Origin of the sequence: Empedobacter sp. 225-1 (assembly GCF_030328185.1) — a bacterium.
Classification (GTDB): domain Bacteria; phylum Bacteroidota; class Bacteroidia; order Flavobacteriales; family Weeksellaceae; genus Empedobacter; species Empedobacter stercoris.
Genome location: NZ_JACALO010000020.1, coordinates 1 through 56,333, shown reverse-complemented (window position 1 = coordinate 56,333; position 56,333 = coordinate 1). Strand labels below are relative to the sequence as shown.

Annotated in this window: 53 protein-coding genes; 27 read left to right on the top strand and 26 right to left on the bottom strand. The window is 32.0% G+C overall.

From position 1 onward, the window contains the following. Positions 1-140, bottom strand: a 140-nt coding sequence (locus tag HX088_RS13930; protein ID WP_353619296.1) for a helix-turn-helix domain-containing protein, incomplete at its 3' end; no start/stop codon positions are given. An 85-nt stretch (positions 141-225) separates the two neighbouring features. On the opposite strand from HX088_RS13930, the gene HX088_RS07680 reads away from it, so the two are divergent. Both HX088_RS07680 and HX088_RS07675 read left to right on the top strand, forming a co-directional pair. After that, the gene (locus tag HX088_RS07680) at positions 226-411 is read left to right on the top strand and encodes a transposase (RefSeq protein ID WP_171621579.1); all 186 of its coding nucleotides are present in this window, start codon (positions 226-228) and stop codon (positions 409-411) included. 275 nt (positions 412-686) lie between these two features. Continuing rightward, a complete protein-coding gene (locus tag HX088_RS07675; RefSeq protein WP_286483834.1) occupies positions 687-1,376 on the top strand; it encodes an IS3 family transposase in 690 nt (229 codons plus the stop codon). A 378-nt stretch (positions 1,377-1,754) separates the two neighbouring features. Here HX088_RS07675 and HX088_RS07670 read toward each other — a convergent pair whose 3' ends face one another. Genes HX088_RS07670 through dnaA form a run of 3 tightly spaced genes read right to left on the bottom strand, consistent with a single transcriptional unit; the run spans position 1,755 to position 4,361 of the window. Beyond that, positions 1,755-2,462, bottom strand: a complete 708-nt coding sequence (locus tag HX088_RS07670) for an SAM-dependent methyltransferase (RefSeq protein WP_171621575.1) — start codon at positions 2,460-2,462, stop codon at positions 1,755-1,757. A gap of 9 nt (positions 2,463-2,471) precedes the next feature. After that, positions 2,472-2,918, bottom strand: coding sequence for a low molecular weight protein-tyrosine-phosphatase (locus tag HX088_RS07665; protein ID WP_286483833.1), 447 nt, complete (start codon positions 2,916-2,918; stop codon positions 2,472-2,474). An 18-nt stretch (positions 2,919-2,936) separates the two neighbouring features. Further along, the gene (gene dnaA / locus HX088_RS07660) at positions 2,937-4,361 is read right to left on the bottom strand and encodes a chromosomal replication initiator protein DnaA (protein WP_171621777.1); all 1,425 of its coding nucleotides are present in this window, start codon (positions 4,359-4,361) and stop codon (positions 2,937-2,939) included. A 258-nt stretch (positions 4,362-4,619) separates the two neighbouring features. Here dnaA and HX088_RS07655 point away from each other — a divergent pair, with 258 nt between their 5' ends. From HX088_RS07655 to HX088_RS07645, 3 genes are all read left to right on the top strand, one after another. Beyond that, positions 4,620-4,880 carry a hypothetical protein gene (locus HX088_RS07655; RefSeq protein ID WP_171621573.1) on the top strand — a complete coding sequence of 87 codons (261 nt, stop codon included), beginning with the start codon at positions 4,620-4,622 and terminating at the stop codon, positions 4,878-4,880. An 86-nt stretch (positions 4,881-4,966) separates the two neighbouring features. Continuing rightward, complete coding sequence (locus HX088_RS07650) at positions 4,967-5,386, top strand: acyl-CoA thioesterase (protein WP_171621572.1); 420 nt, start codon at positions 4,967-4,969, stop codon at positions 5,384-5,386. Positions 5,387-5,479: 93 nt separating this feature from the next. Next, positions 5,480-6,010 (top strand): adenine phosphoribosyltransferase, encoded by a 531-nt coding sequence (locus HX088_RS07645; protein WP_171621571.1) that lies wholly within the window; start codon positions 5,480-5,482, stop codon positions 6,008-6,010. A gap of 34 nt (positions 6,011-6,044) precedes the next feature. Here HX088_RS07645 and HX088_RS07640 read toward each other — a convergent pair whose 3' ends face one another. Further along, complete coding sequence (locus HX088_RS07640) at positions 6,045-6,695, bottom strand: SanA/YdcF family protein (RefSeq protein WP_225541814.1); 651 nt, start codon at positions 6,693-6,695, stop codon at positions 6,045-6,047. A 107-nt stretch (positions 6,696-6,802) separates the two neighbouring features. On the opposite strand from HX088_RS07640, the gene HX088_RS07635 reads away from it, so the two are divergent. The 3 genes from HX088_RS07635 (at position 6,803) to HX088_RS07625 (ending at position 8,359) form a co-directional block, all read left to right on the top strand. Beyond that, positions 6,803-7,594, top strand: coding sequence for a HipA family kinase (locus tag HX088_RS07635; protein ID WP_286483832.1), 792 nt, complete (start codon positions 6,803-6,805; stop codon positions 7,592-7,594). Beyond that, positions 7,572-7,955 (top strand): DUF3037 domain-containing protein, encoded by a 384-nt coding sequence (locus HX088_RS07630; protein ID WP_171623338.1) that lies wholly within the window; start codon positions 7,572-7,574, stop codon positions 7,953-7,955. Before HX088_RS07635 ends, HX088_RS07630 begins: the two co-directional genes overlap by 23 nt. Positions 7,956-8,032: 77 nt before the next feature. After that, positions 8,033-8,359, top strand: a complete 327-nt coding sequence (locus HX088_RS07625; protein WP_171623337.1) for a single-stranded DNA-binding protein — start codon at positions 8,033-8,035, stop codon at positions 8,357-8,359. 78 nt (positions 8,360-8,437) lie between these two features. Here the strand turns inward: HX088_RS07625 and HX088_RS07620 are convergent, their stop codons facing one another. The 9 genes from HX088_RS07620 to HX088_RS07580 all read right to left on the bottom strand — a co-directional run bounded on the left by HX088_RS07620 (position 8,438) and on the right by HX088_RS07580 (position 16,843). Further along, the gene (locus tag HX088_RS07620) at positions 8,438-9,661 is read right to left on the bottom strand and encodes an aminotransferase class V-fold PLP-dependent enzyme (protein ID WP_286483831.1); all 1,224 of its coding nucleotides are present in this window, start codon (positions 9,659-9,661) and stop codon (positions 8,438-8,440) included. A gap of 102 nt (positions 9,662-9,763) precedes the next feature. Continuing rightward, positions 9,764-11,083, bottom strand: coding sequence for a Fe-S cluster assembly protein SufD (gene sufD / locus HX088_RS07615; RefSeq protein ID WP_225541815.1), 1,320 nt, complete (start codon positions 11,081-11,083; stop codon positions 9,764-9,766). Positions 11,084-11,161: 78 nt separating this feature from the next. Next, the gene (gene sufC / locus HX088_RS07610) at positions 11,162-11,917 is read right to left on the bottom strand and encodes a Fe-S cluster assembly ATPase SufC (RefSeq protein WP_171623335.1); all 756 of its coding nucleotides are present in this window, start codon (positions 11,915-11,917) and stop codon (positions 11,162-11,164) included. A gap of 39 nt (positions 11,918-11,956) precedes the next feature. Further along, positions 11,957-12,301 carry a four helix bundle protein gene (locus HX088_RS07605; protein ID WP_171623334.1) on the bottom strand — a complete coding sequence of 115 codons (345 nt, stop codon included), beginning with the start codon at positions 12,299-12,301 and terminating at the stop codon, positions 11,957-11,959. A 44-nt stretch (positions 12,302-12,345) separates the two neighbouring features. After that, on the bottom strand, positions 12,346-13,803 hold the full coding sequence (gene sufB, locus HX088_RS07600; protein WP_286483829.1) for a Fe-S cluster assembly protein SufB: 1,458 nt from the start codon (positions 13,801-13,803) through the stop codon (positions 12,346-12,348). Between the two features lie 4 nt (positions 13,804-13,807). Then, the gene (locus tag HX088_RS07595) at positions 13,808-14,662 is read right to left on the bottom strand and encodes a hypothetical protein (protein WP_284583429.1); all 855 of its coding nucleotides are present in this window, start codon (positions 14,660-14,662) and stop codon (positions 13,808-13,810) included. Between the two features lies 1 nt (position 14,663). Further along, entirely contained in the window at positions 14,664-14,993 is a 330-nt protein-coding gene (locus HX088_RS07590; RefSeq protein WP_171623331.1) for a HesB/IscA family protein, read from the bottom strand. Between the two features lie 118 nt (positions 14,994-15,111). Then, positions 15,112-16,083, bottom strand: coding sequence for a tryptophan--tRNA ligase (trpS, locus tag HX088_RS07585; RefSeq protein WP_171623330.1), 972 nt, complete (start codon positions 16,081-16,083; stop codon positions 15,112-15,114). A 112-nt stretch (positions 16,084-16,195) separates the two neighbouring features. Continuing rightward, positions 16,196-16,843, bottom strand: a complete 648-nt coding sequence (locus HX088_RS07580; protein ID WP_171623329.1) for a hypothetical protein — start codon at positions 16,841-16,843, stop codon at positions 16,196-16,198. Positions 16,844-16,964: 121 nt separating this feature from the next. On the opposite strand from HX088_RS07580, the gene HX088_RS07575 reads away from it, so the two are divergent. From HX088_RS07575 to HX088_RS07565, 3 genes are all read left to right on the top strand, one after another. Further along, entirely contained in the window at positions 16,965-17,915 is a 951-nt protein-coding gene (locus HX088_RS07575) for an energy transducer TonB (protein WP_286483827.1), read from the top strand. Positions 17,916-18,088: 173 nt separating this feature from the next. Then, positions 18,089-18,283, top strand: coding sequence for a C4-dicarboxylate ABC transporter (locus HX088_RS07570; RefSeq protein ID WP_171623327.1), 195 nt, complete (start codon positions 18,089-18,091; stop codon positions 18,281-18,283). Next, a complete protein-coding gene (locus HX088_RS07565) occupies positions 18,267-19,208 on the top strand; it encodes a PstS family phosphate ABC transporter substrate-binding protein (RefSeq protein WP_260542555.1) in 942 nt (313 codons plus the stop codon). Before HX088_RS07570 ends, HX088_RS07565 begins: the two co-directional genes overlap by 17 nt. Positions 19,209-19,239: 31 nt before the next feature. On the opposite strand, the gene HX088_RS07560 is transcribed toward HX088_RS07565, so the two are convergent. Genes HX088_RS07560 through HX088_RS07550 form a run of 3 tightly spaced genes read right to left on the bottom strand, consistent with a single transcriptional unit; the run spans position 19,240 to position 24,161 of the window. After that, positions 19,240-19,995, bottom strand: a complete 756-nt coding sequence (locus HX088_RS07560; RefSeq protein WP_125349063.1) for a GLPGLI family protein — start codon at positions 19,993-19,995, stop codon at positions 19,240-19,242. Positions 19,996-20,028: 33 nt separating this feature from the next. Next, positions 20,029-20,988, bottom strand: a complete 960-nt coding sequence (locus HX088_RS07555) for a PorP/SprF family type IX secretion system membrane protein (RefSeq protein ID WP_286483826.1) — start codon at positions 20,986-20,988, stop codon at positions 20,029-20,031. Between the two features lie 11 nt (positions 20,989-20,999). Then, entirely contained in the window at positions 21,000-24,161 is a 3,162-nt protein-coding gene (locus HX088_RS07550) for a T9SS type B sorting domain-containing protein (protein WP_286483825.1), read from the bottom strand. Between the two features lie 117 nt (positions 24,162-24,278). On the opposite strand from HX088_RS07550, the gene HX088_RS07545 reads away from it, so the two are divergent. After that, positions 24,279-25,865: a peptide chain release factor 3 gene (locus HX088_RS07545; protein WP_171623322.1), complete on the top strand. Its 1,587-nt coding sequence runs from the start codon at positions 24,279-24,281 to the stop codon at positions 25,863-25,865. 50 nt (positions 25,866-25,915) lie between these two features. Beyond that, positions 25,916-26,743 carry a DUF4197 domain-containing protein gene (locus HX088_RS07540; RefSeq protein ID WP_286483824.1) on the top strand — a complete coding sequence of 276 codons (828 nt, stop codon included), beginning with the start codon at positions 25,916-25,918 and terminating at the stop codon, positions 26,741-26,743. Positions 26,744-26,923: 180 nt separating this feature from the next. On the opposite strand, the gene HX088_RS07535 is transcribed toward HX088_RS07540, so the two are convergent. The 5 genes from HX088_RS07535 to HX088_RS07515 form a co-directional block, all read right to left on the bottom strand. Continuing rightward, on the bottom strand, positions 26,924-32,956 hold the full coding sequence (locus tag HX088_RS07535) for an alpha-2-macroglobulin family protein (RefSeq protein WP_286483823.1): 6,033 nt from the start codon (positions 32,954-32,956) through the stop codon (positions 26,924-26,926). A gap of 197 nt (positions 32,957-33,153) precedes the next feature. Beyond that, the gene (locus HX088_RS07530; protein WP_171623319.1) at positions 33,154-33,666 is read right to left on the bottom strand and encodes an IS1096 element passenger TnpR family protein; all 513 of its coding nucleotides are present in this window, start codon (positions 33,664-33,666) and stop codon (positions 33,154-33,156) included. 3 nt (positions 33,667-33,669) lie between these two features. Continuing rightward, positions 33,670-35,091: a CCA tRNA nucleotidyltransferase gene (locus HX088_RS07525; protein WP_260542540.1), complete on the bottom strand. Its 1,422-nt coding sequence runs from the start codon at positions 35,089-35,091 to the stop codon at positions 33,670-33,672. Between the two features lie 31 nt (positions 35,092-35,122). Then, positions 35,123-35,671, bottom strand: a complete 549-nt coding sequence (locus tag HX088_RS07520) for an L-threonylcarbamoyladenylate synthase (RefSeq protein ID WP_260544602.1) — start codon at positions 35,669-35,671, stop codon at positions 35,123-35,125. 65 nt (positions 35,672-35,736) lie between these two features. Then, the gene (locus tag HX088_RS07515) at positions 35,737-36,531 is read right to left on the bottom strand and encodes a DUF5672 family protein (RefSeq protein ID WP_286483821.1); all 795 of its coding nucleotides are present in this window, start codon (positions 36,529-36,531) and stop codon (positions 35,737-35,739) included. 95 nt (positions 36,532-36,626) lie between these two features. Here HX088_RS07515 and HX088_RS07510 point away from each other — a divergent pair, with 95 nt between their 5' ends. Further along, positions 36,627-37,403, top strand: a complete 777-nt coding sequence (locus HX088_RS07510) for a lipopolysaccharide kinase InaA family protein (RefSeq protein ID WP_188319010.1) — start codon at positions 36,627-36,629, stop codon at positions 37,401-37,403. Positions 37,404-37,802: 399 nt separating this feature from the next. Beyond that, positions 37,803-38,549 (top strand): SDR family NAD(P)-dependent oxidoreductase, encoded by a 747-nt coding sequence (locus HX088_RS07505; protein ID WP_286483820.1) that lies wholly within the window; start codon positions 37,803-37,805, stop codon positions 38,547-38,549. A gap of 92 nt (positions 38,550-38,641) precedes the next feature. Here HX088_RS07505 and HX088_RS07500 read toward each other — a convergent pair whose 3' ends face one another. From HX088_RS07500 to HX088_RS07485, 4 genes are all read right to left on the bottom strand, one after another. After that, the gene (locus HX088_RS07500; protein WP_286483819.1) at positions 38,642-39,556 is read right to left on the bottom strand and encodes a GYDIA family GHMP kinase; all 915 of its coding nucleotides are present in this window, start codon (positions 39,554-39,556) and stop codon (positions 38,642-38,644) included. Between the two features lie 5 nt (positions 39,557-39,561). Further along, positions 39,562-40,440, bottom strand: a complete 879-nt coding sequence (fabD, locus tag HX088_RS07495; RefSeq protein ID WP_286483818.1) for an ACP S-malonyltransferase — start codon at positions 40,438-40,440, stop codon at positions 39,562-39,564. A 65-nt stretch (positions 40,441-40,505) separates the two neighbouring features. Continuing rightward, on the bottom strand, positions 40,506-42,401 hold the full coding sequence (locus HX088_RS07490; protein WP_286483817.1) for a glycosyltransferase: 1,896 nt from the start codon (positions 42,399-42,401) through the stop codon (positions 40,506-40,508). Positions 42,402-42,507: 106 nt separating this feature from the next. Next, positions 42,508-43,323: a 2,3,4,5-tetrahydropyridine-2,6-dicarboxylate N-succinyltransferase gene (locus HX088_RS07485; protein ID WP_171623311.1), complete on the bottom strand. Its 816-nt coding sequence runs from the start codon at positions 43,321-43,323 to the stop codon at positions 42,508-42,510. Positions 43,324-43,414: 91 nt separating this feature from the next. Between HX088_RS07485 and ruvX the strand changes: the two genes are divergently transcribed. The 12 genes from ruvX (at position 43,415) to lysS (ending at position 56,153) form a co-directional block, all read left to right on the top strand. After that, the gene (gene ruvX, locus HX088_RS07480) at positions 43,415-43,828 is read left to right on the top strand and encodes a Holliday junction resolvase RuvX (RefSeq protein ID WP_171623310.1); all 414 of its coding nucleotides are present in this window, start codon (positions 43,415-43,417) and stop codon (positions 43,826-43,828) included. A gap of 44 nt (positions 43,829-43,872) precedes the next feature. Further along, positions 43,873-44,448 (top strand): peptide deformylase, encoded by a 576-nt coding sequence (def, locus tag HX088_RS07475; RefSeq protein WP_171623309.1) that lies wholly within the window; start codon positions 43,873-43,875, stop codon positions 44,446-44,448. 20 nt (positions 44,449-44,468) lie between these two features. Beyond that, complete coding sequence (locus HX088_RS07470) at positions 44,469-45,062, top strand: DUF5606 family protein (protein ID WP_171623308.1); 594 nt, start codon at positions 44,469-44,471, stop codon at positions 45,060-45,062. Positions 45,063-45,068: 6 nt separating this feature from the next. Beyond that, positions 45,069-45,833, top strand: coding sequence for a nucleoside triphosphate pyrophosphohydrolase (mazG, locus tag HX088_RS07465; RefSeq protein WP_284583416.1), 765 nt, complete (start codon positions 45,069-45,071; stop codon positions 45,831-45,833). A 340-nt stretch (positions 45,834-46,173) separates the two neighbouring features. Further along, positions 46,174-48,165 carry an excinuclease ABC subunit UvrB gene (gene uvrB, locus HX088_RS07460; RefSeq protein ID WP_286483816.1) on the top strand — a complete coding sequence of 664 codons (1,992 nt, stop codon included), beginning with the start codon at positions 46,174-46,176 and terminating at the stop codon, positions 48,163-48,165. Between the two features lie 20 nt (positions 48,166-48,185). Beyond that, complete coding sequence (locus tag HX088_RS07455) at positions 48,186-48,989, top strand: DUF4846 domain-containing protein (protein ID WP_286483815.1); 804 nt, start codon at positions 48,186-48,188, stop codon at positions 48,987-48,989. Between the two features lie 84 nt (positions 48,990-49,073). Next, entirely contained in the window at positions 49,074-50,234 is a 1,161-nt protein-coding gene (locus tag HX088_RS07450; RefSeq protein WP_286483814.1) for a cysteine desulfurase family protein, read from the top strand. Next, positions 50,234-50,755, top strand: a complete 522-nt coding sequence (locus tag HX088_RS07445; RefSeq protein WP_260542517.1) for a CvpA family protein — start codon at positions 50,234-50,236, stop codon at positions 50,753-50,755. Before HX088_RS07450 ends, HX088_RS07445 begins: the two co-directional genes overlap by 1 nt. 185 nt (positions 50,756-50,940) lie before the next feature. Further along, entirely contained in the window at positions 50,941-52,317 is a 1,377-nt protein-coding gene (locus HX088_RS07440; RefSeq protein ID WP_284583411.1) for a DNA recombination protein RmuC, read from the top strand. 31 nt (positions 52,318-52,348) lie between these two features. Beyond that, positions 52,349-53,287 (top strand): hypothetical protein, encoded by a 939-nt coding sequence (locus HX088_RS07435; protein WP_171623301.1) that lies wholly within the window; start codon positions 52,349-52,351, stop codon positions 53,285-53,287. A 76-nt stretch (positions 53,288-53,363) separates the two neighbouring features. Further along, positions 53,364-54,341, top strand: a complete 978-nt coding sequence (locus HX088_RS07430; protein ID WP_286483813.1) for a hypothetical protein — start codon at positions 53,364-53,366, stop codon at positions 54,339-54,341. A 108-nt stretch (positions 54,342-54,449) separates the two neighbouring features. Beyond that, the gene (lysS, locus tag HX088_RS07425; RefSeq protein ID WP_286483812.1) at positions 54,450-56,153 is read left to right on the top strand and encodes a lysine--tRNA ligase; all 1,704 of its coding nucleotides are present in this window, start codon (positions 54,450-54,452) and stop codon (positions 56,151-56,153) included. The last annotated feature ends 180 nt before the right edge of the window (positions 56,154-56,333 follow it).

Below are 56,333 nucleotides of genomic sequence, written 5' to 3'. Positions count from 1 at the left end.
TTTCTTTGTAATTCACGCGTGATGGTAGATTTATGTACGCCTATTAAATCAGCAATATCTTTTTTGCTTTTTCCTGCTGTCAAAAGTATTCCAATTTGGTATCTTTGTTCCTGGTCGAGTTGTTTATATATTTTTTTCACAAATCAAATTTAGCACTTGGCTAATCATTGGGGGCTAGCCCCCAATGATTTAATTTGAGTTGCACTTATTTGTTGAACTTAGAGTATGAAAAAAAGCAAATTTTCAGAAGTACAAATCATCAAGATTATCTCTGAACAGGACAAAGGCAAAACCGTTTTGGAAATTTGTCGTGAATACGGAATCAGTCAACCGACTTTTTACCAATGGAAGAGTAAATATTCGGGAATGGATGCTAATCAACTCAAACAGTTAAAAGAAATGGAGAAATAATTAGTCCAATATAAAAAGATTGTTGCAGAATCAACCCTTCAAAATACGGTTTTAAAAACTGTTATCGAAAAAAAGCTCTAACGCCTGACGAAAAACGCGAACTGGTTGATTTTTCTCGCGAGGAATTTAAACTCAGTCTTCGTCAGGCTTGTATATTGTTTTGTATCAGCACATCGGTGTTTTATTATCGTCCCAAACGTAACAATCAGGACGATTTAATCATTCAATAACTCTCTTCATTAGCGGATTTAAACAAAACATGGGGTTTTTGGTAGATGTTTCATCGGCTTAGAAAGTTGAACTATTCATGGAACCATAAACGAGTTTATCGAATTTACACTTCGATGAAACTTAACCTACGTAAAAAAAGACTTCCTGCAAGGATTAAAGAGCCACTTTTACGTCCGATTTATCCAAATGTAACGTGGAGTATGGATTTCATGCGTGATAGTTTAGAAAACGGAAAAAGCGTGAGAAGTTTGAATATTATAGACGATTTTAATCGAGAAATTTTGAGTATTTGTATCGATACAAGTTTACCTTCAGGACGAGTAGTAAGAGAACTTGAGAATTTAATTCAATGGAGAGGAAAACCAGAGCGAATAAGAGTCGATAATGGACCAGAATTTATTGCAAACGAACTAAAAGATTGGTATCATAATCAGTCTATTGAATTGATTTATATTCAGCCTGGTCAACCGACGCAAAATAGTTTGATCGAAAGTTTTAATCGTACATTTAGACAAGAAGTTTTGGATTGTTTTATGTTTTCAACAATCAAGCAATTCAACATATTCTCTCAAGCTTGGATGTGGATGTATAACAATAAGAGACCGCACGCAAGCCTCGGATACCTTACTCCGCACAAGTTTTTGTTGAAATATGGAAAAATAAATAAACCGAATACAAGTGAATTTCCAACATTTCAGCAAGATAATTGTAGTAATAATCAGTGGAATCATTAGTTTTGAATGTAGCTAGTTAAGGGAAGATTACACTCGAATATCAGCTTCAGAAAGTGCAGAGAACTTTTCTATTTATGCTGTTAATTCGTCGATGCTAACTTCGCCATCTGTTTTTGCGCTTGCATACCATTTTTTACACCTCCTCTAGCTACTCCTAGTTGCGGTTTTTCTACTAAGTTAAATTTTATTGCCATAGCATATTGTTTTGGTTAATTAATTCGTATTAAGATAGTTATTTTTTTTATTAATACTCAACAAGACACAAAAAATGATTAAATAAAATAGCCAACTTATGGAAGTTGGCTATTTTATTTACTTTGAAACAACGACTCGTGAAAAGCGACACGAAGTGTTGATCTATTAGTTTAAAAAATTAGTTTAAGCTTGCATCACAAAAATTGCGGGACGTTTGTGGTAATCGTATTGTTCATTTTTCCACTCTTTGATTGATAAGGTACGAATATCTTCGTCGTCTAAAGTAATATGACACGCCACACAAATCTTGGTTTCGGCACGAAGAATTTTCGTTAAATCGTCTACCATTTGATTATTACGATAAGGCGTTTCCATAAAAATTTGAGCAATTCCAGTCTTTGCACTTTCGTTTTCTAAATGTGCTAATTTCTTTTTACGTTCGGTTTTATCGATAGGTAAATAGCCATGAAACGCAAAGTTTTGACCATTCATTCCAGAGGCCATCAAAGCCAAAAGAATCGACGATGGACCTACTAAAGGTACAACCTGAATTCGTTTTTGTTGCGCCACCTTTACCAACTGTGCACCCGGATCGGCAACAGCAGGTAAACCAGCTTCGGAGATAATACCCAAGGAGATTCCTTTGTCCAATAATTTAATCAAATCGAACAGCTCTTCTGGTTCTGTATCTTTGTTAAGAATGTAAATATCTAAATCGGCTTGTACTTTTTCGGGACAAACTTGCTTGATAAACTTACGTGCAGATTTCTCGTTTTCCACGACAAAAGTAGTTAACGAACGAATAATATCAAGATTGTATAAAGGCAATACTCTACTGTGTTCGCTTTCGCCTAATAGCGAAGGAATCAAATAAACTTTAGCCGTATTCATAATTATTTTTTAAAGATTGTATTTTTTGATGATACCGTCAGTGGCTTCATCTAATAATTGGTAAACATGCTCGAAAGCATCTTCGCCATCGTAATAAGGATCAGGTACATTGTGCGCAAGACCTGTCCCTTCTTTCAGGATTAATTTTACTTTTTCTTTTTCTTCTTCGTTACGAGCTAATTGCTGCAAATCGATCGAGTTTTGTTTATCCATTGCAAAAATCAAATCAAATTCTTCGAAAAAGATTAGATTGAAATGCATCGCACGTTGATCGGAAATATCAACGCCATATTTCTTTGCCACTGCAACGGAGCGTCTGTCTGGTTGTTCGCCAACGTGCCAATTTCCTGTACCAGCAGAATCTACCAAATGATTGTCGCCAACCTTTGCTTGTAAAATACCTTCTGCCAAGGGAGAACGACAAATATTCCCCAAACAAACCATTAAAATTTTCATAGAAAAAGTATTAACTATTTAATCAGCAATTTTACGCGAAATATCTTCGATATAACCACGGAATTGCTTGTCTGTTTCTTGTAAGTTTTTAACTGTTTTACAAGCATGCAAAACAGTTGCGTGATCACGTTTACCAATTTGAGAACCGATACTCGCCAACGAGGCTTTTGTGTATTGTTTTGCAAAATACATCGCCAATTGACGCGCTTGTACCACATCGCGTTTACGTGTTTTAGATTGAATATCTTCCATCTTCACTTTAAAATATTCGCAAACCGTTTTTTGAATATAATCAATTGAAATTTCTTTACGAGCCGTTTGCACCAATTTAGAGAGTGTACGTGCTGTAAGATCTAACGTAATCTCGCGTTTATTTAATGTTGCTTGTGCAATGATAGAATTCAAAGAACCTTCTAATTCGCGCACATTTGTATCAATATTTTGAGCGATATAATCCATTACTTCGTCAGGGAATTCGATTCCGTCATTTTCTAATTTTTGTTTCAAAATAGATAGACGTGTATTGTAGTCTGGATTTTGCAAATCTGCTGATAATCCCCATTTAAAACGAGAAATCAAACGATCTTCCATGTCTTGGATATCTGCAGGAGATTTATCCGAAGTCAAAATAATTTGATTTCCTCTTTGATGTAAGTGGTTAAATATATGGAAGAAAACTTCTTGCGTTTTTGTTTTTCCTGATAAAAACTGAATATCATCCATAATCAAAACATCAATCATTTGATAAAAGTGAATGAAATCATTTTGATTATTATTTTTTACAGCTTCGATAAATTGTTGTGTAAATTTCTCTGTCGAAACATACAAAACCGTTTTCTCTGGATGTAAATCTTTTACTTCTAAACCTATCGCATGCACCAAATGAGTTTTTCCTAATCCTACTCCACCATAAATAAAAAGTGGATTGAACGAAGTCCCTCCTGGACGTTTGGCAATCGCACGACCAGCAGCACGAGCTAATCGGTTTGATTCTCCTTCGATAAAATTACTGAAGGTATAATTGTGATTTAACTGTGAATCAATTTTAAGTTTTTGTAATCCTGGGATAATAAAAGGATTCATCATTTTACCCGCCTGTAAATTCATTGGCGCTTCAACCTCTTGTGGGCGAGGTTTTTCTTTGTTCGAGCTTGGAATACGAACGGTAAATGGTTCACGTCCTTGTGACTTTTGATCCATCAAAATACTATAAACTAATTTCGCATCAGAACCAAGTTCTTTTTGTAAGGCACTTTTTAAAATTTTGATATAATGTTCCTCTAACCATTCGTAAAAAAATTTACTTGGTACTTGTATTGTTAAAACATTATTATTTAGTTTGCCCGGACGAATCGGAACAAACCATGTATTGAATGCATCTTCCGCAATGTTGTCTTTGATAAAAGACAAGCATTTTTCCCACACAGAATTTGCAGTTATCATCGTAATATTGTCCAAAAGTGCTTAAGTTTTAATGTAAATTATTGATAATCAGCTTATGTGAAAAACATAAGCTTACCTACAAAATTGTGAACAAATTTTGAATAAAAAAAATAATTTGGGTATTGATATATTAAAAAATACTTTGTATAATAATAAAAATCAACAAACAGTTTTAGACAAAGCAAAAGTACTGCTAAGATAATCTTTTCATACATATTTTGTCTTATCAAAATTAATATTTATTATTTTTGTATTACTATGGAAATTACACAAGAAAAAATTGACTTTGCAATTATCAAAGTAGAAAATCATTTAAATGATTTAGGGATTAAAAATAATTTTTCGCTTTTACGAATTGAACAAGTTGAAGAAGAAAATGTAAGGATTTTTTATTATGAAATTGCGAATCCTACATTCAAAACAATTATTCAAATTCAATATGATTTCTTAAAGGAAGAGCAAAAAGATTCTTCTCAAACATCTTTTAGTTGGATGGATTACAAAAAAATTACTGAATAGACTTTTTCATTTTTTAGCTAATTAATGACCAAGTCTTTTTTTTGTTCTCTACTTTTGAAGTTTTAAAATGATGTATTAGAAAAATTATGGAGAAGATAGAACAATTGAATGTTTTTCGTACTAAAACGCGTATTTTATATAAACATACCGATCAAATGAAGGTAGTGTATTATGGTAACTATCCCGAATTTTATGAAATTGGACGTGTTGAATTGATGCGTGAGAGAGGTTTTCCTTATGCGGAGTTGGAAGCAATGGGAATTCAGATGCCAATTATCGAAATGCATTCAAAATATGTTGGAAGTGCTTTGTATGATGAATTAATCGAAATTGAAACAACCGTTCCAGAGCGTGATAAAGGTGTTCGTATTCGTTTTAATTATACGATTTATAATGAGGCAGGAAAAATAATTAATCAAGGTTATACAATTTTGTGTTGTATTGATGCTGAAACACGTCGACCAGTTCGAATTCCGGAACGTATTTGGACAAGTTTAGGATTATAAAATTATTTAGACTCATTAATAATTCGTAAAAAGAAATTCTTGCAAATGAATTCTCATTAAATTTGTCTCTTAACAAAACATGATTAAAAACGAATGTCAACACTTCAAGAAAAAATCAATCAAACGATTGTAGACGTTATCGATTTTCCAAAAGAAGGAATTGTCTATAAAGATATTACACCATTGTTCTTAAACGCAGAACTTTCGGATGAAATTGTAGATGCGTTTGTAGATAAAGCCAAAGGAAAAGTAGATGTAGTTTGTGGAATCGAAAGCCGTGGTTTTTTGTACGGGATTCAAATTGCTCAAAAACTAAAAGTTCCTTTTGTGCTTATTCGCAAAGCAGGTAAATTACCGCCTCCTACAATTAATCAATCTTATGATTTGGAATATGGACAAGCAACAATTGAAGTTAATTCAAATTACATCAAAGATGGTGCGCGTGTTTTAATTCATGATGATGTTTTGGCAACTGGCGGTACAGCTGAAGCTTGTGCTAAATTGGTAGAAAAATGTGGAGGTAAAACAACACAATTTTCTTTTATCGTTGATTTAACTTTCTTAAATGGAAAAGATAAGTTAACAACTTTTGCAACCGATATCGTTACATTGATAGAATATTAAGTAAAAACCGTTCAAAAAAGTTGAACGGTTTTTTTTATTCTTTTTTGGGTGCTATAATCACTTCGGGTGTTCTATCTTTCCCTATATCTAACAACGCTTTAATATTCGCTAAAACCTCTCTAAAACTCTGTTTACCTTCTGTTTTATAAGGTCCATTATCTGCATTATATCCAATACAATCCAAACCAAAAACTTTCCCTAAAAACAATGCTCTTTTGAGATGATAGGATTGAGAAATTAGAATCACTTTATTAAATCGAAAGATATTTTTAGTTCTATAAATTGTACTATACGTATCTAATCCTGCTCCATCAAGGTAAGTATCTTCAATCTTAACCCCTCTATCCAATAAATATTTTTCCATTACATCAATTTCATTGAAGTTTTCATAGATTTTTTCTCCAGAAAGTAAAATCACATCCACTTGATCTTCTTCATAAAGTCGAATTGCAGCATCCAAACGATCTTTCAAAAAACGAGTTGGTTGTCCATTTGCTTGTATTTTTGCCCCAAACACAACTGCTATTCGATAATCCTGTGGAATATTCCCTTGATAGTTGTAAATATAGTAAGAAGTAAGAATCTGAATAATTAATGCGATAACTAAAGTGAAAGCCGCTATTATACCAATGGTTAGCATACTTTTACGCATTACAAATCTTCCTATTTTTACAAGTTTACTCAATATCTTTTTCTTTAAAACCTTTAACTTTCAAAAATCCATAACATTAGTCACATATAAAAATTATTAATGTGAAAATTACTTTAAATTTTTCATCGTATTTTTAGGCAATGAATGAGATTGAATTAAGAACAGTTACTGTAGAACGCTATTTGCAACCTTTGCGCGAAGGAGGTTCTTTGCCTGCATTGGCTGATGCGGATGACGGTTTTAAATATGTTATAAAATTTAAAGGCGCAGGGCATGGACCTCGAATGTTAATTTCTGAATTGTTAGGAGGTGAAATTGCTCGTATTTTAGGTTTTAAAGTTCCTGAATTAGTTTTTGCTTTATTGGACGAATATTTTGGACAATCGGAGGCAGGCGAGGAAATTCAAGATTTATTAAAATTTAGCGAAGGAACAAATTTAGCTTTACATTATTTGTCTGGAGCAATCAATTATGACCCTGCGGTAATGAAAATTGATGATAAATTATCTTCTCAAATTGTTTGGTTAGATGCTTTTTTAACAAATGTCGACCGTACATTTCGCAATACAAATATGTTGATGTGGCACAAAGAGTTGTGGTTAATCGACCATGGAGCTTCTTATTATTTCCATCATTCGTGGGACAATTGGGAAAAAGCAGCAATTGCTCCATTTGCACCAATTAAAGATCATGTTTTATTGAAAAATGCAACAAAACTTGAAGAAGTTGACACCGAATTTAAAGCATTACTAAATGATGAAATTATTGATAAAATTGTAGACTTAATTCCCGATGAATGGTTAGAAACAGAGGTAACACATGCGTCGTTTGAAGAAATGAGAACGGTTTACAAAACATTTATCAAAACACGATTACAACATTCAGCACTATTTATAAACGAAGCGAACAATGCCAGAAAAAATCTTATATGAGTATGCCATTCTTCGATTAGTTCCAAAAGTAGAGCGCGAAGAATTTATTAACGTTGGAGTGATATTATTTTCGAAAAAGCAAAATTATTTGAAAGTCAAATATTTCATCAATGATCAACGAATCAATGCTTTTTGCCATGAATTAGACCTTGATTTTATTGACAGCAATTTGAATGCTTTATCCAAAATAGCAGAAGGAATTCATCCCGAATCAGCTATTTCTAATTTTGAAACTCCCGAACGTTTTAGATGGTTAACTGCTGTGCGTAGCTCATCAATTCAATCATCACGACCACATCCTGGAAAGACTTATAATTTAGATAAAACATTAGATAGATTGTACAAAGAACATGTTTTATAAAAGTTAAATACTTAAAAACGAATGTTTTAATTTTATTTCTTAATTTTGGTTTACATTAATTTAAATTATTTATCGCCATGAGTACATTAAGAAACAAAGTTCAATTAATTGGGAATGTAGGAAACAATCCTGAAATTAAAACATTTGAAAACGACAAGAAGTTCGCAAAATTTAGTTTAGCTACAAACGAGAGTTACACAAACAACAAAAATGAAAAAGTACAAAATACAATTTGGCACAATATCGTAGCATATGGACCAATTGTAAGTATTATTGAAAAGCATGTTGAAAAAGGAAAACAGCTCGCAGTTGCTGGTAAATTAACTTATCGAGAATACCAAGATAAGGAAGGTACTACAAAAAATATGACCGAAATTGTAGTTGATGAAATTGTGCTTCTTTAGCGTTTAAAATAAAAGGGAAACAGTGATGTTTCCCTTTTATTGTTTTATATGATAATCTAAATAAGTTTAGAAATATATTTATCCCAACATTCTAATCGCGGTTTTTAAACCATCAATAAAAATATCAATTTCTTCTTTTGTATTGTAAACAGCGAACGAAGCACGCACTGTGCCTGGAATATTAAAGTGATGCATAATTGGTTGTGCACAATGATGTCCAGTACGCACTGCAATTCCTTTTTTATCCAAGATCATACCGACATCTGACGAATGTACGCCATCAAATTTTAAGTTGAACGAAACCGCTCCAGAATGCTCTGCATCTTTAGCGTAGATCACAACTTCATCAAATTCTGATAAACGTTGAATGGTATAATCTACCAATTCTTTTTCATAATCATGAATCGTTTGCATACCGATCGAATTGATAAAATCTACCGCAGCTCCAAGTCCGATAATTCCAGCAATATCTGGTGTACCAGCTTCAAACTTGAATGGTAAACAAGCGTAGGTAGAAACTTCCATTGTTACATCTTTTATCATCTCTCCTCCTCCATGAAAAGGTGGTAATTCATTCAAGACATCTTCTTTTCCGTACAATATTCCAATTCCAGTTGGTCCATACATTTTATGCCCAGAAAAAACCAAGAAATCACAATCCAATGTTTGTACATCAATCACTGTATGTGGTGCAGATTGCGCAGCATCAATTAAAACCCAAGCGCCTTTTGCATGCGCTTTTTCGATAATCGTTTCGATAGGATTTACAACACCCAACGCATTAGAAACCTGATTAACACAAACTAATTTTGTTTTATCTGTCAATAAATCATCTAATTTATCAATATCCAAAATACCTTCTGCAGTTAACGGAATATATTTCAGTTTCGCACCTGTTCTTTGACACAACAATTGCCAAGGAACGATATTAGAATGATGTTCGATTTCGGTAATAATAATTTCGTCATCAGCCGTCAAAACATTACGCAATGAATTTGAAACTAAATTAATTCCTTCCGTTGTTCCACGCGTAAAAATAATTTCATGATCATATTTTGCATGTATAAATTTCTGAATTTTACGACGAGACTCTTCCATCAAATCAGTTGCTTCCTGACTTAAGGTATGGATTCCACGGTGTACATTTGCATTGTATTTTTCGTAATATTCATCTAAAACATCTAAAACAACTTTTGGTTTTTGAGAAGTTGCCCCATTATCTAAATAAACCAATGGTTTTCCATTGACTTCTCTAGTTAAAATTGGAAATTGACTTCTTATTTGTTGGATATCTATTGACATTTTTTATTGTATTATGTAGTTTGTAAAATGTATTAGGTTTAAAAAAAGTTGTAAGTAAACTTACAACTTTATACTTATGACTTAATACTTTCGTACATTCAATTATAATTCGAAATCTAAACTAACGCCTAATTTTTCAGCAATTACGGCATTTACACGATTAGATATTTGTGGAATTTGTACATGTCGTAAAGCATCAGCTGCAAATGCATATAACAACATTGCTTTTGCTTCTTTCTTTGGAATACCACGTTGCTGCATATAGAACAATGACTCTTCTTCTAATTGCCCAACAGTACATCCGTGCGAACATTTTACATCATCTGCAAAAATCTCTAACTGAGGTTTTGTATTGATTGAAGCTCCATCTGATAATAATACATTATTATTTTGTTGGAAAGCATTCAATTTTTGAGCTTCTTTGTGTACAAATATTTTACCATTGAAAACACCTTGAGCTTTGTCATCGTAAATACCTTTGTATAACTCATGTGATTCACAATTTGGGAAATTATGTTCTACAAAAGTATGATGATCGACGTGTTGTTTTCCTCCGATAACAGTAATTCCATCCATTACAGAGTTACAGTTTTCCCCATTTTGGAAGAAGTTTAAGTTATTTCTAACAATTTTACCTCCAAAAGAAAACGTAAATACATTGGCACGAGAATCTCTTTCTTGGTTAATGTAGGTATTATCTACCAACGAAACATCATGAGAATCATTTTGGAATTTGTACCAATGAATCTCTGCATTACGACCAACGTTAACTTCCGAAACAACGTTTGTTAAATTAGCTTTACCGTCTAACGTTTGGTGTCTTTCTATGATTTGAACATGTGCATTATCACCTACTACTACCAAATTACGAGGTTGATACATGGCTTCCTGAGATGCACCTGTAGAGAAATATACGATTTGAATTGGCTTAGATAAAATAACATTATTTGGAACATAAATATAAGCTCCATCTTTTGCAAAAGCAGTGTTCAACGCAACCATGCTTTCATCTTTATGCGCAATTTTTCCGTAATAATTCTCGATTACTGCTTGATGAGTTGTTTTATGCATTGCACTTGACAATACACAGATATCTGCTTCATCATGCGTTGTATTTGACAAAAACGAAGAATATTTTCCATTAATGAATACGATAGTATAAGTATCAATATCATTAATCAAATATTTCTTGATGTCTTTGTACTCAATTGCCACTTCGTCTTCTGGGAACAATTTATAGTCCACCTTCAACAAAGGAGCAAGATTTGTATATTTCCATTCTTCGTCTTTACGTGTTGGAAAACCTTTTTGGTTAAAGATTTCGATTGCTTCTTGGCGAAGCCCTTCGATTCCTTTATTAACCTTATTTTTTTCGTTGAACACTAAATGACGAGAAACTAAATTTTCTTTTAAATCAATCATTTTAGATATTGTATTAATGTATTATGTAAGAAGTAAAAAGTACTTTGTACTTAATACATTTTACATTTTACAAAATGTTTAGATTCCTGCTTCTTCTTTAACCCAGTCGTAACCTTTTTCTTCTAACGCTAAAGCTAATTCTTTACCACCAGATTTGATGATTTTTCCGTCAGCTAAAACGTGTACAAAGTCAGGAACAATATAGTCTAATAAACGTTGGTAGTGTGTAATTACTAACACTCCATTGTTTTCATTTTTAAATTCATTTACACCATCCGCAACAATACGTAAAGCGTCAATATCTAAACCTGAATCTGTTTCGTCTAAGATTGCTAATGTTGGGTTTAACATTAACATTTGGAAAATTTCGTTACGCTTTTTCTCTCCTCCAGAGAAGCCTTCGTTAAGAGAACGAGATAAGAAATCTTTTTTGATTCCTAATAAATCTGCTTTCTCACGAATTAATTTCAACATTTCTGAAGCTCCCATTTCTTCTAATCCTTGCGCTTTACGCGTTTCGTTGATCGAAGTTTTGATGAAGTTTGTTACAGAAACACCTGGAATTTCAATAGGATATTGAAAAGACATGAAAATACCTTTTTGTGCTCTTTCTTCTGGAGCCAACTCTAAGATAGATTCATCTTTAAATTCAATCTCACCATCAGTCACTTCGTATTCCTCTTTACCTGTAATTACATTTGATAAAGTTGATTTTCCAGCTCCGTTAGGTCCCATAATTGCGTGAACTTCTCCTGGATTAATTTGAAGGTTTAAACCTTTTAAAATTTCGCGCTCTTCAATACGAGCGTGTAAGTTTTTTATATTTAATAACATAATCTAATTTGTAAATTAGTTAATGTGATAATTTTCTAATTATCTTGATTTTGATATACTTATTATTTTATTCACAATTTTAGAAATGTTTACCAATTTTTCGGTTAAACTTTCTGTATTTGGATAATTTTTAGATAATTGACATAATTCTAACCAATACTTGGTTTCATCAATTTCTTTTGCTGCAATCTTAAATTTGTGAATAAAATCATTCAAGCTTTCAGCGTTTTGAGCTTCTCTAATATTTGCTCCAATTGAAGTTCCTGATTTTAACAATTGATTTGAAATAACAAATCTTTTATTCATTTCAAGTTCTTCACAATATTCTATAATTAATAGTGAAAATTCTAAAGTTAATTTTAAAATAATATTATCTTTTTCCATCATTAACTCATTGACAAATTTTCACATTAACCCATTAGTCAAAACTATCCTACAGAACCTTCTAATGAGATTTCTAATAATTTTTTTGCTTCTACAGCAAACTCCATTGGTAATTTATCTAATACTTCGCGGCTAAATCCGTTTACGATTAATGCAATCGCTTTTTCTGTATCAATACCTCGTTGGTTACAATAGAACAATTGATCTTCACCAATTTTAGAAGTTGTTGCTTCGTGTTCTAATTGAGCCGATTTATTTTCGATCTCAATATAAGGGAACGTGTGTGCTCCACATTCGTTACCCATCAATAATGAATCACACTGAGAGAAGTTACGTGCTCCTTCTGCATTTTTCATTACTTTCACTAATCCACGGTAAGAGTTTTGAGATTTACCAGCAGAAATACCTTTCGAAATAATAGTCGATTTAGAATTTTTACCGATGTGAATCATTTTTGTACCTGTATCTGCTTGTTGGTAATTATTTGTTACAGCAATTGAGTAAAACTCACCTACCGAATTATCTCCTTTCAAGATACAAGATGGATATTTCCACGTTACAGCAGAACCAGTTTCTACTTGTGTCCACGATACTTTTGCGTTTTTCTCACAAACTGCACGTTTTGTTACAAAGTTGAAAACACCTCCTTTTCCTTTATTATCTCCTGGGTACCAGTTCTGAACAGTTGAATATTTAATTTCAGCATCATCCATCACAAGTAACTCAACCACCGCAGCGTGTAATTGGTTTTCGTCACGCATAGGCGCTGTACAACCTTCTAAATATGATACATAAGACCCTTCGTCCGCAATTAATAAAGTACGTTCAAATTGTCCTGTTCCTGCAGAGTTGATACGGAAATATGTTGACAATTCCATTGGACAACGAACACCTTTTGGAATATAACAGAATGATCCGTCCGAGAAAACTGCAGAGTTTAAAGCTGCATAAAAGTTATCTGTTGGTGGCACTACTTTACCAATATATTTTCTCACCAATTCTGGATGTTCTTTAATTGCTTCCGAAATTGACATAAAAATAATTCCTTTTTCTGCTAATGTTTCGCGGAAAGTTGTTTTTACTGAAACTGAATCAAAAACAACATCGATAGCAACTCCAGACAAACGTTTTTGTTCGTCTAAAGAAATTCCTAATTTCTCGAATGTTTTTAATAATTCAGGATCAACCTCATCTAAGCTTGCTAATTCTTTCTTAGGCTTTGGAGCTGCATAATACTGAATAACCTGAAAATCTGGCTTTTCATAAGTTACGTTTGCCCACTCTGGTTCTTCCATCTTTTGCCAAGCACGGAAAGCTTCCAAACGCCATTCAGTCATCCATTCAGGCTCCTCTTTTTTGGCTGAAATAGCACGCACGATATCTTCATTCAATCCGACTGGAAAATCTTCATATTCCATCTCAGTCGTCCAACCAAACTCATATTGTTTTTGACTGGCAAGATCTTCACGTAGATCGTCTTCTGTATATTTTGTGTTACTCATCTTATTATTTATAAAATGTATAGGTAAAATTAAACTGTAAAGGTTGCTGTTTATCAGCTTTATTTCCTAAAAATTTAAATTCTTTTAATCGTTGATTTTGATCCAAAATAATTTCAAATAATGATTGATTATTTTTCAAAATCTGATAGTTGTTTGATGAAATTAATTTAATTTCTGACCATACGCCTTCTTTCAAATTAATTCGCTCTGATTTTGGTGCAACATCAGGCGTATATTCATTTATTTTGAATGGCACTTTGAATGTTGAACTGCTGTAACAAATCTTGTTCATGTCCTGACCTAATGATTTAGTAATTCTACAATTGTGCATCAATCGGTCTTCAAAACCTATTTTTTGTTCTAAATATGTTTTTTTTAACATCACATCTTCTTCTAACCAAACGATATCAAAAAGCTTGTTTGCATTTTTAACATACATTTTATCTTGGTCGTAAAAAAATTGATTTGTTCTTGTTTCACTTCCTTTTCTCTCGATTGTTTCCGAAGAAATCACACCATCTTTATAAGTATAATTTACTTTCATAGGCTTTGCAACCTCTTCTGTCAATTCGAAATCAAGAAGGTTTTCGTTTGCATCATAAGTTGCTTTATAAGCTACTTTTTTATTTGATGCATTGGTAATGGTAATCGTTTTTATTTTAGATTCGTTCAAATCCAACGCTTTTATAAAAGGTTTTATTCCGAACAATCCAAAAAACAAATGTTCTGAATAAGCTTTATTTAACTTTTTAGATGTTTCTGTTGGTTGAAAAACCATCAAATCTTTTTCTACAATTGTATTTTGTGCCGAAGCAACAAAACCAATCATACACGAAATAAATAAAGCTAAATTTCTCATCTTAAACAGCAAAACTTTCACCACAACCACACGTACGAGACGCGTTTGGATTGTTGAATACAAATCCTTTTCCATTCAATCCACCAGAATATTCTAATGTCATTCCAACAAGGTATAAAAATGATTTTTTGTCAACCAAAATTTTAACACCGTTGTCGTCAAACAATTTGTCATCTGCACCTTGTTCTTTTGTAAACTCTAAATTATAGTTTAATCCAGAACATCCGCCACTTGTAACTCCTACACGAACAAAAGACTCCTCGATAGAAGTTCCTTCTTCTTGTAAAAGTGCAATTATTTTATTTTTTGCTGATTCTGAAACCTTAATCATTTGATTCTATTTTTATATTGCAAAGATACTTATTTAAAATGAATTCAAATAATGAACGATATAAATATTAACAATCGCTTAAGTTATATTATTTATCGCCAACTAAAATTGGATCAAATTACTTCAATCCTAATTTTACTCGTGTACGTTTCAGCACCTTTTGAGCAACATCTCTTGCTTTTAAAGCACCATTTTCTAAAAACGCATCTAATGTATCTTTATCATTCATCAATTCATCAAAACGAACTCTTGCATCGGCATACTTTTCTAAAATCAATTCGTACAACGCTTGTTTCGCATGTCCGTAACCATAGCCACCTTTCAAATAATTTTGACGCATTTCCTCTATTTGCGCAGGAGAAGCCAATAATTTGTATAAAGCAAAAACATTATCTGTGTCAGGATTTTTAGGATCTTCCAACGGAGTAGAGTCTGTCTCAATTGACATTACTTGCTTGCGCAATTGTTTTTCTGGTAAGAAAATATTGATAAAGTTATTTCTTGATTTAGACATTTTATTCCCATCTGTTCCAGGAATCAACATTATATTTTCGTCGATTGCTGCTTGTGGTAATACAAATGTTTCGCCCATTTGATGATTAAATTTCTCTGCAACACTGCGTGTAATTTCTAAATGTTGCAATTGATCTTTCCCTACAGGCACAACTTCCGCATCATACAATAAAATATCAGCTGCCATTAAAATTGGATACGTAAACAAACCAGCATTCACGTCAGCTAAGTAATCAGCTTTGTCTTTAAAAGAATGCGCTAATGTAAGACGTTGAAAAGGGAAAAAGTTTAATAAGTACCACGTCAATTCTGTTGTTTCTGCAACGTCAGATTGACGGTAGAAAACCACTTTCGATGGATCCAAACCTAATGCAAGCCATGTTGCAGCCACTTCGTACGTATTTTGTTTTAACACTTCTGCATCTTTAATCTGCGTCAAAGCGTGTAAATCTGCAATAAAAATGAATGAATCATTTCCCTCCTTCTCTGTCAATTCGATAGCAGGTGAAATTGCTCCTAAAATATTTCCTAAGTGCGGAGTTCCAGTAGCTTGAACTCCTGTAAGTATTCTTGGCATTTGTTTAAAAAATTTAAGGAACAAAGATAGACTTAATCAACGAAATGCACTAATTGTAAGATCAAGTTTATTTGAATTAATTGACTAGAATGACGAAAAACATATTGATGAACTAAAAAAGCTTCCCAATTTGCCGAAATGGCCAAGAAATTGTGCGACCTATTTTTCGGAAAAATGATTTTTTAAGATAAACAACTTCTCCTAAAAGTACATCTCCTATTTCTGTTTTTATATTCTGACATACAGAAGGATTTATAAAAGTAAATTCTTTAATTCCAAAGCTATCATATTCTAAAGTATAAGAATCTTGATTAATCGGAACCTTTATTTTAAACTCTCCATTTTCATTTGTATATACAATATTTTTAGAATTTTTAAGATTTACTGGAATATCATATTCTGGAAAACCATTACCATCATTAATAATTCCTTGCACTACAATCGAATCATTTTCTGTTTGCGCTTTTGCTAAAGTCGAAAAACTTAAAAATCCCACTAAAGATGAAAATTGCAACCACTTTTTAGATTGATTTGCAATTGAATGAGAAGCTTCATAAGAATTAAACTGTTCTAAATTCCTTGTTTTTATTTTTACACAAGCAGTAGGATTTTCATTCAGAAAAGTTTTTAATTCTTTGAATGAATAATGATCCAAATCGTGCACACGTTTAGAGCAAACCTCACAAAACTTTTGTTGATCAGAAACCGAATTCATTTCCATCCAATTCTGTTTACATTTCTTCTCTATTTGTAGTTCCATAAAATTGACTTTTCAATAAAATTAAACTTTTTTTAAAAATTTTTCAAACCTCAACCAACCTTTTTGTTAAAAGATGAATCTATAAAGAAAAAACAAGTATTAACCTTAAAATTATATTGATATGAGTAACAAAGCTTTTTTAGACATTCTTTTCGAAAACCGAAACAAAGAATATGGCGCGTACCAATTGAGACAAGTGGCCAACCACGATTTGATGAAATCTCTTTTTGTAGGGATTGGTCTTGTTGCATTAATTACAGGAGGAACTATTTATGCGAATAACAGAGCAATGAAAGCTACAACAATTTCTACTGATCTTCCTGGAGTTACTGTTAATATGGAAGATTTTAACCCTGTAAAACCTCCAAAAAAAGAAGATGTAACTCCACCAAAAGAAGATCCTCCGATGGAAGAGAAAACAATTCAATTGAAAACAGAACAAGTGAAATATGTTATCCCAACACCAAAAGAGAATCCTCAAGTTGAAGAAACAATAAAACCTGTTAATGAATTGAAAGGTGTTGATCTTGGAACAGAAAATAGAGAAGGAATCGCATCAGCTAGACAAGTTGGTGGCGGCGAAGTAAGTGACACAGGAAATAAAACTGGCGGACAAAACACAAGTATTGCAGAAGGACCAAAAGTTGAAAAACCTGTGATCAATACGAATGTTACAATTACAGCTAAAAATGCTGCTGTAATGGCGATTTATCCTGGTTGTGAAAATGAAAGTAAAAAAGGAAATGTCGCTTTAACAAAATGTATGAGCGATAAAATCTCAAAAGAATTGGGATATGAATTAAGTGATTTTGGTGAAACTGCATCTCGAAATAATTTGAGTACAGCGGTTGCAAAAATGCAATTTGTCGTGAATAAAAATGGTGAAATTTCGCAGGTAAAACCGTTAAGCGGAAGTAATCAAGATTTAGGAAAAGAAGCTAAATCTGCATTAGAACGAATCAATAAACAAATTCTACGAAAAGGTAAAAAAATAACACCTGCCAAATTAGAAGATGGTTCTGATGCAAATTTAATTTTCTCTATCCCTGTCAAATTTCAAACAGCAGAATAATTAATCATACTTTTCTTTCTGAAACCATTGCATTCTATTTTTGAGTGTGATGGTTTCATCTTGTTTAAGAAATAATTTCTCAAAAAAACTTAGCTAAAAATGTATATATATCGTATAAAATTTAAGTTTTAAGTCAATCTTAACACAATAAAATTGTAACTTCGTCGCGAATTATGAATAAGAGTATTGTTTACGGATTGATTGGTTTCGGTTATTTTTTGATCGGAATTTTTACTTGGAAATATCAGTTTTTTATCGTCAAATTAGATGATACAAACGCGATGTTAATGGGGATTTTATTTATTGTTTATGGAGCTTTTCGCGTATATCGTGGTATAAAATCTTATAAAAATGATCAAAAAAATTAGTTTACTTTCACTTTCAGCCTTTCTCGTTTTTTCCACTTTTAGTTGTAAAGACAAAGAAAAATTAACAAAAGCTGAACAAAAAACTCCTGTTAAACGAGCTTTACACGAATATGGAAATTTGACAATGACCGTAGATCCAAGTTTTAAAAATTTGGCTAATTCATTGGCAAATATGTATATGGTTGATTATCCAGATGTAAAAATCACAATAAATGAAGAGATTGAAGAAAAAGCAATCAAAGATTTTTATGAAGGTAAAATTCCATTATTAATGGTTAGTAAACCGTTAACAAAAGCACAAGAACAACACTTATTTAACAAAACGACAACCAAGTATATCTCATCTGTAATTGCATTGGATGCAACTGTTTTCATCACTTCTGTTGATCATCCAATCAATTCTATTACGACTACAGATATCAAAGATAATTTGTATAAAAATGATCCGAAAATGACCTTTGTTTTTGATCATCCAAACTCTGCCAATTACAATACTGTAAATGATAAACTAAAATTAACAGTAGAAAAAGGGGCAAAAGTAAATGCAATGGGCGATGCAGAAAAAGTGATTGATTATTTGCAAAAAGATAAAACAGCAATCGGGATTATAGGCTTGAATATTTTGAGCGACAAAGGAAATCCGAAAGTTGAAGAATACCTAAAAAAGGTAAAAATATTAGCCATTGCAGATGATAAAGGAAATTTAGCATTACCAACTATTCCGAATTTGAAATATGGTGTTTATCCTTTTTATCGCGAAATTTATATCCTAAAAAATGAAGTTGGTTTTGGAATTGGCGCTGGATTTACGCGATTTGTGGGATCGCAACGTGGACAGAAAATTGTGACGCGCGAAAGTCTTCAACCTTATTACATATTTAAAAGAGAAGTTCAGATTAATAATTTAGAACAACCGATACAATAACAAAAACCTTCCGAATTGGAAGGTTTTTTTATTAATCTTTACTAACCCCCTCACTAATCATTTCATTCTGTTTATCAATAATTTCTTTATAATTGACTTTATATTCTTCTAATGAAACAATTTTTCCTTTTTTAGGAAGTTCTAATTTATTCTTTTTATTTTCTATTATGGAAACGGCTTTATAAGAAATCACAGTATTAATATCATCATTATTCACCTGTACAACCTCTAAGATTAACCCTGGTAATCCCTGATATTTATCCGGACCAGTTTTATAAGGCAAATCAACTGCATACCATGCTGTTAAATTAACATCTTTTATTTTTGCTGTAGCTTTTTTAACATTGAATCCATTTATTGTTTTTGTTTCTTTCGTAAGAACCCAATTAAAGTTTTGCAATGAATCCTTTATAACAAACTTTTTTCCATAAACATCAGCTTCATGATAATAAAATCCAGATACAAATTGTTTTACTAAATCACCATTTCCTCCATTCGAAGATAATGTATAGCTTGTTGTTCTTGATCCTTCATTATTATTATCAATTTTTTCGTACGCTTTATAATTAGAAATTTCTTTATTGGTTATTAAACTAAATTCTTTTGGAATCTTCATTTGTTCATTTAGTCTTTTTACAACCTCTGATTTTGATAGCTTTACATCATTTACAGTCATAGAATAATTTGACTTTTCTGCATCAAAAATTGTATACTTTTCGTACAAAACTTCAATATTTTGTGCATAAATATTGAATGAAAGAATAAAAAGTAATAACGATAATTTCATAGTATAATTGTTTAGTGTTTTATACTTAAATCATTAATCAAATCTTGCTCCCCATGGATTTTGTAAATCGAAACAAAGACTAAATAACATTCCGTTCTTACGTCCATCCACTTGATAATCAGACAAACCAATATCGTATGAAATTCCTGCTTTTAAAGAACCTACTTTAAACTTTAGAATAGGCGAAATAAATAGAGGATTACTATTTTGAGCATCCATCCCTTGCTTGTATCCTACACCTATATCGACACCTTGATTATTATCGCCGAAACTAATGTGTGACATTAGATTAATATCCAAATGACGTTCTGAATTTGAATTTAAATTATAAACCACCGATGGCTCTAAAGCAATACCTTCAGCAACATTCCATTTGTATCCTAAATTAATGTAATACCACGTTGGTAAAGGCTCTACATTATTCACATAATACACATTTTGACTTAATGGAATATCCAAAATTGAAACTCCTGCAAAGAAACCTGCGTATTTGAAAGATAGTCCTAAATTGGCGAAATAGGTCGAATATTTATCTTCTTGCAAAGCTGGATCATTATCATCTTCCCAAATTAATTTCGAATAATCAAAACGTTGCGAAACATTCGACGCACCTACTCCAAACGAAAATACATTAATTTCATCGCCATCATAACCTCTGTCATCAATTGGAATGTGATACGCTGCATTAATTCCAAATCCAGACATTTTCACCGCTCCATTTCTATCGTTAAAAAATTGCATTCCCACCGCCAAACGATCGACAATAATTCCGTGCGCACTTGCCGTTTGTGTACTTGGACTTTCAGGTAAATCGTCCCACTGATTGCGATGCGTTCCTGTGATGGAAATAACATTTGGATCTTGTCCTGCATAAGATGGATTAATCAGCATTTTATCACTCACTAAATAATGATTATAAAAAGGTAATCCTTGCTGTGCTTCTATTTTTGATAAAGAAAAAATAGTTATTAATATTAAAGATAATTTTTTCATTAGATAATCAATTATTTAATTTTTCGTTTGACTAATATGCTCCCTGAATATAGGACTTTCAAATCATCAGATTGTTTTGAAAACTCTAACATATACCAATAAGTTCCGTCTGCAACTGGTTTTCCGTTATGTGTTCCATCCCATTCTATTATACCAATTCCTTCTTTTAATAAAATTTGTTTACCATATCTATCAAAAATAATCAATTTATAAGAATTAGAAACATCATTAATTTTACCATTCTTGGTCATTGGTTTCCAAACATCATTTCTTCCATCTTGATTTGGCGTTACTACATTTGGTAAAGCAAGATAAATAACATTTTTTCTTTCCGAAACTCCACAACCATTCAATCTTACTTTAACGGTAAAATTGTTATCTGCTATTTTATCAGGAATAATCAATTCGTTCTTCGTTTGCCAATCGACAATAATATTGCCGTCAGAACCAAACAACGCATATTCTAATTTACCATTTCCTTTTACTGTGACAATAATACTTGTTTCGTTAATGGTAATTTTTTCGATGGTTGGAGTTTCAGCATTCTTAACGTCCAAAGTTTTTACAACCGAACAACCTGTTATCTTATCCTCTATTGTTATGTTATAAATTCCTGCATCTAATTCAAACTTAACGACTCCATTAATTCTGGTTCCTCCTACTTTTTCTACAATATAAGTGTATTTATCATAGCCTGTTTGCGTTGTAAAATCTAATGAATACAATTCATTAAAACATAACGGATCTACTTCTTCTGGAACTGTAATTGTTGGCAAAGGATTTCTTTTGAAATAAAATTTGATTGTTGCAGTTCCACAATAATTTGGATCCTCAAAAACTACATTTACAAAACCTTCGTTTGAATCAATTTGAGCAAAAATTTCGTCAACAGTTAAAGCTGCAACTAAACCTGACGCTTGACTATTGATGTGTTTTAAAATAGCTTCAATTTGACTCTTTGCATTTTCATCTTCACCTTCACAGTAAATAATTGGATTAGCTTGTGTGTAATTTTCTAAAGTTAGAATATCAACAATTAAATCAGGTTTTTTATTGACAGTTAAATCTACTGTTGTTGAACATGTATCACTCAATCTATTTTTAAATTCTACGGAAATATTTAAAGAAGTATTTCCACCAAAATCTAATTCTCTTTGAACAGGATTTCCTCTTATATATTCTACTCCTTCAATATAAATTTTATAATCAAATACATTTGCCCCGAAATTATCTCTCAATAAATTATCATCAATTGTTAGTGATTCTCCTTCGCAGAATTTATCTGAAAGTGTTGCAGATACAACATTTGGTTTTGTAATCACTTGCAACGTTAATTGCATCTCATCTGTCCAACAATCTTCTCCATTTATTTTTACTTGAAAAGTAATTATTTCAGATTCATCATCCGAAAGAGGTTTTTCTGAAATTCCTGAAAAAGTAATATCTGTTCTACCAAAATATTTTTTTAAATAATCTTCGATTTCTAAAGTTTTAAAAATGTTTCCAGCACCAACTTCAGAACAAGACGAATTAAGCGTTGGAATATCATTATCTAAATCAAAATTAGATTCATCCAGCTCAAATATTAACTCAACACCTGTATCACATATTGTATTTCCATTATCAACAGCTAAGGCTTTTACAATGATTTTACCATTTTTAGTTGTTTTGATAAATGCTAATAAATCTGTAATTTCAGTTAAACCATCTTCTTGATAAAATTTTAAATTATACGAATTCCCATTTTGAATTATAGAAATTGCATTATCAATATTGCTTTGAGTAAAATCTGCGAAACAAATATCTTTTATTTCTGCTGGAAGAATATTTGCAGGCGAAGTTTTAGTAACTACAAAATCAACCTCATCACTTTCGCATCCTCCGCCTGTTCTTGATTTTATTTTAACTTTATACGTTAAAATTGTAGTAATTGCAGTTGTTTGTCCATCAGAAATCGGTAAACCGCCTAAGGTTACAATTAAATCAAAAGCATTTTTATCTTTTCCTAACTTAGAATAAATTCGATCAAAATTTATTTTATAAGAAGAATCACAAGTTGCATCATCAACATCTCCACTCAAAGTTGGTTTTCCTTGAACTAAAGGAATTGAAACTTCATGAGAATCAATTGGGCAACCGCCTCCGTAATGAACTTTGATTTTCATTGAAGTGGTTTGACCAACTGCCAAATTTACATTTTGACCTGATGTATAACTTGTCCCATCAATAACAATTGAAGAAATCGAATAATTAGAATCTACAGTAGGGAAAAGTTTATTTAACAACTCATCTTTATCCGGAATTGTATAAGTTGGTGTACACGCATATTCAGTCTCGAAAGTAGGTTTAAAATTAAATTGATGTTCAGGAATAAATTTTAGAGGTATTGTATAAATATACTTTGTATCTCCACTTACATCTTTTACTTGTGCGTAAAGAGTGGTATCAGTAGTAAAAGTTGCTGATGAACCAACCTCTGAACTAAACGTATTATCGGTATATACTTTGATATATGGGTTTGTTACTGGATTTGGATTAGTTTCTACATGATCTTTTATCCCATCATAAATTTGAGAATACGTATATGATTTTCCTTGACAAAAATTATTGAAAACTGTAATCGTTCTTTCTTCTGCTACATTCACTTTTATATCAAAAGTATCCGTATTATTTATTCCATAAACTGCTATTACAATAGTTTCATCTTTCTTTAAAAGATCAGAACCTTCAAAAGCTTTTGCATAACCTGTTGCGGAAGAAGTATTATCATATTCACAAATTTTTGCAACACCTTCTTTCATTCCTTTATTATTAACATTTCCTTCTACAGCTCTATTAGCTTTTATAGTAGCACTATTTCCTACAAAGACATCATTTGCAATGTTCCCTTTTGGTAATTTCCATACTAAAAATTTAAAATCTGGTTTATTTGCAATCAAATCAAATGCAAAAACCATATCAAAATTAGCTTTAAATGAGAAATACTTATATACGTAGGTCGTATTGAATGCACATCCATCTACAGCAATTGGAGAAAAGTTATTATTACTTGTATAAATATCTAATGTTTGATTCTTAAAAGTAAAACCTCCTTCTAATGGATAAATTGTAGGTCTTTGCCCCCAAACAACCCCACTTATCATCAACAGTAAAAAGTAAAATATCTTTTTCATAGCCCTATATCATCTATATTTTAAAATAACGCAATTTAGTTGAGAATATTCTATTCATCATAATGTTTCTAATTTTACGGAGATAAACTATCTTTGCAACCTGAAAATTTGATTAAGATGTCTTTAGAACAAGAAATAAATAAAAGAAAAACCTTTGGTATTATTGCCCATCCCGATGCTGGTAAAACTACTTTAACAGAAAAATTGTTATTATTTGGTGGTGCGATTCAAGAGGCTGGAGCTGTAAAAAGTAATAAGATTAAGAAAGGCGCAACATCCGATTTCATGGAAATTGAGCGTCAACGTGGAATTTCTGTTGCAACTTCTGTTTTGGCTTTCGAATACAAAGGAAAAAAAATTAATATCTTAGATACGCCTGGTCACAAGGATTTCGCTGAAGACACTTTCCGTACCTTGACTGCTGTAGATTCTGCGATTGTTGTTATCGACGTTGCGAAAGGGGTTGAGGAACAAACAATCAAATTAGTAGAAGTTTGTCGCATGCGCAAAATTCCGTTATTGGTTTTTATTAATAAAATGGACCGAGAAGGAAAAGATGCGTTTGATTTGATGGACGAAGTTGAACAAAAATTAGATTTGCATGTAACTCCACTTTCATGGCCAATCGGTATCGGATCTACATTCAAAGGAATTTATAATATTTGGGAGAAAAATATTAATATTTTTTCTGGAGACAACAAACAAAAAGTTTCTGAAACAACTAAAGTCGAAGACTTATCAAGTCCAGAATTAGAAACATTAATCGGAACAGATTATGCTGAAAATCTACGTAACGAAATTGATTTGATTGATGGTGTTTATCCAGAATTTGATATGCAAGAATATATGGACGGAAATTTACAACCTGTATTTTTCGGTTCTGCTTTAAATAATTTTGGAGTGCGCGAATTGTTAGACGCTTTCGTTGACATTGCGCCTACTCCACAATCAAAAGAAACAGATTTAAGAATCGTAGAACCTTACGAAAATAAATTCTCTGGTTTCGTGTTTAAAATTCATGCTAATATGGATCCAAAACACCGCGACCGTTTAGCGTTTATCAAAATTGTTTCTGGAAAATTTGAACGTAACAAAAACTATTTCCACGTTCGTCAAGGCAAAAACATGAAATTCGCTGCACCAAATGCTTTCTTTGCAGACAAAAAAGAAATCGTTGACGAGTCTTTTGCTGGAGATATTGTCGGTTTACACGATACCGGAAATTTCAGAATTGGAGATACGTTGACAGAAGGAGAAAAATTCAGTTTCAAAGGAATTCCTTCATTCTCACCAGAGCATTTCCGTTACATCAACAACGATGATCCAATGAAAGCAAAACAATTGGAAAAAGGAATTGACCAATTAATGGACGAAGGTGTTGCGCAGTTGTTTACTTTAGAAATGAATAATCGTAAAGTTATCGGAACTGTAGGTGCGTTACAATACGAGGTAATTCAATATCGTTTAGAACACGAATATGGTGCTAAGGCGACTTACGAACCTTTTTCTGTACACAAAGCCTGTTGGGTAGAAGTAGAAAATGATAAATCAGAAGAATTCTTAGAATTTAAACGTGTTAAACAACGTTATTTAGCAAGAGATAAATTTAATCAATTGGTATTTTTAGCTGATTCTGCATTTACTATTCAAATGACACAAGAAAAATTTCCTTCAGTAAAATTACATTTTGTAAGTGAATTTTAAAGTTTGGTCAGAAAATTGAATAACGACAGAAACAACATAGAAAAATCCTCATGAAAAAAATCATTTTAAGCTTATCATTGATTACTTCCTTTGCTGTGAATGCAAATGCGCAAGATTTAAAATCAATTTTTGGTACTTTAAAAAAAGAAGTTGAAAAAACAAATACACAGCCAAATTCTGCTGTAAAAGTTGATTCGGTAAAAATTGTAAATAGCTCCACAGAATCAAACACAATTTCTGCTGAAGCTTTGAAAAACGTTAATAACTTACCTAATTCAACAATCGCATCCGGTTTGAAAGAAGCTCTATCAATTGGATTGAATGATGGTATTAAATCTTTGAGCCAAAAAAATGGTTTCTACAACAATTCTGTTGCTAAAATCTTGATGCCAGAAGAACTGCAAACTGTCGAGAGAACTATGCGTTCTTTAGGAATGGGAAGTTTAGCGGATAAAGGAATTAAATTATTGAATGCAGCTGCTGAAGATGCTGTTTCGGAAGCGGCTCCTATCTTTGTAAATGCCTTAACTTCGATGACAATAACCGATGCAAAAGACATTTTATTGGGAGGAAATAATTCGGCTACAAATTATTTAAAACTAAAAACGAATACAGATCTTACGAAAGCTTTTCAACCAAAAGTCGAAGCTTCTTTGGGTAAAGTTGGTGCGGATAAAGTTTGGAACAATTTGATCACAAAATACAATACCTTAACAGGAGACAAGATAGAACCAAACCTGAATGCGTATGTTACACAACAAACATTAAATGGTGTATTTAATATGGTTGCAGAAAAAGAAAATGGAATTAGAAATAATTCAGCTTTGCAAACAACCTCTATCTTACAGCAGGTTTTCGGATCTCTTTCTAAAAAATAACATAAAAAAATCGCTACAAATTGTAGCGATTTTTTTATGTGTTATTGTATTAACAAATGTTTTTATAAGTTTAAAAATAATAATTTTATAAAGAATGTCGAGCTCCATAAGACTCCACAGTACTTTGAAAAAAAAGAGCTGAGATTACTCTCAGCTCTTTTAAAAATATAGTTGAATTGATTATTTAATTTCAACACGAATCCCTTCGCTTTGCGCACTCAATTCTGGTGCATACATATTTTGCATTGATGTAATTCCATTCGAGAAATTACCAGCATTATTTGCTTTCAAATCATACTCAAAAACATAAGTTCCTTTACGCATATAATCCGAAAAGAAATTAGTTGCCGCATCTCGCGTACTTTCATAATACCCAAATTCACCTTTCCATTTGTATCCAGAAAGCACATTCACCGGCTCGAAACCACTTGCTCGCATATCTTTGATGTGAACAAATTGCATATTACGATCGATAGAAATTTCTAAACGAACAGTTACAATATCGCCTACTTTTATCGGAGTAGAAGTTGTAATTTCTTTTAGAACTGGACCATTTGCTGAATTTGTTTTAACGAATAATTTCTTATTAAACTGAATTCCAGTTTCAGCAGATTTTATTTTATCCAAATCTTCAAAATATTGCCAATACATCGCTCCCCAAGCTACACCTGGAGATGTTTTAACAACTTCAACTTTACCCATTTCAGGTTTAATATCTTCTTTGTTCCAAGAAGTTTTCACATAACCAGAACCAGCTTGCGAGTTTTTGTCTAAATCGAAATTTGTATTACCAATTTTTACAGTAATTCCTTTGTCAGCATCTATCCATGATTTTCCGAAATTCATTAATGCATAAACTGCTTTTGTCGTTGCTTTTGTTGAATTCCACTGATTTGTTTGACGATTTTTCAATAACCAAACTTTCATTTCTTCAACTGATTTTTCATCTTTCGAAACTTCATCAAATGCTTCAATCAAAAAAGCTTGCGTTTCTACAGGTGCTTGATACCAAAACCAACCCGGTTGATTTTCTTTCCAATACATCCCCATTTCATCCGATTCTACTGCTTTTTCTTTGATTGAATTGACTACAATTTTAGCCGCAGATTGCATTCCAAAACGATTCATTACAATTGCTGCCATCGCTTTTTGTTGCAACGATAAATCGAATTTTGAATCGTTCAAATTCTTTAACATGGCGTTTTTCATTTCTTCTAAATCTTTCAACATCGGATAATCTTCTAAGAAAAACGAACGCGCATATAAATAATGTAAACCGTCTGAATAAACGATATTCTTGAATGATTTTTGATCTTTCTTGAATTCTTTGAAACGATTTAAATTCTCGTTATCAATATACTGAATTGCTTTTTTGATTAATGGATTTACATCAATTTCAAATGCTTTGAAGTTTACATCCATTTTCTTCATATTCCCGAATCCTGAAACGATATGAGTTGTAATATATTCGTTTGGACGACCTCCATCAAACCAAGCAAAACCTCCATTTGATTGTTGTTTATCCGATAATTTTTGGAAAGCCGATTTCATTTCCGTTTGCATTTGATTCAATTGAAATAAAACCGCAATTTGTTTCATTTGCTCTTCTTCGCTTTCCGCATTTTTTACCCAAGGTGTTTCTTCTAAAATGATATTTTTCAATTCTTGGTTCAATTGTAATTTTGATTTCAATTCACCCTTTTTGTTCCAATCATCAAAAACAGCTTTAATCTTTGGATTCGAATTAATCACTTTTTCCGAAATCATATTCCCATATAAACGCGAGAACACTTGCTCAGCACATTCGTACGGATATTCGCGCAAATATGGCAATGAGAAAACTGCATACCAAATTGGATTTGTTGTCATCTCAAACGTTAATTTGAAATGATCCAACGAAGTCGATTTATTGTTGATCATATTCTCAAATTGGAACGATTTATTTTGACCTTCTTTGACGTAAATTGGTAACGTTTCTGTTACCATCATACGATTTGTTAAAATTGGTAAAGCCGATTCTTCTCCATCCGAGAAATCTCCAGCAGAAGCAACCACACGATAAACAACTGCTTGAACATTTTTCGGAACATCAATTGTCCATGTCACTTGGTCTGAACTTCCTTTTGCTACAGAGAAATTTTGAACTGCATTTGTCAACTTAAATTGTGCATCAATTGGTTGATTGGTAAACGCATCAAACAACATCAATTTCGCAGAACCATTCAATATCTTATCTGATAAATTATTGATTTTTGATGAAACCGAAATTTTATCTCCTTCTCGTAAAAAACGAGGCATATTTGGCACCACCATCAAGTCTTTTTGTGTGCGAACACTCTGCTCTAAATAACCTGTTTTAAGATCTGGTGTATGTGCAATCGCCATAAACTTCCATTCTGTTAAACTCTCTGGCGTTGTAAATTCTATAATTACATTTCCTTTTGCATCGGTTTTTAAGTTTGGATAATAGAAGGCTGTTTCATTTAGATTTGTACGTGCTTTTACATTGTCTAAAGCAGTATTTGCGCCTTTTTTTGTTGTAATCACCACAACTCCATTTACTCCTCTTGCGCCATACAAAGCTGTTGCTTGTTCTCCTTTCAACACATTGATTGATTGAACATCATCTGAATTAAGCTCTGGTGCTTTATCGTAGACAACTCCGTCTACAACATACAATGCGTTTTCATTTCCTTCCATTGATGAAATTCCACGAATAGTCATATTATTTGTTGAACCAGGAATTCCATACCCTGTAACAACAGCTTGATCTAATTCCACATCAGAAGCAGCACCCATTTGTACCTCAACTTGAATTTCATTATCCGAAACTTCTTTCATTCTTACATTTGGTGCAACAGATTTCATCATCATACGATTCATACGGTATTGGTTGAATCCAAAATCAAATAAATTAAGATCTAAACCGGCGTATCCTCTCGTGTAGAAGTCATAATTTGTACGATAATAAATTGGTCGAGATGGATTTGTTATATAAAATTGATATAGATTAAATGGATTATTTCTTCTTGGATTTGTAAAATCATACACACTAAAATCTAACGAATTTGACGCAAACTGATCCAACGAAGCATCATACATACTTGCTAAAACCTCAGCCGAAACTTTATCTTTGTTTGGACCTTCAATTTTTAACTGCCATTTTTCTTTTGCACCTGGCGTCAATTTATCACGTAAAACTTCAGCCGTAACTTTCAGTTGTTTATTGGTAAACGGAACTGCCAAATTAAGACTTCCTGTTTGCACATCATTGAATTTCGTCATGGCATAATTCACATAAATTCCGCCACGATATTCTTCTTTAATCGGAATTTCTACCACTGATTTTTCACTTAAATCCAAGAAACCTTTCTCAATAATTGTTTGATTCGCTTCTACTTCATAATACACATACGTATCTTTTGAACCAGATTTAAATTCAATTTTTGCAACATCTTTTGGAGCATAAGTCGATTTATTAGGCGAAACAGCTAAAAGTGTTTTAATTTCATTTGCTTTCTTTTCATTCGAAACATAAATCAATTTATCCACCTCAACTTTTTGTGTTCCATCCATCACAAAACCTTTGATGACATAATAACCTTCTTCTAAATTTGAAGCTTGATTAAATTTAATTTCATCTGAAATTTTTGTATCAAAATCACTTTCGAAAACCTTTTGGTTTGTTGTCCATGTTTTTGGATTCATTTCGTCACCGTAAGGTTCATTCGGAAAGATTTTTTTGAATTCTTCTTTCGAATAAAAATTGTAATCTGTTGTAAATTTTTGACGACGAACTATTTCTTTTGGCGCGTTTAACGAATAAATTTCGATATGTCCTTTACCGTCTAATTTTTCATCATTCAAATTCTTCACTTCAACGTTGAACGATTTTAATTTATCTGCTTTCGTTTTCTCAGAAATAGCAATAGTTAAAGACATTCTTGTGTCACCAACTTTAACAGAAGAAGATTCTGATTGCGTTTCTCCATTGATATCCGTTGCATTAACTTCAATAAAATAATTGTAGGTTCTTACCTCATCTTTCTTTTTCTCCGAAGCTGGTTTTGCTACAAACTCAAAGTTAAATTTCCCTTCTGTGTCGGTTGTTGTATCTCCAAATGTCATTTCTTCGCGTTCGCCACGACCAACTGGAATTGAACGATACCAAGGCCAAAATGTAAAAATTTCTTGTCTATAAACGCGGTACGAAACTTTTGCATTATCGATAGTTGCTCCCGAGAAAGCAATTGCTTTTCCTTCTACTTTTACATTATCATTTAAACTATAAACACCTTTATTTTTCTCAATTTCTACTTTAAATTTTGGACGTTTATATTCTTCAACCTTGAATGAATGAGAACCAAGTTCATCTACATCATCATTTTCTGCATAAATTCTGAAATCTCCTGTTAATCCATTGGCAGGTAAAACGAAATTTCCATTTACAGAACCAAATTCGTTCGTTGTTAATTCTATTTCTGTAATATCTTTCCCATTAACATCTTCTAAGAAAATTGTAACTTTTTTCTTCGGTAAAACTTGGCGTTCTTTTCCTTTGTTCGTAAAATAAATTCCTTTGAAATAAACTGTTTGCCCAGGACGATAAATCGCGCGATCAGTAAAAATTTGAACTGAAAAATCTTCGTCGTCCTCATCATAACGATCATAATCGTAATAATAAGTCGAATAAATGGTATGCTCATCTTTTACTCGATACTGAAAATTTCTCCAACCAGATGGAATTTGAATCATTCCATTTTTGTCAGAAACCAATGTTTTGAATTCCTTTTTATTGTAATTTGTTAAATTAGAAAACTCTACAGAAATAGTACTTTCTGGTTTTCCAGTTTCGCGATTGACAACTGATAGTTTATCATTCAACGAATTAATCGCATATTTAGAAACCATGATATCTAAATAGTCGATGTCATCTTTTGTGTTAATTTTGAATTCAGAATTATTCGAAAAAAGGACAATATAACGACCAGATTTTAGTGGATTTAATTTAACAATTGTCGAATGATTTTGAAAATCCTCAAACGATTTGACATCAATTGTATAATGATCAACAACTTTTAGACTATTTAGAAAATTCTGGGCTTCTGTAATTCGATTTTCGTTGTAAACATTTAATATTTGCGATTTTTGTTTATCATCAAAACCTGCATTATAAGCCAATACTTTTACATAAACTTTGTCTATATTTTTATGCGTTAATTGAATGGGCGTATTCTGATTATCGTTGATATATTTCTCTGCTAACACATTTAATTCTTGCGCTTTTATCTTCGAAACCAAATTGTCAACAACTCTTTTTTCTTCAGAATTAGGATATTGTTTTGCAATCTTTTCCTGTACATCAAATATCTTTTTAACATTCGCCAATTTATCTTCTTCCAAACCATAATAATCTGTCGCTAAAGTTGCGTACACATAAGATGAATACCACGCTTTTGGATATTTAGTTGCTAAAATTTCTTTTTGTTTAATAATTTCTTGAACCGAAGTCGAACCACGTTTTGAATCAATTAAAATCAATTCATTGTACAAAACTGCATTTTCGTTATTTTTTTGTGTATTCAATTGAACCAAATCATTAAGCAATTGATTTGCTTTGTCTTTTTCATCATTTTGATTCAGATAATTGATGTATTTTTTGACTAAAATATCATACAATGTTGGCGTTAAATCCAATTGTTCTTGTGCATTTTTCTTGTCATCTGCAAGGTTCAAAATCATTTTATACTCTTGAGATTTTGCATTGATTAATTCATTTTTTGGTTGAATTGATTTCGAAAAATAATTATTAATCGTTTTATTGAACGTTTCTTCTGTCCAAAATCTAACATCATTTGTTGCTTGATTTTCGATAGTTGTACGACTATTGATTTTCCAACGGTTTTCGTTGAAATACAATTGATACAAATCGGCCAAATACGAATTGGTAATGGCATTATTAACGTTTGATTTTTCGTTTAATTCTTTCTTAAACAAATCAAAAACGAAGTTAACATCGTCTTTTTCATCAGAAGTTGCAACTTTAATTTTTGATTCGTAAAACAAGGCTTTCAAATAACTTTGTTGATTGTTCCCCTTTTTTGATAAAGTTTTTAATTCATCAATTTTTTGTTGGAGAGATTTGAATTGACCATTCTGCATTTGTTGATCAATTTCTTTCCACTTTTGATCAATCGTTGGGGATTGAGCCATAAGCATCGAGTTGGTTAAAATTAATAGTAAAAACAAGAATTGTTTCATAGAGTTTTTCTTTTATGAGTAGATGCAAGTTACGGAAAAATGGTTGGTTGAAGAAGTAAAATAATCAGCAATCGTTTGATAGATAGCACAAAAAAAAATCTGAATGTTTCCATTCAGATTTTTTGATATATAAGTCGATTTATTACTTTTTATAAATCGTCTACGTCTAAATCATCGTCGATTTGTAAATCATTCAATTCAGCATCCTCTGCAAAATCAATCTCATCTTCGTCATCTAAATCAACTAACATGTCTTTTTTAGGCGCTTTAAGAGGCATTGACCCAAAACGGTAAACAGTTAATGGGTAATTAAGTACAGCTGGTTTTTCTTCTACTGAAATTAATTCTGCAACAAATGTCCACATTTCCATAAAATCATATACAAAAGCCATACGATCACCTTGATTAATAAAAGCTTCTTTGATATAGAAATCTGCCATTGTTTCGTCTGTCCCATCATCAGACATATCCTCTAAAGGAATTTCTTTTGTTTGGTTTCCATCTTCATCTAATTCATAGAATGATGCCAACTCCTCACCTTGTAAACTAAAGGCACTTATGATCCCTTTGTACAATGTAAATAATGTTTGCTTCTCCTTAATTTCTATGTCTCTAAAAACATCCTCTTTTGAATCAAGGAATACTCGAATTTTATATATCACTTTCTAAATATTTTTCGGTTCCAAATTTAAATCTTTTCCCATATTAATTACAAATTCTAAGGCAGAATTATAATTATTTTCGACTTCGCCTTCTAAGATTGCTTCTTTGATGGCATTTTTAAGTATTCCAATTTCTTTTCCTGGCTGAATATTAAATATTTCCATGATTTGCTCTCCAGAAATTGGCGGTTGAAAATTACGAACTCTATCGCGTTCTTCAACATCTTTAATTTTTTGTTCTACAACTTCAAAATTTTGTTTAAAACGTTTTTGTTTACGTTCATTTTTTGTTGTAATGTCTGCTTTGCAAAGCGTTATTAAATCGTCAAAATCTTCTCCTGCATCAAACAATAATCTGCGCAATGCTGAATCTGTTGCGTCATCTGTTACAACTGCAATTGGTCGAGAGCTCATCATGACCAATTTTTGAACATATTTAACTTGTGGTCCTAATGGTAATTTTAATCGTCTGAATAATTTTAGGACCATTTTAGAGCCAACAAATTCGTGTGAATGAAATGTCCAACCTACATTCTTATCAAAACGTTTTGTAACTGCTTTTCCAATATCATGCAATAAAGCTGCCCAACGCAACCAGACATTGTCGGTGTGTATAGAAATATTATCTACCACTTCTAACGTATGGTAAAAATTATCTTTATGTTTTTGTCCTTCTACTTCTTCAATTCCTTTTAACGCAACCAATTCTGGTAAAATATGTTGCATTAAACCTGATTGTTCCAATAACAATAATCCAACAGATGGTTTCTCTGTCATCATAATTTTCTGAAACTCATCCATCACACGCTCAAAAGACACGATACTAATACGTTCAGCATTATCAATTATTGCCTGAAAAGATTTTTTTTCTATTTCGAACCCTAACTGTGCAGCAAAACGAATTGCACGCATCATACGCAATGGGTCATCAGAATAGGTAATATTAGGTTCTAATGGAGTCTTGATTATTTTGTTATTCAAATCTTCTACTCCATTAAAGGGATCAATCAATTCGCCAAAGTTTTCTTTGTTCATTGAAATTGCCAGCGTATTAATTGTAAAATCACGACGTTTTTGATCATCTTCTAATGTACCATCCTCCACATGAGGTTTACGGCTATCTTCAGAATAACTCTCTTTACGCGCACCTACAAATTCTAAATCAATTTCTTTGTATTTGAACATTGCTGTTCCAAATCGTTTAAAAACTGAAACGGGTGATGTATTTCCTAATGCTTTGGCCAATTCTTTGGCTAATAGTATTCCGTTTCCAACAGTAACAAAATCGATGTCTTTTTTTTGACCACGATTCAACAAATAATCGCGTACAAATCCTCCTACAACATAAGTTTCTTGATTAATTTCATCAGCAACTTCTGCTACATTTTTAAAAATAGGATTGGATACGGCTTCTAAGATTTTCATTTTGCAAAAGTATAAGTTTTGAAATAAAAAACTACTCTCTAATAACTTTTACTTCGTTATCTAGACCTAATTTAATTATTGTTGACGCAGTAAACTGAGGCACAAAGGTTTTGGTTTCTTCGGGATAAAAGTCAACCTGTTCTAAAATTGTTGGATTCACTTCTGAAAAGACTTTTGGCGAAGGTTCACTTGATAAATTAGCAGATGTAGACACAATTGGCCCACCTAATTTTCCGATTATTTTTTTACAAAACAAGTCTTCTGTCAAACGAATAGCAATTGTATTGTCTTCTGCAATTAATGACTGAGGTAAACCTTTTGGATTATCGTAAATAATGGTAATTGGTTTTTCATTCAAATCAATCAAATCCCACGCTAATTCAGGCACCTCCACAATTTCTTGTAACATTTTAGGCGAATCAACCAAAATGATCAATGATTTTGAAGAAGGACGATTTTTTATCTGATAAATCTTTTCGATTGCAGCTTCATTCTTCGCATCACAACCTAATCCAAGAATCGTATCCGTTGGATAAAGCATTGTTTCTCCTTGTTTTAGCTTCGCTACAATTTCGTTTATATCTGACATATTAATTGTTTTATAAATTTGTTTGCAAAGGTATTGTAGGAATTTATAATTAGGAACTATTCTATAAATTTTTTCCAAAACTGATAAGGTATTGGTTGGTTAAATCTATGACAAGCCATTGGTAAACGTCCTATATTCAATTTCATTGCCTTTTTAGGCTTTCTATCCATACAGAAATCCAATGCTTCTTTCCAATTAGGAATTTTAAAGTTTGGATATTTTTTAGGCACATATAACGACCAAAATACGTCTTCTATATCATAATCTGAGTCAGATTTTGTATCTAAAAATAAATGTATTTGTTTGGATTCTTCTTTTGAAATTTCTACAAATTTTTGCACTTTTCTCAGAGAAAAACCTCCATTCCCTACTTTAAAAAGACGTTCGGTATTTTTAAGTTTTTTACCCTTTAAAGAACGAATTATTTCATTTATTTTTTCGAATGTTAAATTTATAAAATTGCGTTCACTACCAATCCATGGGGCTCCTACATAATCATAATTTTTATTACACCATTCAATTAAACTATTTTTAAAAACATAAACATCTAGCTGGCAAATTAAAATAAATTCAAATGCAGTAAATACTTGGTAAAATTTTTCGTCTAATAATAATTGATTATAAGCATCGATTGATTTAAAACAATCAGATCCAAAATAGATAAAACTGTAATGATTTATTCTATTTAAATAAGGAGAATAACTTGAAATAGTCATTCCTTCAGGAGCAGCAAAAATTATTTCAAAATCATTGAAATGACGAAGAATACTTTCTAAAGATTTTTTCTCGAATTCATCCAAAAAATCTCTATAAATTGGAATAACCACTGCTACTTTCTTCAAATTATTCATAGTATTAAAAACACTTTTCAACAAAATTAAACATATCTTTGACAGATTAAAATGAAATATAGTTTTATTCTATATTAATTACAAGATTTTATAAAATGACACAAAAAATTGTCGTAAATAATAATTATCAAACCACATCAAAAGAAATCAAATCTATTATAAACAGTTATGATTTGATTGATGATTATATTGCAAAAGGAACACGAAATTCTATCAAAAAAACCAGATTAGAATCGGGAAAAATTGCCACTATAAAATCTTTCAAAATTCCGAATATTGTCAACAAATTTGTCTATCGTTTTTTTAGAGAATCAAAAGCAAAACGTTCGTACGACTATGCGAATAAATTAATCGATTTAGGTTTTTTGACGCCCTACCCAATTGCGTTTATTGAGAATACATCAACACTTAGTTTTAGAGAAAGTTATTATTTTTGTGAATTAGTTGATGCGGATTTAACTTATCGCGAATTGGTACATGACGAAAAATGGCCAAATAGAACAGAAATTCTAAAACAATTTACTCGTTTTACGTTCAAATTACACGAAGCTGGAATTGAATTTTTGGATCATTCGCCTGGAAATACATTAATTAAACAAATCGGAGATAATCAATACGAATTTTATTTAGTTGATTTGAATCGAATGAATTTTCATGATTCAATGAATTTTGAAACAAGAATGAAAAACTTTTCTCGCCTTACACCACACAAAGAAATGGTTGAAATAATGGCGAAAGAATATGCAATACTCGTTCATAAACCAGAACAGAAGGTAATAAATGCGATGTGGAGCAAAACGGAAGAGTTTCAATTTAAATTTCATCGAAAACAAGCTCGAAAAAAGAAATTAAAAGCCTTAATAGGCAAATAATACAGATAAAAAATATAATCTTGTTCATCTTTTTTGGTCAGGTTTTGTCCACTTCTGTCCTTCATTTTTATAACAAAAAACACTTAAATCAAAATTTACAGAATAACATCAGCTAATAACTAAGCTTTCGTCATGTCTGGAAGACAAAAGATATATTAAAATGCATTGAAGTAAAGCTTGTTGAACCCTTCCATAAACTCAGGACAGGCTCACCGAAGTTTTTTTTTTTATTCCTAATAAAGTTATCGAAGTTTAGTTTTAAGCTACACAAGCAGTATTTTATATGATTACTATATAATTAAAAATAAGTAACATTTCCCCACAAGTTATATTATACTGTATTTTTTCTTAAATTTACTAAAAGCTCTTAACTATTTAAATAATAAAAAATCAAGAATTATGGACAATTTAAACAATCAAATAATTATTGTAACAGGTGGTGCTGCTGGCATTGGTGGTGGAATTACCAGTGAACTTGTAAAAAGAGGTGCATCTGTTATCGCAGTTGATGTTAATGAAGAAGCTGGGTTAGAGATTGAAAAGAAAAACGAAGGAAAGGTGATTTTCTTGAAAGGTGATGTTTCTCAAGAAGCTGTTGCACAGGAAGCTGTTGAATTAGCTTTAACTAAATTTGGTAAACTTACGGGTTTAGTGAATAATGCCCATGTTTCGAGACAAAAACCATTGATGGAACTTACTGAAGATGATTGGTCAATTTCGTTTGATACAGGTTTTAGAGCCACCCTTAATTTTATGAAAGCTGCCTACAACGAATTAAAGAAATCAGAAGGTGCTATCGTTAATTTTGGTTCTGGTGCCGCTTTGCAAGGAAGTAGATTTCAAGCAAGTTATGCAGCTGCAAAAGAAGCTATTCGAGGGTTAAGTCGTGTTGCAGCAAATGAATGGGCTGCTGATAATATTCGTGTCAATGTAGTTTGTCCTCTTGCCTTAACAGCTGGAGTTGAGAAATGGAAAGAGAACTTCCCTGAAGATTATAATCACGTAGTAGAAAAAATTCCTTTAGGACGTTTTGGTGATCCTCAAAGTGATGTTGCTCCAATCGTGGCTTTTTTACTTAGTGAAGACAGCAAATATATGACTGGACAGACCTTAATGGCAGATGGTGGCGACATTAAACTTCGCTAAAAACTGTTTAAGTTAAATAAATAATAAAGGAGAAATAATTTAGTTTCTCCTTTATTTTTATACTGTATTTTAGAAATATTAAAAAAATAATTTTAAGAATTCTGAATCATTTCAGAAAATGGAATAATCGTGTCATATCCTTTTTCTTTAAAATACTCTTTCATCCCTTCTCTATAAGTAACCAAAACAAAATCGCCCCCCCAAGCTCCAAGACTTTTTACACTTCCTTCGTAGTCCGAGAAATACAATTCTTTCGCTTTTGGAATTTGCATAAAAGCACCTAATCGATCTTGATATTCAACCATAATAGATTCTAAATCTGTTAAATTATCAACCTTTGTCGCCTGAACAACCAAATCAGAAAGCTCATTAATCATTTGCCAGTCTTTTGGTTTATTCTTGTAATGGTTTCCTACAACCGCCTGTGTATCTTGTTTTTGATTTAGATAAACAAAATATAATTTATCTTTAAAATTCCAATTCAGCTCCAATTCTTCCACCTCTATTCGGGGTTGATTCTGAAACAAAATTGGTTTATTATGATGTGCACAAGCGATATCATAACCACTTGTATTGAAAGTCAACTTATTCAATTCAAACGGATTAACATCTATCCATTGACTAATTAAATCGATTAAAGTAGAGCTACTTCCTAAACCCCATTCTTGCGGATATTCTAACTTTGTTAAACATTGATAACTTTTATTAGAATTAAAAAAATCAGAATTTAATGTTTGCGCTTGCTTGAGAATTGTTTGCAAAGATTGACTTAATTGATCATTTGTTGAAGAAATAATATCTAAGTAATCTAAACTCAATTCAGCTTCAAACCATAACGAGTCATCGTATTTAGTTGCTTTCCAACTTATCGTATTTGTATTTTTAGCCGAATCTTCTACAAACAAACATTGCCCATATTTTGTGGGCAATGCAAATGCTTTCGCTCCATCTATTACAATATATTCCCCGATAAGGAATAATTTTCCATTGGAACGGTATGTTTTCATTTTTATTAGATTTGTGCAGAAGAAGTTGACACCTCTCTATTAATTTTCTTCACTAAACCTTGTAAAGTGTTACCTGGTCCTACCTCAATAAACTCAGTTGCACCGTCAGCTATCATCTGTTGAACAGATTGAGTCCATTTTACAGGAGCCGTTAATTGAGCAATTAAATTTTTCTTAATTGCTGCTGGATCGGTAATTGCTGTTGTTGTCACATTTTGATAAACTGGACAAATAGGCGTATTGAATGTCGTTTCCTCAATTGCCTTTGCTAATTCTTCTTCTGCAGATTTCATTAAAGGTGAATGAAAAGCTCCACCAACAGGTAAAACCAAAGCACGCTTAGCACCTAATTCTTTTAATTTTTCACAAGTTAAATTAACTGCTTCAATCTCTCCAGAAATCACTAATTGACCTGGACAATTGTAATTTGCTGCTACCACTACTCCTTCGATTTCTTTACAAGTATCTTCGACAATTTTATCTTCTAAACCTAAAATTGCAGCCATTGTAGAAGGATTTGCTTCACAAGCATCTTGCATGGCTAATGCACGTTTGTACACTAATTTTAATCCCGATTCAAAATCTAAGGTTTCATTAGCAACTAATGCAGAAATTTCACCTAAAGAATGACCTGCAACCATTTCTGGTTTAAAATCAGCTAAGGTTTTTGCTAAAATTACAGAATGTAAAAATACTGCTGGTTGAGTAACTTTTGTTTGTTTTAGATCTTCAGCAGAACCTTCGAACATGATCATTTTTATATCAAATCCTAAGATTTCGTTTGCTTGGTCAAATAATTCTTTTGCTATTTCAGAATTTTCGTACAAGTCTTTACCCATTCCAGAGAATTGAGCACCTTGTCCTGGAAAAACATATGCTTTCATTGTGTTATTTTATAATCTATCGCAAATGTATAATAAAATCTTCAACTTCTTTGCTGAACTACGCTTTATAGCTTCTCATTTCTATAAATTTCGTCTAGATATTTGTATCGATTCGCAACAGAAATTGCGTGTAGTTTTGCAATTGTATAACCATCTTTTCCATCTAAAAAACCAAATCTCATCACGAAATAATTAAAAAAACGATAAGCTGGTTTTATTTTGTAATGAAAAAAATTAGGTTTGAGTTCTTTTTTTCTTAATTCTTGCGCTCTTAATCTTGAATAGCTATTTAATTTAACAAGATATTCCTTTTCATTATCATAAGTAAAATGATCCAATTTATTCTTAAAACAACCAACATTTCCTTGACATTCAATTATTTCATGTACCATGCGCTCAGATTTGTACTGCGATTTCGACTTTCTGAATAAGCGTATCACTTTATCATTTTGCATTCCAGAATATTTGATGTGTTTATTTCTAAAAAAGAATTTTCTATAAACATAATACGCATCAAATTTTGGCTGATTTTTAATAGTAGAAACCATCTCTTTTATCAATTCTGAAGGAATCCCTTCGTCGGCATCAAAAAAGGTAACCCATTCGTTATTTGCCAGTGAAATGGAATAGTTTCGTTGACTCGTAAAATTATCAAACTTACGTTTTACAAATTTTACTTTAGGATTTTGCAACGCTATTTCCTCTGTTTTATCAGTGCTATAAGAATCTACTATAATTATTTCTTCAGCATATTGTCCAACATGATTTAAATATCGTTGGATGTTTTTCTCTTCATTATAAGTTATTAGTAAAGCTGTAATTTTAGTAGACATTGATTCTATAGAATAATCTTTTTGAGTTTCTAATTCAACGCTTTTATCTGATTTAAATTGTCGTTCAATTTCATTCTGATCAAGAAATTTTTGTAATTTGTCTTTAAACAATTCAAAATCAAAGAATGAATAGAATTCATCAACTCGTTTTTTTATTCTTCGGTTATTTAGATCTGCAAACTTTTCGGGAAAATAATCTTTCAGATGAACACTTGTATGATTTATTCCATCTTCAAAAGTTGCCCATACATTTTTATCAATCCAAGGAGAAAAAATAATAAATGATTTTTTTCCTACCGCTTTTGTCATGTTTATGGCACCTCCATCATTTCCTACAATCAAATCACATTGATTTGTAATCGCAATAAACTCGCGCAAATCATTACCCAATAGTTCAAAATAAACTTTTGATTGTGTTTCTTTAGACAATTGATTATAAACTTCTTTGGCTTGAGCTATTTGTTTTGGAAAATAATTGAATAATAGATTAACATTGAAATGTTGACCAATAAAATCAACCATTTTCGCCATTTTATTCAATGGAAAGGTTTTGGAAGGATCAGAGCCAAGCAAACTAATCATCATTGTTTTTCGAGAAGAATCTACTCCATGTTTTAGGAACAATGATTTCGCGTTCTGAATTTCTGCTTCTGTTAAGTACAACGTTGGTGCCGTAGCCAAAGGAGTTTCAATACCAAGAGGTTTTAACAATGACAAACGATGTTCTATTGCCAAACCAAGATATGATTTTGGTTCGTTGTGTTTGACCACATTATCGGTATACAAAAATGTTCGACCTGGTTTTTTGTAGGATATTTTTTTGGGTGCGTTGTTAATGAACACATTTATCCAACTTTGTAGTTTTGAATAAGCATCTATGACAACGTCATATTTATTTTGATTAATTTTTTTAGAAAATCGAATCAATTTCTTTAATCCTTTGTTTTCTTTCTCGTCAAAAATAATTTTATGATCGATGTAAGGATTGTTTTCTAAAACTGGTAATGTGTTACTATTAATTAGATAATCAATAGTTGCGTGTGGATAAGCTTTTTTGATATTTTCGCACAACAATGAAGTGATTAAAACATCGCCAATCATTTTGTGTTGGATAATCAAAACTTTCATAAAACATAGTTATACAGCAAAACTACTAAATAATGTTTGATTGAAATAAAAAAATCCTCATCAAACTGATGAGGATTGCTATTTTTTTTAAAAAATTGCTTTTAAATTATACTGCTACATTGTGCTCACGTAAAGCATCATTTAGAGAAGTCTTTTTATCCGTAGATTCTTTACGTTGTCCGATGATTAATGCACAAGGAACTTGGTATTCACCTGCAGCAAATTTTTTCGTGTAAGAACCAGGAATAACCACAGAACGTGCAGGAACAAATCCTTTCATTTCTACTGGCTGATCACCTGTAACATCAATAATTTTTGTAGATGCAGTTAACACTACATTTGCACCTAAAACCGCTTCTTTACCAACATGTACACCTTCTACGACTATACAACGAGAACCGATAAATGCATTATCTTCGATAATTACAGGAGCGGCTTGCAATGGCTCTAAAACACCTCCAATACCAACACCACCAGATAAGTGTACATTTTTACCAATTTGTGCACAAGAACCTACAGTTGCCCATGTATCCACCATTGTTCCTTCGTCAACATACGCTCCAATATTTACATAAGAAGGCATTAAAATAACTCCAGAAGAAATATACGCACCATAGCGAGCAACAGCATTTGGCACAACACGAATTCCTTTTTCAGCATAGTTACGTTTCAATTCCATTTTATCATGGTATTCAAAAATTCCTGCTTCTAACGTTTCCATTTTTTGAATAGGGAAATACATAACAACTGCTTTTTTCACCCATTCATTCACTTGCCAACCATCTGCTACTGGTTCTGCACAACGCAATTGTCCATTATCAATCAACTCAATTACCTCTCTAATTGCTGCTTGTGTTGCATCTTCTTGTAACAATTCTCTATTGTCCCAAGCTTTCTCTATGATTTGTTTTAAATTCTCCATCTTTATTAATAATAGCCACAAATATAAAAATTATAATCAAGGGATTTCATAGAGATTATTTATTATTGAATCGTTTTTATAAATTTGCCAAATGTCAAGAATATTAGCGTTAGATTACGGAGGAAAAAGAACAGGCGTTGCCGTAACCGATGAATTGCAAATTATAGCTTCGCCTTTGGATACCATTGAAACCTCAAAATTGATGGATTTCTTGAAACAATATATCGAGAAAGAAAACGTTTCTGACCTTGTCGTTGGATTATCTGTTCGCTTTTCAGGAGAATTAAATGAGATTGAAAATCAAATACAACCTTTTTTAAAAAAGTTTTCAGCACAATTTCCATTGATTAAAATTCATCGTGAAAATGAGATGTTTACTTCTAAAATGGCTTCGCGAGCTATGTTCGAAGGTGGAATGAAAAAGAAAAAACGTCAAGAAAAGGGTATGGTAGATAAAGTGAGTGCTGTAATAATTTTACAATCATTTTTATCACATAAACTATAACAAATCGTATCTTTGCCGATAAATTAATAAAAAAAGATCAGAAAATGGTATTACCAGTTGTAGCTTACGGAGACCCTGTCTTACGTAAAGTTTCACAAGATATAGATCAAGATTATAAAAATCTACACGAACTGATCGAAAACATGTTCGATACAATGTACGACTCGAATGGAGTTGGTATCGCAGCACCGCAGATCGGAAAAAATATACGTTTATTTGTCGTTGATTGTTCACCTTTCGAAGAGGATGAAGATTATGATGATGTAAAAGAAGAATTGAAAAATTTTAAACGCGTTTTCATCAATCCTAAAAAAATCAGCAGTTCTGAAGGAGATGAATGGGCATTTACAGAAGGATGTTTGAGTATTCCTCACATCCATGAAGATGTTACACGTCCAGAATCGGTAACATTAGAATTTTTTGATGAAAATTGGGTAAAACATACCGAAACTTTTTCGGATATTCGTGCTCGTGTTATTCAACATGAATACGACCATTTGGAAGGAAAGCTTTTTATTGACTATATTTCGAGCTTTAAAAAGAAATTAATAAGTAATAAATTAAAAAATATAACAAAAGGGAAAGTAAACACGAGTTACAAAATGAAATTCCCTTCATAGACCCTTAAACATAATAGAATATGGATTTATCAAGAGTTATCGCAATTTCAGGAAAACCAGGATTATACCGTTTAATTTCTCAAACAAGAGGAGGTTTCGTTGTTGAAGATTTAGAAAAAGGTAAAAAAATCTCAATCGCATCTAACTACAATGTTAGTTTATTAGACAATGTAGCAATTTACGGTGTATCACAAGAGTTTCCTTTAGCAGAAGTTTTCTTCAGAATTTACAAGAAAGAAAACGGTGGAGAAACAATCGACCACAAATCTTCTGGAACAGAATTGCGTAAATATATGGAAGAAGTTTTACCAGAATATGACGATTCAAGAGTTTACGATTCTGATTTGAAAAAATTATTTCAATGGTATAATATCTTACACAAAAACGGATTATTAAACATCGACTTAGCTGCTGTAGAAGCTGCAATGGCTGCTCAACAAGCACAAGAAGCTCCAGTTGTTGAAACTCCTGCAGAAGAAGTTGTAGCAGAAGAAAAACCAAAAAAGAAAGCACCTGCAAAAAAGGCTGCTGACAAAAAAGATGCTGAAGAAAAACCAGCTAAAAAAACAGCTGCTAAAAAATCAACAGCTAAAAAAGATAAAGACGCTGAATAATTAGAAATGAATACACGTAAAAATCAATTACGAGCTTTCGAAAGATTGTTAGATATAATGGATGAATTACGTGAAAAGTGTCCATGGGATCGTAAACAAACGATGGAAACGTTGCGTACGTTATCTATAGAAGAAATTTATGAACTTTCGGATGCCATTATCGAAAAAGATTCGGATGAAATAAAAAAAGAACTAGGTGATGTTTTTCTTCACCTGGTTTTTTATTCTAAAATAGCATCAGAGCAACAAAACTTCGACGTAGCTGATGTTTTAAATGGTATTTGTGACAAGTTAATTCATCGTCATCCTCATATCTATGGAGATGTAGAAGCAAATACTGAAGAAAAAGTACTTCAAAATTGGGAACAAATCAAATTAAAAGAAGGAAACAAATCTGTCCTTTCTGGTGTTCCTACTTCTCTCCCAGCAATGGTAAAAGCCTATCGAATTCAAGACAAAGTAAAAGGTGTTGGATTTGAATTTGAAAATTCTGAACAAGTTTTTGATAAAATTGTAGAAGAAATTAACGAATTTAAAAACGAAGAAAATCCTTTGGATAAAGAGATGGAATTTGGCGATATTTTATTTTCTTTAATTAATTATGGACGATTCAATGGAATTAATTCAGAAGATGCATTAGAACGATCGAACAAAAAATTTATCCGTCGTTTTCAAAAGTTAGAAGAAATCGCAAAAGAAAATAATCAAAACATTGCCGATTTGACGATTTCTGAATTAGAAAACTTATGGAATTTAGCGAAAATTCGCTAGTGTAAAATTGACACTACTAAATGTATTTGATTTTACGAAAACGTTGTAATCAGACGTTTTAACATTATTATAGATATCTTTTATCGACACCAATAAAACAAAGTATTATCATTTATTGTGCACGCACAAAAAACCGACCTATATTTGCAATGGTTATAGCGGGCAATAGCTTGTAATAATGGAAGGAAGTTTGTTTACTAAGTAAACAGTTTTCTCATTTTTTTGTGGTTTTGATGAAAAGGTGACTTAAAGTCGCCTTTTTATTTTTTATCCGTTTCTTCTTTTAAAACCAACATTTCTCAACACTCATTTTTAACTGAATTATTTGTAAATTTGTAGAATGCAATTTCAATTAAATTCTGAATTCAAGCCTACAGGTGATCAACCAAAAGCTATCGAAGAATTATCAAGAGGTATTCTTAGTCATGATCGTTATCAAACACTTTTAGGTGTCACTGGTTCTGGTAAAACATTTACGATTGCCAATGTTGTACAAAATGTTCAACGCCCTACTTTGGTTTTAGCGCATAACAAAACGTTAGCAGCTCAATTGTACATGGAATTCAAAGAGTTTTTTCCGAATAACGCAGTCGAATATTTTGTATCCTATTACGATTACTATCAACCCGAAGCTTATATCCCTTCTTCAGGAACCTATATCGAAAAGGATTTATCAATTAACGAAGAAATCGAAAAGTTACGATTAAGTACAACTTCTTCTCTACTCTCTGGTCGTCGTGACATTTTAGTAGTCGCTTCGGTTTCGTGTTTATATGGAATTGGAAATCCAACAGAATTTCATAAAAATGTAATTCAGATTGAAACTGGACAAATTATTTCCCGAACAGCTTTTTTACATAAATTGGTTCAGGCATTATATTCGAGAACTGAAGGACTTTTTCAACGCGGAAATTTCAGAATTAAAGGCGATACGTTAGATATTTTTCCAGCTTACGCAGATGACGGAATTCGAATTAATTTCTTTGGAGATGAGATCGAAGAAATTTCAGTTTTTAATGTTGAAACAGGTAAAACTTCTACCAAATTAGATAAAATTAATATTTATCCTGCTAATTTATTTGTAACTTCTAAAGATACCTTAAATGGCGCTATTGCTGAAATTCAAATTGATTTAAGAAAACAAGTTGATTATTACAAAGAAATTGGAAAACATCTCGAAGCTAAACGTCTGCAAGAACGCACAGAATTTGATTTGGAGATGATCAAAGAATTAGGATACTGTTCTGGAATAGAAAATTATTCAAGATACTTAGATGGTCGCGAACCTGGAACTCGTCCCTTCTGTTTGTTAGATTATTTCCCTGAAGATTATTTGATGGTCATCGACGAATCTCACGTTACAGTTTCTCAAGTTCATGCCATGTACGGAGGAGACCGTTCTCGTAAAGAGAATTTGGTCGAATATGGTTTTAGACTTCCAGCTGCAATGGACAATCGTCCTTTAAAATTTGAAGAATTTGAAGCTTTACAAAATCAAGTGATTTATGTATCGGCTACGCCAGCAAATTACGAGTTAGAAAAATCAGAAGGAATTGTTGTAGAACAAGTCATTCGTCCTACAGGATTATTAGATCCAATTATCGAAATTCGTCCTACACAAAACCAAGTAGATGATTTGATGGAAGAAATCAATAAACGTGTTGAGTTAGACGAACGTGTTTTGGTGACAACTTTAACCAAACGAATGGCAGAAGAATTAACGAAATACTTAACTAAATACGGCGTTCGTTGTCGCTACATTCACTCTGATGTTGACACTTTAGAACGTGTTCAAATTATGGCTGATTTGCGTACAGGACTATTTGATGTATTGGTTGGTGTTAATCTTTTGAGAGAAGGTTTAGATTTACCCGAAGTTTCTTTGGTTGCAATATTAGATGCTGATAAAGAAGGGTTCTTAAGAAGTCATCGTTCATTAACACAAACAGTTGGTCGTGCAGCGAGAAATATCAACGGTTTAGCGATTATGTACGCAGATCGTATAACAGACAGTATGCAATTAACGATAGACGAAACTAATCGTCGTCGTGAAATACAAATGCAATACAACAAAGAACACAATAAAGTTCCACAAGCACTAAACAAAAAAATTACAAAGCTAAGTTTAGCGGCAGCAGAATTTGAAGAAAATCCATACGAACAAAAACATTTGATTCAGCAAGCTGCGGAAATTAATGAAAACTATTCAACCGAAGATAAAGATAAGTTGGTACAAAAATTGCAAAAGGAAATGGAAAAAGCTGCAAAAAATTTAGATTTTATAAAAGCAGCCGAGTTGAGAGATCAAATTCAACTCTTAACCAAAGAATAGCACGTTTTTTTTCTGTTTCAATGAAATTTTTAAGTTTTATATTAATATTTACTCTTTTCACCTCTTGTAATACACATATTCTAAAATCTTCTACGAATAATGAATTAATAGAAAATGAAGAGTATAGTATCATTCATCCTCGTGAATTGAAGATTTTTAAACGTTTTGATACGCCTCCAAATTTCTTAAGAAATCAAAATTATAATAACTTTGGAAAATGGTTAAATAATATTTCGCTTAAAAATAGTGATACCCCCGTTTATACTTTTGACGGTCAAAAAAAACCTAATCCTAATATTTATGTTGGAGTTTTAGATTTAGAACAACCCAAAAAAAATGTTCAGTTTAATGCAAATGCAGTTATGAGCTTGCGCTTGGAATATTTTTATCGTTCCAAAAAATATCTTGAAATGGATAAATTGGCAAAAGTTTCAACTCAACCAATTCCTTATTCAAAATATGTAGATGGCGATCATTCTTATTCAAAATACATTGAATATTTACAATATTACTTAGAAAACACCAATTCGAATACCATGTCTGAGTTAATGAAGCCTATCAACCTCAAAGATTTACAAATAGGCGATGTTTTCTTGCAAAAAGGAAGTATAAAAAATCATGCTGTTATCGTGATGGATCTTGCTGAAGATAACTTAGGAAACAAACTCTTTATTCTGGCGCAAAGCTATTATCCAAGCCAAGATTTACAAATTATCACGAATCCAAGCAATGATTTAATATCTCCTTGGTATATGGCAAAAGAAGGCGTTCTATTAACGCCTGAATGGCGATTTTTAACTTCGGATCTAATGCGTTTTAAATAACAATTTACTTTTTCAATCGTTTCATTTTACTTAAATTTGTTGATCAAAACCCAATAATTAATTAATACAGTAAAATAATCGATAATGCAAAGAGTATATTTAGACAATGCAGCAACAACAGCAATTCGTCCAGAAGTAGTAGACGAAATGGCTCATGTGATGAAAAACGTTTTTGGTAACCCATCTTCTACTCACGTTTTTGGTAGAGAAGCCAAAGCATTGATCGAAATGTCAAGGAAAAATATTGCGCAACGATTAAACGTTTCTCCTGCCGAAATTTATTTCACTTCTTGTGGAACAGAATCTAACAACACAATTATTCGTTCTTGTATTAATGATTTGGGCGTTACTCGAATCATTACATCTGATATGGAGCACAAATGTGTGCAAGAAAGCGTAAAAGACGTTGAAAATAGAGCCAATATTGAAGTCGTTAAATTGAATATTTTAAAAGACGGAAATATCGATTATGCTCAATTAGAAGAAGTATTAAAAGATCAATCTAAAAAAACATTGGTTTCCTTAATGCATGCAAACAACGAAATTGGAAACTTAACAGACGTGAAAGCAATTTCTAAAATGTGTCAAGAAAATAATGCATTATTCCATACCGACACAGTACAAACTGTTGGTCATTATGATTTAGATTTTCAAGATTTGGGAATGGATTTCGCTTCTTGCTCTGCTCATAAAATTCATGGTCCAAAAGGTGCTGGGTTCTTGTATGCTAAAAAAGCATCACATATCAAACCATTGATTGCTGGTGGTGGACAAGAAAGAGGTTTACGTTCTGGAACAGAAAATGTGTACGGAATTGTTGGTCTTTCAAAATCATTAGACTTGGCTTTAGATGAATTAGAAGCACATGTAAAACACATCAAAGAAATCAAACAATATACGATTGATCAATTAAAAAAAGCAATTCCAGGTGTCGCTTTTAACGGACTTTCTGAAGATTTAGACAAAAGTTTATACGCTTTATTAAGCATCAAATTACCATTTCACGACACATTAATTGGTTTCGAATTAGAATTGGCAGGTATCGCAGTTTCTCAAGGAAGTGCATGCAGTTCTGGTGCAGCTAAAGTTTCATTAGTCATGCAAACATTATATACAGAAGAAGAAATCGATCAAATGACACCTTTACGTGTTTCGTATTCGTATGAAACAACTAAAGAGGAGATTGATATTCTAATCGGTACCTTGAAAAAAATCGCTGAAAAGCATCAATTACAAAACGCTTAATGTCAGATTTTAATCAACTTGATATCCTCATCCTAATTGCATTAGCTTTGGGGTTTATCAATGGATTTTTCAAAGGATTTATTTCACAATTAATTGGTTTAGTCGGATTTTTTGTCGCAATTTGGTTAAGTTTTAAATTTTATCAAATCATTGAAATTTATGTCGATGCTTACAATATCGTCGCTGATAGTTTAACTTCAATAGTTGCCTTAATAATCACCTTTGCGTTAGCTTTTTTCACCATAAAGTTAGCCTCAAGTATCACGCAAAAAACCGTCGAAGCAATTGGTTTAGGAATCATAAATCGATTTGGTGGAGCAGCTTTAGGATTAATTATTTCATTATTATTATCCGCAAGTGTTTTGTATTACGCAGATCCAATTTTAGAATTAGGTTTTAAAGAAACAAAAGACGAAAGTCAAATTTTACCTATTCTAAATGAAAGTTCTCAAATCATCAAAAACTCCATCTTCGAGACAAAAGATAATCTACGAAACGTATCAAACGATTCTATAAAATAACATAATTAAAACAAGAAGCTTCTTATCAGCTAACAAGAAGCTTCTCGACACCCAAAAGGAAGCTTCTCGTTTTGCAACGAGAGGCTTCTTATTTTATAATTAGAAAGTCTTTTTAAGTTAAATAAAATCTACTAACGACATCTTATGTCGGATAAAATCGTTCCTTTGTTCTAAATTTATCATCCATGAACAGCGCAATTATCTTAACAGCCCTTCTTTTTTTTATCATTGGTGCTGTAATCAGTTTTTTATATGCTAAATCTAAAGCAAATTCAGCCATAATTGGAAATGAAATAAAATACCAAGAACTTCAGAAACAATATGAATCGTTAAAAAGTGAGTTTATCGAAATAAAAGATGATGCCAATTTCAATTTGGATCAATGGCAAAAAGAACGCGAAAAAAATACGGAATTAACCGTCCGTCATCAAGAAGCGATAAAAGCAGTTGAAGAACAGAAATCATTTATGCTTGAAACAAACGAACGATTAAAAGAGCAATTCGAAGCACTATCAGCTCAAGTTTTGAGAAGTAATAATGAACAATTTCTTGATTTAGCAAAAACGACGTTAGACAAACACTTTTCTGATTCGAAGAATGATTTGGAAAAACGTCAACAAGCCATTGATTCTTTGATCAAACCTTTGAATGAAAGCTTAAATAAATTTGATGGAAAAATTTCTGAAATTGAAAAGGCACGTGAAGGTGCATATTCAGAAATAAAAGTTTTCTTAGATTCGATGCGTGGCACAACGGATAAATTACAAAAAGAAACCAACACGTTAGTTTCTGCACTTAAAACTTCGCACACAAGAGGAAAATATGGTGAAATAGGTTTGCGTCGTGTCGTTGAATTTGCTGGCATGTCATCTTTTTGCGATTTCGAAGAACAAACTTCTGTACAATCTGAAAATGGTTTACTTCGTCCCGATTTAATTGTTAATCTTCCAGGAAATCGTAAAGTAATCGTGGACTCTAAAGTTCCATTGAACCAGTATATGATGGCTTTTGAAACGGAAGATGAAACCCAAAGGAAACATCATTTGCAACTACATGCAAAAGCAGTGCGCGAACATCTAAAGAATTTAAGCTCTAAAGCCTATTGGAATCAATATACCGAAGCACCAGATTATGTGGTGATGTATCTACAAATTGAAAGTTCTTTTGGTGCAGCCTTAGAATTGGAGCGAACTTTGATAGAGGATGCTCTAAACAATAGAATAATTATTGCAACACCCACTACTTTGATTACAATGCTTCGTACAATTGCGTTTAGCTGGCAACAATTAAATGTTGCAGAAAATATATATCAAATGCGCGATGCTGGAATCGAATTATACAATCGTGTAAACGTTTTAATTCAACATTTAGTCACAGTTGGTCATAATTTAAATCAGGCAACACAAAGTTATAATAAAGCGATTGGATCGCTTGAAAACCGCTTTATTCCTCAGGTGAAAAAGCTGAAAGAAATAGGTGGTACTTTGATGGAAAAAGAAATTTCAGAAACTAAGCCTGTCGACACAATGATTCGTGCAATAAATAACGTAGATATTCAATAATCATTCTATATTTGTACAACTATTGAAGAGAATGAAAACAAGTCTATTTACCTTGATTTTACTATATTCTCCTGCTATTTTTGGGCAGGTAAATTTTGAAGAGAAATCTGTTCAGGTAAAACCAAATTTAGAACTAAATAAAGTATACAACTATTCATTTACAGATCGTAACTTCTCGATTTCTGTAAATGATACTGTGTCTAAAGTTGTCAACCAATCATACAAATCGGTTGAACTGATGGATAAAAATGAATTTGCCAACAAGTACACATTTATCAATGGTAAAAATCATTCGAATGATCCTGATGATTTCTACCGTGATTTCATCAATAATTCTGAAGGATTGGAATATCAATTTACGACAAATCCTTCTGGTGAATTTTTAGAATTATTGAATACTCCTCAGATTGAAGAAAAATTGCTTAAAATAACAGATCGACTTTCTAAACAACGTAAAAAATCTGAAGATTATAAAGCTAACATTGCACACATCGAAGAAATGATCAAATCAAAAACCTATGTACCCTACGTTTTTGAACAAGAAGTGCATGTTTTCAGTTATTTCAATGGGCAATATTTTCGTTTAGGCGAAAATTATGAAGGAAGATCTGTCCAAGAAAATATTTTTGGTTTCCCTATTTCATCAACAACCAACACTTATCTAAAGGATCTTAACAAAGAGCAAGGGACTTATACCATTGTTTCTGACCAAAATTTGAGCAAGGATGATTTTGAAAAATTATGGGAAGAAATGGCGTATTATATGCTAAATGATGCCAAATTGAATTTATCTCAAGAACAAGTAAAAAAAGAGATTAAAAAATATTCGGAAACGGTAGAACTGAAAGTAAAGTATGAGAATACCTACAACTTGAATTCTATTCTTTTAAAATCTGAATATTTATTCAGTTTAAATATTGGTGCTAAAAAAACGGTTAATCACTTAAGCATTAAACTATTGAATGATTAAACTTTTATTTTTTAGTGATTTAAAGAACCTTTTAAAATAATTTGGTTTATTTTTGACTTAGACTTGATACTTTTTAATGAAAATTAATTTTACATATTATCTGTTTTTTCTATTTTTTTCGATAAAAATTTTCGCTCAGAATCCTGTTCAAGATAGTATTTCACCGATAATAAATGATTCGATTTCTGATAAAACAGAAGAAACAGTCATTTTTCCGAAAACTTATTGGAATGTAGGTGATGAAAAAAGATACAATGTAACAGCAAGCGAAGTGAAATTGGAAGATGATACCATTGCGCATCAAGAACAATATACTTATAACGTTATTGTTCAAGTTGAGAATATTTATCAAAATGAAACAATTGTAAAATGGAATTTTAGAAATGTACAATTCAATTCTAAATCCTATTTAAACAATCCTTTTTCGTTGGTTAATAATGTTTCTATTTCATTTAAAATAGATCAAGACGGAAGATTTTTAGAGTTTACAAATCTTGATAAAACGTTAAAAGAATTAATCTTATCTGCTGAAGATTTAGAAAATAAATACTTGGATAATCCATCTGCAATAGCGATTATTAAAAAGAATTTACAATATTATTCGACCGATGAAAACATCGTCAAATTATTTGATAAAGATATTCGTCAATTTCATCATTTTTATGGAAAGAGTACTTTTACTTTAGAGAGTGTTCCTTTTGTGTATCAATCGTACATGGACAATTTATTTAGCGCTTCTCCTACTCCAGCTTCTACGGAATTAAAGTTAAATGAAATTGGAATTTCTCAAACAAATTACATTATGTCGAGTTTTCAGGAAGCAGACAAAGAATGGCTTGCAAATTCTTGGTACACCTATCTAAAAGAATTGGCTACAAAATTAGGAACTGAGCAACCATCAGAAGATCGATTAAAAGACGATATCAAATATTACGTTAAAATGACGTCGCGTATCAAGGATAATGGTTGGCTTTCGTACAGTATCGAAACCAAAAAAGTAAAATTCCAAGATACAGATTATACCTTAGAGCGTCGTTTTGAGCTTGTCAACTAAAACATGCATCAATACTGATATTTCTTACCCTTATTAAATCATAAAAACTACGTGAATCAGGATTATTTTTCATAATTTTGCTTTCATTTTATATAAATTATATTCACTATGCAATTGTCTGAACAAGAAATTATTCGTAGAGAAAAACTACAACAATTAAGAGACTTAGGTGTTGAGCCTTACCCTGCCGAAGAATTCGTGGTAACTTCTAATTCGAAAGAAATTAAGGAAAAGTACGAAGAAGGAAAGGTAGTCAAGCTTGCCGGACGATTGATGAGTGTTCGTGTAATGGGAAAAGCATCTTTCGCAGAATTACAAGATAGCGAAGGTCGTATTCAGCTGTATGTATCAAGAGATGACATCTCTTCATCAGAAGAAGGAATCGAATACAATACTATTTTCAAGAAATTGATGGACATAGGAGATTTCATTGGAATCGAAGGATACGAATTCAAAACTAAAGTGGGTGAAATTTCTGTTCATGTAACAAAATTAACATTGTTATCAAAAACTTTACGTCCATTACCAATCGTTAAAACAGACGATGAAGGTCACATTTTTGATGCTTTTACAGATCCAGAATTACGTTACCGTATGCGTTATGTAGATTTGGTTGTAAACCCTCATGTCAAAGAAATTTTCTTAAAACGTACACGTTTATTCAATGCTATGCGTAATTTCTTCAACGATCGTGGATACATGGAAGTAGAAACTCCAGTTTTACAATCAATTCCTGGAGGAGCAGCAGCTCGTCCGTTTATTACGCATCACAATGCTTTGGACATTCCATTATATTTAAGAATCGCAAACGAATTATACTTAAAAAGATTAATCGTTGGTGGTTTTGATGGTGTTTACGAATTTTCTAAAAACTTCCGTAACGAAGGAATGGACCGTACACACAATCCAGAATTTACAGCAATGGAAATTTATGTTGCTTACAAAGATTACAACTGGATGATGGATTTCACAGAACAACTATTAGAGCACTGTGCTATCGCTGTCAATGGAACTTCTGAAGCTACTTTTGGAGAACATAAAATCAATTTTAAAGCGCCTTACAAACGAGTAACAATGCGTCAAGCAATTATTGATTTTACAGGTTTTGACATCGATGGTAAATCTGAAGCTGAATTATTTGAAGCAGCAAAAAGTATGGGAATCGAGGTTGATGATACAATGGGTAAAGGAAAACTAATTGATGAAATTTTCGGTGAAAAATGTGAAGGAAATTACATTCAACCAACTTTCATTACCGATTATCCAAAAGAAATGTCGCCATTGACAAAACAACACCGCGATAATCCTGAATTAACTGAACGTTTCGAATTAATGGTTTGTGGAAAAGAAATCGCAAACTCATATTCAGAATTAAATGATCCAATCGATCAACGCGAGCGTTTCGAAGAACAATTAAAATTATCTGAAAAAGGTGACGACGAAGCAGGAGAATTTATTGACGAAGATTTCTTACGTGCTTTAGAATTCGGAATGCCGCCTACAGGTGGTTTAGGAATCGGTATGGACCGTTTGATTATGTTCTTAACGAACAATCCATCTATTCAAGAAGTTTTATTCTTCCCTCAAATGCGTCCAGAAAAAGCTGCACCAGCTTACGAATTGACAGAAGAAGAAACTAAAATTATTGAAATCTTAAAAGCTAACGAAAACATTGATTTAAATGAATTAAAGTCTCAAGCTGCTTTGAGCGGTAAAAAATGGGACAAATCAATGAAGAATTTAGCAAAATATAACTTGACTAAAGTAACTGTAGATGGCGATGCCAAAACGGTTGCATATTTAGCCGAGTAAATTATTACCCTTTCATCTATATTTAAAAGCTCAACTTCAGTTGGGCTTTTTTTATGGCGTTCCCTCGCCAACAAAATTATAATTAAATAGTAAAAAATTCCTACGCTCGGTCGGGCTATCCGCTGCAATCTTTTGTTTGGAGTAACATAGCACCTAAAAACAAAATCCTTTGTCAAACAA

What these genes read in the sequence shown, in the direction of transcription:
- HX088_RS07680 (WP_171621579.1), top strand. Translation starts at nt 226, where the DNA reads ATGAAAAAAAGCAAATTTTCAGAAGTACAAATCATCAAGATTATCTCT.
- HX088_RS07675 (WP_286483834.1), top strand. Translation starts at nt 687, where the DNA reads ATGTTTCATCGGCTTAGAAAGTTGAACTATTCATGGAACCATAAACGA.
- HX088_RS07670 (WP_171621575.1), bottom strand. Translation starts at nt 2,462, where the DNA reads ATGAATACGGCTAAAGTTTATTTGATTCCTTCGCTATTAGGCGAAAGC.
- HX088_RS07665 (WP_286483833.1), bottom strand. Translation starts at nt 2,918, where the DNA reads ATGAAAATTTTAATGGTTTGTTTGGGGAATATTTGTCGTTCTCCCTTG.
- dnaA (WP_171621777.1), bottom strand. Translation starts at nt 4,361, where the DNA reads ATGATAACTGCAAATTCTGTGTGGGAAAAATGCTTGTCTTTTATCAAA.
- HX088_RS07655 (WP_171621573.1), top strand. Translation starts at nt 4,620, where the DNA reads ATGGAAATTACACAAGAAAAAATTGACTTTGCAATTATCAAAGTAGAA.
- HX088_RS07650 (WP_171621572.1), top strand. Translation starts at nt 4,967, where the DNA reads ATGGAGAAGATAGAACAATTGAATGTTTTTCGTACTAAAACGCGTATT.
- HX088_RS07645 (WP_171621571.1), top strand. Translation starts at nt 5,480, where the DNA reads ATGTCAACACTTCAAGAAAAAATCAATCAAACGATTGTAGACGTTATC.
- HX088_RS07635 (WP_286483832.1), top strand. Translation starts at nt 6,803, where the DNA reads ATGAATGAGATTGAATTAAGAACAGTTACTGTAGAACGCTATTTGCAA.
- HX088_RS07630 (WP_171623338.1), top strand. Translation starts at nt 7,572, where the DNA reads ATGCCAGAAAAAATCTTATATGAGTATGCCATTCTTCGATTAGTTCCA.
- HX088_RS07625 (WP_171623337.1), top strand. Translation starts at nt 8,033, where the DNA reads ATGAGTACATTAAGAAACAAAGTTCAATTAATTGGGAATGTAGGAAAC.
- HX088_RS07620 (WP_286483831.1), bottom strand. Translation starts at nt 9,661, where the DNA reads ATGTCAATAGATATCCAACAAATAAGAAGTCAATTTCCAATTTTAACT.
- sufD (WP_225541815.1), bottom strand. Translation starts at nt 11,083, where the DNA reads ATGATTGATTTAAAAGAAAATTTAGTTTCTCGTCATTTAGTGTTCAAC.
- sufC (WP_171623335.1), bottom strand. Translation starts at nt 11,917, where the DNA reads ATGTTATTAAATATAAAAAACTTACACGCTCGTATTGAAGAGCGCGAA.
- HX088_RS07605 (WP_171623334.1), bottom strand. Translation starts at nt 12,301, where the DNA reads ATGGAAAAAGATAATATTATTTTAAAATTAACTTTAGAATTTTCACTA.
- sufB (WP_286483829.1), bottom strand. Translation starts at nt 13,803, where the DNA reads ATGAGTAACACAAAATATACAGAAGACGATCTACGTGAAGATCTTGCC.
- HX088_RS07595 (WP_284583429.1), bottom strand. Translation starts at nt 14,662, where the DNA reads ATGAGAAATTTAGCTTTATTTATTTCGTGTATGATTGGTTTTGTTGCT.
- HX088_RS07590 (WP_171623331.1), bottom strand. Translation starts at nt 14,993, where the DNA reads ATGATTAAGGTTTCAGAATCAGCAAAAAATAAAATAATTGCACTTTTA.
- trpS (WP_171623330.1), bottom strand. Translation starts at nt 16,083, where the DNA reads ATGCCAAGAATACTTACAGGAGTTCAAGCTACTGGAACTCCGCACTTA.
- HX088_RS07580 (WP_171623329.1), bottom strand. Translation starts at nt 16,843, where the DNA reads ATGGAACTACAAATAGAGAAGAAATGTAAACAGAATTGGATGGAAATG.
- HX088_RS07575 (WP_286483827.1), top strand. Translation starts at nt 16,965, where the DNA reads ATGAGTAACAAAGCTTTTTTAGACATTCTTTTCGAAAACCGAAACAAA.
- HX088_RS07570 (WP_171623327.1), top strand. Translation starts at nt 18,089, where the DNA reads ATGAATAAGAGTATTGTTTACGGATTGATTGGTTTCGGTTATTTTTTG.
- HX088_RS07565 (WP_260542555.1), top strand. Translation starts at nt 18,267, where the DNA reads ATGATCAAAAAAATTAGTTTACTTTCACTTTCAGCCTTTCTCGTTTTT.
- HX088_RS07560 (WP_125349063.1), bottom strand. Translation starts at nt 19,995, where the DNA reads ATGAAATTATCGTTATTACTTTTTATTCTTTCATTCAATATTTATGCA.
- HX088_RS07555 (WP_286483826.1), bottom strand. Translation starts at nt 20,988, where the DNA reads ATGAAAAAATTATCTTTAATATTAATAACTATTTTTTCTTTATCAAAA.
- HX088_RS07550 (WP_286483825.1), bottom strand. Translation starts at nt 24,161, where the DNA reads ATGAAAAAGATATTTTACTTTTTACTGTTGATGATAAGTGGGGTTGTT.
- HX088_RS07545 (WP_171623322.1), top strand. Translation starts at nt 24,279, where the DNA reads ATGTCTTTAGAACAAGAAATAAATAAAAGAAAAACCTTTGGTATTATT.
- HX088_RS07540 (WP_286483824.1), top strand. Translation starts at nt 25,916, where the DNA reads ATGAAAAAAATCATTTTAAGCTTATCATTGATTACTTCCTTTGCTGTG.
- HX088_RS07535 (WP_286483823.1), bottom strand. Translation starts at nt 32,956, where the DNA reads ATGGCTCAATCCCCAACGATTGATCAAAAGTGGAAAGAAATTGATCAA.
- HX088_RS07525 (WP_260542540.1), bottom strand. Translation starts at nt 35,091, where the DNA reads ATGAAAATCTTAGAAGCCGTATCCAATCCTATTTTTAAAAATGTAGCA.
- HX088_RS07515 (WP_286483821.1), bottom strand. Translation starts at nt 36,531, where the DNA reads ATGAATAATTTGAAGAAAGTAGCAGTGGTTATTCCAATTTATAGAGAT.
- HX088_RS07510 (WP_188319010.1), top strand. Translation starts at nt 36,627, where the DNA reads ATGACACAAAAAATTGTCGTAAATAATAATTATCAAACCACATCAAAA.
- HX088_RS07505 (WP_286483820.1), top strand. Translation starts at nt 37,803, where the DNA reads ATGGACAATTTAAACAATCAAATAATTATTGTAACAGGTGGTGCTGCT.
- HX088_RS07500 (WP_286483819.1), bottom strand. Translation starts at nt 39,556, where the DNA reads ATGAAAACATACCGTTCCAATGGAAAATTATTCCTTATCGGGGAATAT.
- fabD (WP_286483818.1), bottom strand. Translation starts at nt 40,440, where the DNA reads ATGAAAGCATATGTTTTTCCAGGACAAGGTGCTCAATTCTCTGGAATG.
- HX088_RS07490 (WP_286483817.1), bottom strand. Translation starts at nt 42,401, where the DNA reads ATGAAAGTTTTGATTATCCAACACAAAATGATTGGCGATGTTTTAATC.
- HX088_RS07485 (WP_171623311.1), bottom strand. Translation starts at nt 43,323, where the DNA reads ATGGAGAATTTAAAACAAATCATAGAGAAAGCTTGGGACAATAGAGAA.
- ruvX (WP_171623310.1), top strand. Translation starts at nt 43,415, where the DNA reads ATGTCAAGAATATTAGCGTTAGATTACGGAGGAAAAAGAACAGGCGTT.
- def (WP_171623309.1), top strand. Translation starts at nt 43,873, where the DNA reads ATGGTATTACCAGTTGTAGCTTACGGAGACCCTGTCTTACGTAAAGTT.
- HX088_RS07470 (WP_171623308.1), top strand. Translation starts at nt 44,469, where the DNA reads ATGGATTTATCAAGAGTTATCGCAATTTCAGGAAAACCAGGATTATAC.
- mazG (WP_284583416.1), top strand. Translation starts at nt 45,069, where the DNA reads ATGAATACACGTAAAAATCAATTACGAGCTTTCGAAAGATTGTTAGAT.
- uvrB (WP_286483816.1), top strand. Translation starts at nt 46,174, where the DNA reads ATGCAATTTCAATTAAATTCTGAATTCAAGCCTACAGGTGATCAACCA.
- HX088_RS07455 (WP_286483815.1), top strand. Translation starts at nt 48,186, where the DNA reads ATGAAATTTTTAAGTTTTATATTAATATTTACTCTTTTCACCTCTTGT.
- HX088_RS07450 (WP_286483814.1), top strand. Translation starts at nt 49,074, where the DNA reads ATGCAAAGAGTATATTTAGACAATGCAGCAACAACAGCAATTCGTCCA.
- HX088_RS07445 (WP_260542517.1), top strand. Translation starts at nt 50,234, where the DNA reads ATGTCAGATTTTAATCAACTTGATATCCTCATCCTAATTGCATTAGCT.
- HX088_RS07440 (WP_284583411.1), top strand. Translation starts at nt 50,941, where the DNA reads ATGAACAGCGCAATTATCTTAACAGCCCTTCTTTTTTTTATCATTGGT.
- HX088_RS07435 (WP_171623301.1), top strand. Translation starts at nt 52,349, where the DNA reads ATGAAAACAAGTCTATTTACCTTGATTTTACTATATTCTCCTGCTATT.
- HX088_RS07430 (WP_286483813.1), top strand. Translation starts at nt 53,364, where the DNA reads ATGAAAATTAATTTTACATATTATCTGTTTTTTCTATTTTTTTCGATA.
- lysS (WP_286483812.1), top strand. Translation starts at nt 54,450, where the DNA reads ATGCAATTGTCTGAACAAGAAATTATTCGTAGAGAAAAACTACAACAA.